A 57671-nucleotide genomic window follows, 5' to 3' on the forward strand; every position below is an offset into this window, starting at 1 on the left:
CAACCACCACCGGAACAAGAACAACGTTCTGCGGCAATTGGGTACGGCCCTGGCCGGATGCATCCGGGGAGGGGACACGCTGAGCCGCATCGATACCCGGCAGTTTGTCCTGCTGATCACCGATTCGGCGGACGGCGACCACGGCGCCGTGCTGAAGCGGATTCGACAGGCAGCCAACCGTATCCGGCGGGCCGATGCCGGCGAGAAGCCCTTTTCCATCCACCTGTCCACCACCACCGTCCCCCATGAACCGGCCACGGACGGGGACCAGATTCTCGAATGCACCCTGGCCTGCTTTGAATCCCGGTCCCACGACTGAACGCCGCCGTCTTCGCCCCCACAATTGAGGTTTCAATTCAAGTCCGGTTTGGTTATAAGAGCGACGTGACCTAACCTTTGGATCGAAAGGACCTCCTCCCCGTGACCCTTGAAGCACCCGAGCATACCGATATCCTGGTGGTGGGCGGCGGCGTGATCGGCCTGGCCTGCGCCTATTACCTGGCGCGGTCCGGACGATCGGTCCGCATCATCGAACAGGAAACCATGGGTGCCGGCGCCTCCCACGGCAACTGCGGCCTGCTCTTCATCAGCGATCTGCCGCCCCTGTGCTCCCCCGGCGCCGTCACCCAGGAACTGATCCGCACCCTTCGGGGGACCTCGCCCCTGTACATCAGGCCCCGGCCGGATCCGTCCCTGGCCTTGTGGCTGCTGCGGTTTGCCGCCAAATGCACCCGGGCACACCGGGACCACGCCATCCGGGCGCGGGATGACATCCTGCGGATTTCCGGGGAATTGTTTACCGATCTTTTGACGGACGAAGCCCTGGCCTGCGAATTCGAACAGCGCGGCGTTCTCATGGCCTTTACCGATCCGTCAACCAGGGACGGCTACGAAAAAACCAATCGCCTGCTCGAACCCTTCGGGCTGGCGGCGACCTATTGCGACCGCCGGACGATCCGGCAGATCGAGCCGGCCTTGAACGACCGGGTCTGCGGCGGCTGGCACCATCGGGCGGACAGCCATTTGCGACCGGAGCGGCTCATGTCAGCCTGGACACGGGCCGCCCGAAAACACGGTGTACGGATCAATGAAGGCTGCCGCCTGAAACGATTCGACACCCGCAGCGGAGCGGTCATCGGCGCCCGGACGACCCGCGGCCGGTTCACGGCCGACCGCTTCATCCTGGCCGCCGGTGCCTGGACCGTGGCCATCGGGCGCCATCTGGGGGTCCGCATCCCCGTGCAGCCGGGCAAAGGATACAGCATTACCATGGATCGACCGGCTGTCTGCCCCCGGATCCCCTGCTATATGGTCGAACGCAACGTCGTCGTCACACCGTGGCGAAGCGGCTACCGCCTGGGCGGCACCATGGAGTTTTCCGGCTTCGACAGTCGACTGGACGAAAGGCGTCTGTCCAACCTGGAAACATCGGCGGCCCTTTACCTGCGGACACCGGTGGGCCGGCGGGTGACGGAACGCTGGACGGGCCTGCGCCCCATGAGCGTGGACGACCTGCCCATCATCGATCGCATGCCCAACAGCGACAACCTGTTCGTCGCCACGGGCCACGGCATGCTGGGGCTGACCACAGCCACAGCAACCGGCCGGCTGATCACGGACATGGTTCTTGGCCGTCAACCGTCCTTTGACCCCACGCCTTTTTCAATCAATCGATTCGCATGACCCTGAGCCAGGAAACTTGAATTGCCAGTGATCGACCTGCAGGCACTGTATATTTTTCACAGCTTTGCGGCGGCGGCCATATCCGCCGCCCTGGCCGTCTACCTGATACCCCGCTGGGAGGTCCCTGCCGCCAGATGCCTGCTGCTGCTGGAGGGATCGGTGGCGGCCTGGTCCTTCTGCTACGGCATGGAGTTCTGGAGCGCCACACTGGCGGGCAAGCTGTGGTGGGTCCGCATGGAATATCTGGGCGCGGCCTGGACGGGCGTGTGTTATTTCCGCTTCGCAATGGCCCTTACCGGCCGGATGTCGTGGCTGCAGGGTGCCCGGGGCTGGGCCCTTTTCATTGTCCCGGCGATGACCCTGGCGGCGGTGTTTACCAATGCGCACCACGACTTGATCTGGTCCCGGGCGTGGATCGAAACGGGCGGCCCGATTCCGGTCATGGCCTACCACCGCGGAACCGGTTTCTGGATATTCGTGGCTTACTCCTACGGCCTTCTGGTGGCGGGCACGGCGGCGCTGTTCTACGGATATCTCTTCTCCCGCCATATCGGAAACCGTCACTTCTGGTTGATTTTCATCGGGATCGCGGCACCATGGACCAGCAACCTTCTCTACCTGCTTGAGTTCGCCCCCATTCGCCATATCGATCTCACGCCGGCCGCCTTCGCCATCAGCGGTCTGACCTTTTTCTGGGGCACCCTCCGGCAACAGATGCTGGAATTGATTCCCATTGCCAGGGATGCAGTCATTGAGGGCATGCAGGACGCTGTTTTCGTGCTGGATATCAGGGACCGGGTGATCGATCTGAATTCGTCCGCGCAGCGACTGCTCGCGGAACCAGCGGGAAAGCCGGCCGGCAGGCCGCTTTCGGTTGTTTTTCCCCAGCTGTCCGCACAGGTGGAACAAAGCCGGACCAGCGGAAGCGACGATCGGGAGGTGTCCATTGCTGGAAAGACCGGAACCCTGCATTGGCGCCTGCGGCAATCCCCGATCCACAGCCATGGCGATCGGCTCTGCGGCCGGCTGGTGATCCTGCAGGACATCACCGGGCAAAAAGCGAACGAGGCAGCGATTCGAGAGAGCGAGGAGAAGTTCCGCAGCATCAGTGCAAGCGCGCTTGACGCCATCATTATGATGGATCCGGAAGGCCGGATCTCCTTCTGGAACCCGGCGGCGGAGCAGATCTTCGGCTATCGTGAGGATGAAATCCTGGGCAAGGACCTGCACGCGACCCTGGCCCCCGAAGCCTTCCACACCCGATTCAGTGAGGCCTTTACAGCGTTTCGACGGTCCGGGAGCGGTCAGATGCTGGGCAAAACCGTTGAGATTGAATGCCTTCGCAAAAGCGGCGATGGGTTTCCGGCGGAACTGTCCCTGTCTCCCCTGCGGCTGGGCAGTCAGTGGCACACGGTGGGAATCGTCCGCGATATCACCGAACGAAAGAAGACCCAGGAGTATCTGATCCAGACCGAAAAGATGTCTTCCCTGGGAGGCCTGGCAGCAGGCATGGCCCATGAAATCAACAATCCCCTGGCCGGCATACTGGCCAATGTCCAGGTGATGCGCATGCGCCTGCTCAGCGATCTGCCGGCCAATGTCGCCGCGGCCGATGAAACCGGGGTGGACCTCAACAGGCTGTGGGCCTATATGGGCAAACGGGGCATCCTCGAAAAAATCGAAGCCATCGACCAGTCCTGCCAGCGGGCGGCCGCCATCGTTCGCAACATGCTGGCCTTTTCGCGCAAAAGCGATGCCGTCCTTTCGGACCACGACCTGGCAGAACTGCTTGACCAGACCGTGGACATGGCGGAAAACGATTTTCTGATCAAGAAGCACCAGGACTTCCGCCATATCCGAATCGAGCGGCGCTACGCCCCGGATATGCCCCGCATCGTCTGCGATGCCGGACAGATCCAGCAGGTGATGCTCAACATCCTGAAAAACGGGGCCCAGGCCATGTGGGGGTCCGGCGACAGACAGCCCGAACCGAAGTTCATCCTGAGGGTGGACCGCCAGGACGCCTGGGGGTGCATCACCATCACGGACAACGGCCCCGGCATGACGGGGGAAACCAGAAAGCGGATCTTCGAGCCCTTTTTCACCACCAAACCCACCGGTTCGGGCACCGGCCTGGGCCTCTCGATTGCCTATTTCATCATCACCGAAAACCACGCGGGCAGGCTCTTCGTCGAATCCGCACCCGGCCGCGGAACCGCCTTTGTGATCAAACTGCCATTGAAACCGGCGCCGTAATCCAGTAAAGAAAGGGTCGAGGGGGCCGGGCATCGAAGGACACACCCCGGAACGACGATCGACCACACCCACGTGTAAAGCGTCATCATGCCGGTGGAACATGTTAAGCCAAAAAATTGTCCCTCGGCCACCCGTCCCCTGGAATCCTGGAATCCTTGACCTCTAGCCGCTGCCCGGTCCGTATTCGGGCCGTCCGGCTTACCTGCCGCCCCACACAGAGGCACCATGGGTCTTGACCCGATCATACTGAAACAGGTTGAAGAAATTGTTCGCAACGCCCACGAAAAGGGGCGCGACATGCTCTTCGAAGACGAAGTATACAGCGTGCTGGCCCACCTTGGCATGCGTGTTCCCGCACACGTCGTGGTGCGCAAGGCCGGAGAGATCAGCGCCCGGCTGCTCTCCCGGCTGGGCAGCGGCAAGGTGGTCATGAAGGTGATGTCTCCGTCGGTCACCCACAAACAGAGCGAGGGCGGTGTGCGCATCGTGGTCAAGGACCCCGAGTTCGTGCGCTACACCTTCGACCGCATGATGGCCGCATTCGAAGAAAAAGGAATCCCGGTGGAGGGAATCCTGTTCGTGGAATACGTGGAGTACTCCCAGGACCTGGGCAACGAGGTGCTGCTGGGCTTCAGGGAAAGCGAGGCCTTCGGGCCGGTGATCTCCCTTTCCAAGGGGGGCACCGATGCCGAACATTTCGCCCGCTATTTTTCACCGCCCAACCTGATCATGGCGCCCATCGACCGCCAGTGGGCCCAGGCGCTGCTCGAATCCACCAGCATCCAGAAAAAATACGTCGCCCAGGGCAACACCGGCTACATCACCCACATCGTCAACGCCGGGGTGCGCCTCAGCGACCTGGCCGTGGTCTTTTCCACGTACTTCCGGGCCGGCACCGATTTCGTCATCACCGAATTCGAAATCAACCCCTGCGTTTTTACGCCCGACGGCAGCTTCATCGCCCTGGACGGTTTCGCCCGATTCCACAAACGGACCGGGTCGGTGCCGGACCTCGCCGTGGCACCCAAAGAGGCGGTGCGCCCTTTCTTCGAGCCCCGTGGCATCGCCGTCGTGGGCGTCTCCACGTCGGACAGCGGCAAGATGGGCAACATCATTGCCGCCAACCTGTTGCGCCTGGGCCGCACCGATGTGCACGCTGTCAATCCCAAAGGCGGCACCATCACCCTGGCGGGCGTAACCCTGCCGGTGGTCCGGTCGATGGCGGAGATCGACGGCGCCGTGGACCTGGCCATCATCACCGTGCCGGCCGCGGCCACCCTGCCGGTAGTGGAGACCTGCGCCGAGAAAGGGGTCAGGGCCGTGATCCTCATCCCCGGCGGCTTCAGCGAAATCAAGCGCAACCGCGACCTGGAGGCGCGCATCCTGGAACTGTCCCGGCAGGCCGGGTTCCGGGTGATCGGTCCCAACTGCCTGGGCATCGTCTATGCCGGCCATGGGGGTGACCCGGGCATCAACACCTTTTTCATCCCCGAAGAAAAGTTCAGCCTCAATCTGGAAAAAGAGAACAAGGTGGCCATTCTTTCCCAGAGCGGCGCCCTGGGCATCATCGAGATCGACAATCTCAAGAATGCCATCTCCCCCAAAGTGATCGTCAGCTACGGCAACCAGCTGGACATCGATCCGTGCGACCTGATCGCCTACTTCCAGAACGAGCCCCTGGTCAATGTCATCGGCTGCTACATCGAAGGTTTCAAACCCTGGGCCGGGCGCAAATTCTTCAACATCGTGGCCGAGAGCAGCAAGCCGGTGATCGTCTACAAGGCAGGCCGAACGCCGGCGGGGCGCAAAGCCACCGAATCCCACACGGCGTCCATCGCCGGTGAATATGCCGTGGCCCGGGCCGCCATGAAGCAGGCCGGAGCCATTGTGGCCGATACCATGATCGACCACGGGGATTTCATCAAAACCTTCGCCCTGCTCCACGATTTTGCGGTCCACGGCAACCGGGTGGCCATCATCGCCAACGCCGGCTATGAAAAAACCTACGCGGCCGACAACCTGGGCGACCTCCGGCTGGCCGACTTCGATGAAAAAACCATGGCGGCGTTAAAGGCCGTCATGCCTCCCATGGTAGAACCGGACCCCCTTCTGGACCTGACCCCCATGGCCGACGATGAAATCTTCGAACGCGCCGTGGAGACGGTGCTCCAATCCGCCTCCGTGGACGTCCTGGTCATCTCCATCGTCCCCCAGAGCACCCTGATCCACACGACGGACGAGGAAATCCGCAACAACCCGGACAACATCGCCGCCCGCATCATCCGCATGGTGCACCGCTACAAAAAGCCCACCCTGGTATCGGTGTGCGTGGCCTCCCGCGCCGATGCGGTCTACAACGAGCTGGGCCGCACCTTCGACGCGGGCGGCGTGCCCACCTACCTGACGGCCAATCGCGCCATGCTGTGCCTGAACGCCTTCGTGCGCTACCGGCTCATGCGCCAGACCTGCAGTCTGGGCGACTGGCTGCGATAGGCGGTGCCGGTGCCCGGAGGAATAAAAAAAGCGCTGACGGCCATCGGTGCCGCGGCCATCGTACTGGCGGTCTTTGGCCTGCTCGGGCGCCTGCTGGCCCCCACGAGCATCCGCGCACGCCTGGAGGCCAGCCGCAACTGCCGGCTGTGCGACCTGAGCGGTGCGGACCTGCGGGGCGCCGACCTGGCCGGTGCCGATCTCATCGGGGCCATACTGAAAGCCGCCGATCTGACCGGGGCCGTATTGAGGCAGGCGGACCTGACCAACGCGGACGTCAGGTACGCCATTTTCAAGGACGCCGACCTCAGGGGCGCCACGTGGGTCAACGGCCAGCCGTGCGGGCCGGATTCAATCGGCAGATGCCTGACGCCGGCAACCGCCGCCCTGATCGCTTCACGGCAGCTTCCCGGCGGCAACCTCAAAGCCGCCACCCTGGCCTCACTGGATCTGGGGGGGGCGTTTCTGAAGGGGGCGGACCTGGCACGGGCCGATCTTTCCCGGTCCCGCCTGGCCGGTGCCGACCTGACGCGCGCCAACCTGACCCGGGCGGTGGCCCGGTATGCGGATTTTGAAAAAAGCCTGATGCGGGAAGTGGATGGCACCGCAGCGGATCTCACCGGCAGCGACCTGTCCGCCGCTTACCTGAGAAACGCCCTCATGGTCAATGCCGTCCTGACGGATGCCGTCCTGGAAAAGGCGGATCTGCGCCAGGCGGTCCTTCACGGCGCCCGTCTCGGCGGTGCCCGCCTGGTCGGTGCGGACCTTTCCGGTGTCAGCCTGAAAATGGCCGACCTGGCCCGGGCGGATTTCTCCGGCGCCAACCTGGACGGCGTCAACCTGATCGGCGCCGCCATCGACGGGGCGGTCTTCACCGACGCCTACCTGGTGGGCGCCATCTGGGTCAATGGCAAACGGTGTGCGGCCGGGTCCATCGGCCGGTGTGTGCAGTAAACAAGCCCCTCGGATGGGCTGCCATATCTCGATGCGGTGGCCTTCCGGATCGAACAGATAAAACACCCTTGCGTTCCATGGATGCGGGCTGATCGCTGTCGGCCGAAGCCCGTTTTTTTCCGCATCGTTCCAGGCCGCCCGGACATCTTCCACCTCCAGCGAAAAGGTCATTCCCCTGCCGGCTGCGCTCTCGATGGAGGCGCGTCTTTCGTCGGCAACGCTCAGTCTTGAACTTGCGGTCAAGCTGAACTCCACGAACCAGTCCGTGGAGAAACGGACCGGCAGGTGCAGCCCCTCCCGGTAAAACCGGACCGTTTTCTCCCATTCCCTGCAATAAAGAACCATATTGGTGGTCAGGATTTCAAACATGGCCGTGCTCCCTGTTCCTGGATGTCGGCTGGCGGCTTCAAGGGCCGGTCCTGCAGAAAAGCCACGGTGGGCACACCCGGGCACCTGACCGGGGTGTTGTATCACGCCGCAGTCGCCCCGGGCGGGATCTCCGGCGCAAGGGATTCGAAACGCTCGAAGTAGCCGAGCAGGCGGCCGTGGGCGTCGCGCACCGCCACCATGGAGGCTTTTTCCTTTTGCGCGGTGATCTTCACGAAGACCTCATCTTCACCCTGCTGCAGCCGATGGTAGAGTCGTTTGAGCTGTGCGCAGGAGGCGGGTTGGTGGCAGGCAAAGATGGATTTGCCGATCAGATCGGCATGCCCGCGTTTTTCGTAGAACCACCTCCTGGCCTTTCGGTTCAGGAAACGGATGATATGATCGTTGTCAACGAAAACGATGCGGTGGTGGATGCTGTCGAGGATCGCTTGGTATACACTCAGGTCAGGCACGGCGGCTCCTTTGCTGTGGAAACGATGTGGCCCGGTGCCGTTGAAATGGTGGGCGGGGAACCGGGCCGCATCGATCGTTCACGGAAAACGATGCCTGGATATCACGAATTCGCCTGCGGGCAAACCCTTCACGCGCCTACTGACCGGCCATCATGGCCGCAATGTCCGCCTCGACGGTGCCGATGGGTTTGATGTCGAATGTTTCCACCAGCACCCTGGCCACGTTGGGGGAGAGGAAAGCCGGCAGCGTCGGCCCCAGCCGGATGCCCTTGACGCCCAGGAACAGCAACGCCAGCAGCACGGCGACGGCCTTCTGCTCATACCAGGCGATGTCGTAGGAGATCGGCAGGTCGTTGATGTCTTCCAGGCCGAACACCTCTTTCAGCTTCAGGGCGATGACGGCCAGGGAATAGGCGTCGTTGCACTGGCCGGCATCCAGGATGCGGGGAATGCCGCCGATGTCGCCCAGGTTCAGCTTGTTGTAGCGGTACTTGGCACAGCCGGCGGTGAGGATCACCGTGTCCTTGGGCAGGCGTTCGGCCACTTTTGTGTAGTAGCTGCGGCCCTTCTGGCGCCCGTCGCAGCCGGCCATGACCACGAAGCGCTTGATGGCGCCGGATTTGACCGCATCCACCACCTTGTCGGCCAGGGCCAGGACCTGGTTGTGGGCGAATCCGCCGAGGATGGTGCCGGTCTCGATCTCGGTGGGCGGCGGGCAGGTTTTGGCTTTTTCGACGAGGGCGGAAAAATCCTTGGCGCCCCCTTCGGTCCGGCCGGCGATGTGCACGGCGCCTTGAGCTTTTCTTCGTAGACGGCAATGCCCCTGAGCACGAAGATCAGCAGGTCCTGAAGGTTGGCGGTCTCCTCCGGTTTGCCGCAGACGCCTTTGACGGTGCAGCCGGTGTTTTTGGCGGTTTCCTGACATTGAAAACAAAACATGAGATTTCTCCTTTTGGGGTTATGAATCGGGTATTCGTATACGGGCCATGCCAATCCCAGGCCCGGTATCAGGTGAAACCATTTTCTTTGTGTTTCCGGGCAATCGCCGCCGCCAACGCATCCAGTGCGTTGAAGGCCTCCTCCGAGGGCACGCCTTTGCACAGGACGGGATCGATGACGTCCACCTTGAGGTTGGGAATCATCCCTGCGAGGGCTTCCACGGTCTTTCCGCCCCACCCATAGGAGCCGATGACAGAGAGAAATTTGGTGTTGGGCCGCAGGGCGTTGGCCAGAAAGGCGGCATAGGCCGCATAGGGATGCGGCCCCGCCAGGACGGTGGGCGTGCCGACAACGATGGTGGCCGCGTCGACCAGGGCCATGGCCAGCTTGCCGATATCGGTGACGGCCAGGTTGAACGGCTCGACCCGGACGCCTTTATCCACCAGGGCGCCGATCAGATGGTCGACCATCCGCTGGGTGCTCGCGTGCATGGATACGTGCGGCAGCACCACCGTGTTGCGAGGCGCCCCCAGTGTCCAGTCGCGATAGGCATCGACGATAAACGCCGGTCGTGGATACAGTTGTCCATGCCCGGGGGCGATCATCTCTATTTCGCAGGCGGCGAGCTTCTCCAGGTTCTTTTTGATCACGCTTCTGAAGGGCATCATGATCTCGGCGAAGTAGCGCTTGGCCGCCTCGAAGACGCGCCCCTCATCGGTAACGAAAAGATCGGCGCTGGCAATGTGGGACCCGAAGAAATCGCAGCTGAACAATATCTTGTCTTCTTCCAGATAGGTCACCATGGTCTCGGGCCAGTGAACCCAGGGCGTATGGATGAACGTCAGGGTTTTATCACCCAGGGAAAGTGTTTCCCCATCTTTAACGGAAATGAAGGCTTCCTCCGGTATGTTCAACAGGTCGATCAGCATGCCCCTGGCTTTGGGGGTGGTGATCAGCCGGGCGCCGGGGTATTTTTCGAGAACCTGCAACAGGGTTCCCGAATGGTCCTGCTCCGCATGATGGGAGACGATGTAATCGATCCTGGGGACACCCTCGAGCTGGGCCATGAATTCCCCGGCCATGGGGGGATCGACCGTGTCCAGTAAAACGGTCTTCTGGCTGCCTTCAATCAGATAGGCGTTATAGCTGGTTCCGTCAGGAAGGGGAATCAGCGAGTCGAACAGACGGCTGTCCCAGTCCACGGAACCCATCCAGTATATATGGTCCTTGATTTTTCGTGTTTTCATGGTGCACCTCCCTTTTTGGGTATTGAATGATGTCGGGCTGATTTATCAGACTGCTTCGCCGGACGATTCAGCGGCTGTTCCCCGCCGGCGCCGTGTAACCGTCAATAACCGTATCGATGCGCTGGCGCAATTGATCCAGGTCAAGGTGATATTCCCGGGCGACGTCCGCCAGGGTGTGAAAGGCCTCCGCCGGACAGCCCGGGCACGGCAGGCCCAGTTCCATGAACAATGGCAGCAGGCGTGGATGCCGGTCCAGAAGCGCCTTGACGGTAATGTCTCGTGATAAAGCGGGTATCATGGCTGGCAATTCTGAAATCCGTTCTTTGGCGCCTGATCCGGCCGGCGGTGGTTGTCCGCAAAAAACCGGTCGGCGTGTCAGTGTTGAGCTAAGGATAATACCGGACTTCCAATCCGTCTTTGCGCTATCGCAAACAAGATTGATTTTCTAAAAAAAAGGGACAGGAAGAAAGCTGGGGGAATGGCGTTTTCGCGTGAGGGTCAACCCGTTTCAGAGAATTGAACCAGAGCGTGAGGGTCAGTGACAACGATTTGTTCGCGACCGGACAGAATCCAGCCTTTTTTTTCCCAGGCGCTGAGCGTACGGCTGACGGTATATAAGGTCGTCCCGGAGTAGTCGGCGATATTTTGACGACTCAGGGGGAGATTGATCTGTATCCCCTCGGGGTGCTTCAACCCGGCCCGCCGCATGAGCCGGAGAAGGGAACGGGCAATGCGCTGATCCACATGTTCGGTGCACACCTCCAGGTAGCGATGCTGGACATCGTCGATCCGCTCCAGGATGATGCCCATCAGGTTTATGGCGATATCGGGATATCGGTGCATGGCTTGAATCATCGTCGGTTTATCCCAGCCGACAACGACCGTCTCCTCCACGGATTCGGCAGTGACCGGATAAGCCCATCGCTTGAGGACGGTAATGGCGGCGGTCAATTCGCCGGCTCCGATATATCGAAAAATGACTTCCCTGCCCTGCTCATTGAGCTTGGTCAGTTTCAGGCGGCCCCGATTCACTAAAAAACAACTTGCCGCCGGATCGCCCTGATGAAAAAGAACGCTTTTGGGTTTCAGTATAATCCGGCGGCCTTTCTCTACGAGCCCCGACAGCTGGTCGCGGGTCAGGCCTTTGAAAATATCCGATTTGGGCAGGCTGGTATCCATATGTATTCAATGCAGCTTCGGGTGCATCCCAAAAAGTTTACGGATCCGGATCCAAAATTATCGCACCCGTCATAAGGCCGGAGCCGGTGAGCAATCAGCGGCATGCAGGAATCGCTCACCAGCTCGTCAGCGCTTTTATTTCTTTCCGGCCAGCGACTTCACCCCCATCGTATTGATCAACTGGTTGATGTCGGTGGTTTTCAGGTTCATCCCGCCTTCCGAAACGGGCAGGAGCATGATCTTTTTCTCCTGCAGGGCCTCGGCGATGCGCAGCTTCACCAGGGCCTCGCCGCCGGAACCGGCCAGGGCGTTGTTCATCTCCTGGATGCCCTTGGCCTCGGCAATCCCCTCTGCCTTGATGGCCTCGGCCAGCAGTTTCTGCTTCTCGTAGTAGACATCGGCTTCGATCTTGGCCTTGCGGAAGACGCCGTCGGCATCGGCGATCAACTTGTTGACCTCACCCTTGGCCTCCTCCAGCTTGCGCTTGTATTCCTCAAGGGCGGCATGCTGGGCGGATTTGTTCTTCTGCACCTGCTGGTCGGCCACCTTCTTGTCTTCGATGGCCTTCTGGTATTCCTTGTTGAAGCGGTAGTCCTTGGTGAGAACTTTTTCCACCACGATCCCCATGGGGCCGAGCATCTTCTGGAGCACGTCCTTGGCACGCCGGGCCTGCCGTTCACGGCTGTCGGCCACGTAAAACTCTTCGGTGGTCAGTTCCCCGAAGATGTCACGCGGTTTGCTGCGGGCGATGGTTCGCACGATCTTGTCCCGCAGGGTGCGGTTGTTACGGGCCACGTTCTGGAGGATAAAGGGCGCCTTCTCCGCGTCGATGCGGTAGGCGATGATCACATCCAGGCTGATGTCGTTGCCGTCGATGGTTTTAAAAAGCAGATCGTCCCGGTTGCGGCGGTCCCCGCGGGCATGCTCAAAAACCATCTCCAGATTCTGCAGTTTGGTGTCGAAGGTGTGCCAGTCGTTGATAAAAGGCAAAAAAATGTAGGTGGAGCCGGCCGGGTAGGCCTTGTCCTCCACGCCTTTGCCGGTGAGGGCGAATTTCCGGGTGCGCACCCCCACCTCGGTTTCACCGGTGGTGTAAAAGACGCATCCCGTGGTGGTAAACAGCCAGCAGACGGCCAGGCCAATCAATGTCATGCGCTTCATCGGGCACCTCCTTTGCGCACGTCAAAAAGCCTGAGTGCGTTGTCCAGATCCAGCGGATTGACGCCGGCACCCCCGTCGCTGGGCAACACGATCAGGTCCAGCCCCTTGTAGACGTCAGCCATTTTCAACCCCACCATTCGCTCTGAGCCCATGCCCTTGAGGGCGTCGTTTTTCAGGCGCACCTTTTCCGCCTCGGCCAGCCTGACCAACAGGTCCGCCTCGGCCTTCTTGGTTCGCACATACAGGTCTTTCTCGGCGATCTTGCGGGTCACGTAGGCCCGCCCCTGCTCCATTTCCACATCCACGACCACGCGCCCTTCCTGGACGATCTTCTTCAACTCGGCCTCCTCGGTGGCGGCCCGGGCCGCAGCCCGGTTGGTGAAGACCAGCTGGTCCTGGAGCTTCTTTTCCTCGATATTCTTCTGGATCTCCGTGCTGTAGCGGAAGTAGCGCACCAGCACCTGCTCCACCCGGATGCCTTTGGGGTTCAACTCCGTATTGAGCAGGTCCCGGGCTTCCTGGGCCTTTTTGACGCGCATGAAGCTGTTGTAAAAATCCTCGGTGGTCAGTTTGCCCAGCGTCTCCTTCAAGGCCGGCTCGGCCTTGGGTATGATGCCGTTGTCTTCGAACAGGCTGCCGGGCCCGATCTTGGTGAAGACCAGGTAGGGGTCCTCAATGCGGTATAGAATGGAGACATCCACGTCCACGAAAAATCCGTCGGACGTCTGGATATGGGCCACCCGGTCCTTGCGGGCCAGGTCGGCAGCCGTCCGCGGGTAGTCGGTCAATTCCAGCACCTGAACATCGCGCGGCAGCCGATACATCTGCTGCATGCCGGGAACCACCAGGTTGAGGCCGGCGGTATGCACCTCCTTCTGGACCCCGCGGTTCATTCCCAGTCGCACCACCTTGATGCCGAACTCGTTGGGTTCGATGTAGACGAACAGCAGGTTGTAGGCAAACACCACGATGGCCGCGGCAATCACCAGGTACTTGAATTTGCCGCCGCCGGGGATCCTGATTTTAGGGATGGCAATTCGCTTCTTTTTGACCATGTTGAACAGTTCCGCCCCTTGCGAGGTCTGTTCTGCCATAAGCATCCTCCTCCTCATCGTTATTGCAAAATTAGCGTTAACCCTTCATTTACGTTGACGATGCCGGCATATGCCCCATGGGGACACGGCCGGGCTGCGGGTTGAAAAATCCGACCATCCACAACACCATGGCGAACAGTGCCGGCACCACCACCAGTGAAAAAATCATACCGATGCCGGTAAATGCCATCAGTGCATAGGTCAGGTAGAGGGCAGCCGCCGCGCCGGGCCAGGAGATCCGGGCAGTGTGAAGATCGGGAGGCAGCAGCCGGAAAAAAAGAAAAAAATGAATCAGCATGGCTCCCGCCGTGGCCATGGCAGCCCCTTCGATACCGGCCAGAGGGATCAGGTTGACGTTGAGAATCAGGTTGGCAGTGGCAACCACCAGGGTCATCCGCTTCAATCGGGCGGCCTGCTGCCGCGCCTCGAAAACCGGCTCCAGGGCCGTCACCGCAGAAAAAAAGATCAGCCCCGGCAACACCAGGGCAAATACGGTAAAGGACGCCCCCACCCATTGCTGCAGGCCGAACACCAGGGCCATCACCCGGGGAAAATTCAACAGGACAAGGATGGCCGCCACGCCGTGGAAAAAAAACAGGCCCCGGGCGGCTGAGCCGATGACCATCCCCAGCCGGTGGTCAAGCCGCGCGGCAACCCGCTGGTTGGCCAGCCGGCGGAAAACGGGACGCAGGCTCCCAGGGACGACCAGAAAGAGGCGGGCCAGAATCAGGGCCCGGGCATATATCCCCAACTCCATGGGACTGGCAAACCAGCCCAGGATCAACATGTCCAGGTAAAAAACCACATCCAGCAGATTGTCGGTAAACAGGAAGGTCCGGCCCTTGTCCATCACCTGTGACATGTGCTTCCGGCCGGCGAGTATGGCGGAAACGGCGGGCAGCCTGACCGTCTTTCGCCCCGCCCCCGCCATCACGATCTGGCTGATGAGAAAGGCGGCGGCCAGCAGGGGGACGGGGACATCGGCCATGCACAGCACCAGGGTGGCCGCCAGAAAAACAATCCGCTGGCGGATTCTCAGACCGGCAGCCGCAGCGTAACGCCCCGTTGCGTTGAGCATGGCCGACCGCAGGGTGTTGATGTTCTGAAAAAAAATGGTGGGGCCCAGCAGCAGGTACAGGACAGGGTCATCCCCCTGCCGCCCCGGACCGGCAATCGAAAAAGCAGCGCCCGCACAAAGGATCATGGCGCCAGCCCCCAGGGCCAGCAGGGCCGCCAGGGCATCGGCGCAGGTGTCATCGGCGGATTCGGGAGACCGGGCGATACGGTTCTCGACGAACAGGGGAATGCCGTAGCAGGCAAGGTAGCCGGCAACCGCCAGCAGGGAGAAGAACCAGGCAAAAACACCGAGGCCGGCCGGACCGTAATAGCGGTCCACCACGATCATGGCCAACAGGCCGGTGGCGATGCCCGCCAGCCGGTCCGCCACCAGGGGAACGGAATTCAGGTTGAACGGATCGTCGCCACCGGTTTTGCGGGAGCGGATTCTATCCAGCCACCCGAGAACCTGTTCACGTTGACGCGAAACCCAATTGAACAGGGCCGTCACGTCCGGGCGCACAGGCGCCCCCCCGCCGGATGTCCCGGGCGGCGGGTCGGGAAAATCGGCGCCCTCCCCCTCCCGGGCGGTGCCGCCTTCCCGGAGGGACCTATGGTTCGGGGGATCAGACATCCGAGAACTGCTTTTCCAGCATGATGTTGAGAATGGTCCGATCGGTTTCGATCATGCCCTGGGTCGTCAGGGTGCCGATGTTTTTCATGGTGTCTTCGGGCGACCGTCCGATAATCCCGTCGGTGAAGCTGACGTTGACGCCCTGGAGTGAAAAAAGTGCCGCCTGGACGGCGGTTCCGGCGGCAGTGGCCAGTTTCAGGGCGCATCCGCCCTTGGCCCCGTCGCAGATGACGCCGGCCAGGTCTTCGGCAAGGTTCTTGATGGCCCCGGCAATGTGATGTTTCGTGCCCCCCATGAGGTAGGTCACCCCGGCCGCGGCGCCGGCGCCGGCGGCCACGCTGCAGCCGCAGATGGCCGACAGGCGCCCGGTGTAAGCCTTCACATAGGCGGTAATGATGTGGCTCAGCCCAATGGCCTGAACGACGGTGAGATGGTTCACGGCAAGAAATTCTTCGATGGCGACAATAGGTAAAATGGCCGTCAGTCCGTGATTGCCCGAACCGGCACTGCTCATGGCCGGCAGCTTGACGCCGGACATGCGCGCATCGGCAGCCGATGACGCCAGAATCCGCGCGGCGGTGATCATGTCCCGCTTGATCAATCCCTGGCGCACCAGGCGCTCCAGGGTGCGCCCCACCCCCAGGCCGCTGCCGTGCTTGAGGCCATAATCCGCCAACCGCATGTTGACTTCGATACCGGATTCCAGAAAGGCCAGGTCGTCGTCATCCAGGTCGTCGAGCAGTTCCAGGAGCTGGTCCAGGGAGCGTTTCTTGAGCCAGGCTTCCAGGTCCGCCAGCCGGCTTTTGCCGTCACTGCTTTCCGAAATGGGCAGCAGGTCGCTGTCGGTAATCGCCTCTCCGTCCAGGGTCAGGGACACGATGTTGTCATGAAGGCCGGTGATGACGGATTCGGCCACCTGCCCGCAGCCCCTGACAACGGTCCGGATAAGCAGGCCGACCTGGTCCCTGAGCAGGTTCACCTTCACCCGTCCCGCGTCGACGATCTGCCGTGCAGCCGAAACGGCAGCCTCATCCACCGTATCCAGCACCTCCAGCCGCAGGCCCGCATCGCCGCCGAATGCCCCCAGCGCCGATGCCATGTCCAGGCCGCTGAGCCCGCCGGTACCGGGAATCGACACGGCCAGTCCGTTTTTATAGATGTTCGGATCCACCCAGATTTCGATATCATCGATCTGCTTTTCGGACAGCAGCGACACGGCCGCAGCCGCTCCCAGTGCGATGGCCACAGGTTCGGTACAGCCCAGCGCCGGAGCCACCTGGATCCTTAAAATATCCTTGACAGTATAGGGCATATCCCCTCCTTGATCGCCGGTTCCCATTCATTGACGGCCAATTTGCCGGATTCCGGGCGGACCCGGTTGGACGGGCCAGGATGCTGCACCAGGCTCAGGTCTGAATGCCTGACCGGCTCGATGTATCCATCCGCTTTCAATTCTCACCATCGGCGTACGAAAATAATTTTTCATCTTTTTCAGGTAGATACCGGACAGGGACACCATATTGTTTTTTGGGGTTTTATTCAACAGCAGAGGCGCAACCGGATCGGGAACGACCATTATTTCCGCAGCTCGTTTTTGACGGACAGGCCCACATCTGCAATGGTGTACGGTTTTTTGATAAATTGGCCGACACCCATGTTCAGCGCCTTTTTGACGCGGTCCGTTTCGGCAAACCCGCTTGCGATGATTGCTTTCTGTCCCGGACAGAGTTTCAATATTTCTTCATAGGTGGTCAACCCATCCATTCCCGGGGGCATGAGCATGTCCAGAATCACCAGATCGACGGATTGCTGCTTTATATAGGAGATGGCCGCCTCGCCGCTGGAAACGGCGGTCACCACGTACTTCAATTCGGTTAAAATAGCGGCCGCAATGTCCCTCTGCTCTTTTACGTCGTCCACCACTAAAATGGTTTCACCCTTGCCGCTGTACTTTTTTGCACCCGTTTCATGCGTGAAAAGCGGAACCGCCTCATTGGACACCGGAAAATACAAATTGAAAGCGGAACCGCTGTGAGCGTCGCTTTTTACGTCAATGTGGCCATAATGATCCATGACAGTTCCCCACACGACTGTCAGGCCAAGTCCCGTGCCGCTCCGGCCCATGACTTTTTTCGTGTAGAACGGTTCGAATATTTTATCCAGGTCCTTTTGGGATATGCCCATCCCGCTGTCCCGGATTTCCAGCCGGACATAATCGCCGTCTATTCCACCGGTGTTGCCGATGGTTGCATTTTCCAGGTGTATGTTTCGGGTGGCGATTTTTATCTCGCCGCCGTTGGGCATCGCTTCCGCGGCATTGGACACCAGATTCATCACTGTTTTCGACAGATGGACCGATGACCCCGAAATCGGTTTAACCCTTTCGAATAAATCCGTTTTTATATGCACGTGGGGATGAAATGACAGGATTTTTTTGCACTCCGGACTGCTCAAGAAGTGGGAGATGATATGGTTCAGGGCCACCGGCTGTTTATTGGCAACCCCGCGCCGTGCCAATGTCAATAAATCCTGGACGACAACCGCGGCCTTTTCCCCTGATTTCTTGATTGTCTCGATGGGTTGGATCAGCGGACTGTCCTCCGGAAGCTGCATCAGCAATAGCTCCGGGTAACTGACAATTCCGGTCAGGATATTATTCAGGTCGTGGGCGACCCCGCCCGCGATGGTTCCCATGAATTCCATCTTTTTGGCATTTTCCAGCTTCAGTTCCAGTTCATGCCGCTCGGTGATATCCCGCAAATTGATGACGCATCCGGCAATTTTATTGTCTGACTGCCTGTAGGGCGTGTAAACCACATCCATATAACGCCGGCCAAGATAGGGGAATTCCATCCACGTGCGGTAGTTTACCACCTGCCCCGAAAATGCCCTGTCCAGTCGCTGTTTGTGCGTTTTCCGGGAAAAGACACCATTTATCAGCGTCCAGATCTTCTCACCGATGACCTCTTCACGATTTTTCCCGACAGCGATGAGTGCGGCATCATTGACGGCTTGATACGAGTAATTCAAATCGATCATGGCCATGTGATCGGTCGATGTGGCCACGATCCGCTCATATTTTATCAACTCTTCTTCGGCTTTTTTCCTTGTCTCAACCTCCGCTTTCATCTTTAAGTTGGCGGAAAAAAGTTCCCTGGTCCTTTTTTTTACTTTGATGCGCAGGGTAACGTTCATGGTAACGAATAAAATCAAAATCAATCCGACACCCGCCAGGATATATTTCAACGCGGCGGGCATGATCCATACTGCCGGTGCCATCAGCCAATTGTTAATGGTCTTGGAATAAAAGGACTCTTTTTCGATTTGCATTCTTCTCAGGTGAATATCAATGGTCGAGAGATACTCCAGGCCGGTTTTTTTGGGGGCTGCAAACCTGACTTCAATCGGATTAAACATGATGGGGGTTTCTTTAACGAGGAAATTGGGTTGATTCCGGACCCCGAACAACCGGTTGACGACTCCGGCATGGACCCGGCCGGCCTCGATCAATTCGAATACGGTATCGTACCTGTCGGCCTCGATGAATCTGCATTCCATATTGAATTTCGAGGTCAGTTCCCGCAATCCCAGAAAATGGATGTCCTCCATTTTAACGGCTATTTTTTTGGACGCCAGATCCAGAACCGAGGTTATTTCAGATTTTTTGGGAACATACACCTGGCCCCAGTTGGTGATCACCGTTTCGTAGGTAAAATTGTACTTCTTTTCCCGCGCTTCGGAATAGGCAATCGCCGTCATTATGTCGATATCACCCGAATCAAGCCGGTCCAGGCAGTCCGGCCAGGGTCCGGGGACATACTCCAGGTCCCATTCTTCCTCTGATGCCACATGCTCCAGCAGATCGATGAAAATGCCCTTGGGCTTACCATTTTTATCTATGAAAACAAGCGGTTTATTGTCATAAACCCCCACCCTGACGGTTTTTGCCGCATCGGCAACCGGTGTGAACAGCAAGGGGAAAAACCCGGCAAGGAGAAAAAGGGAAGCAGCCCTGACGCTTATTTCATAATATAATTTCATATGCTTATATAAAGTCATGAATACCTCTGGCTGGGGTTGATCGTATCGCTTCGGGTACCGGTTCACTTATCGGTATAATGGGATGAATTCTTGAATAAAGACGGGGCGACGCATCATCAGATGAGCGATCCGGAGAAAGTGAAACGGGCGGCCATGCCCGTGCGCCGCCGGCAAAGCCGCTTTCCGCCTGCATTGCCATCTTCCGGCGGCAGGAGGCTGATCCCGGTTTTTTCAGGTTTCCCGGTAACGAGGAACTGCGTCCCGGTTTCCGGTTGGGTTGAGCAGCGAGAGGACAAAGCGGACGCATAACCGAATGGTCCGGTGACAAAGCCGCGGCCCACAGTGGCCGGGCGAACCGCAGCACCCGGCCGGGAGTCCGTGGGGAGCGCCGGCCGGCCAGGTTGCAGCCACACATTCCGGCGCGCCAATCCATTCGGCGGCATGAACAAAGAAAAGGTGGTCCTTAAAAAAAAAGCCCGCCTGGAGACGCTCACAGCGTCTCAGGGGGCTTGCGGTATGGATCTGTGTATTGTGGGTTTGGCTATTTGGAACGGGCGCGGATATCGGCGATGTCATCGGGCGACAGGCTCAGCCATGCCAGGAAGTCTTCATGCCCGCCCGGATGTCGTTTTTCGAACACCCGGTGCCATTTCATCATATCCTCATCCGTCAATCCGATCTCCCGGAACATACCGACCCAATCATCCTTACTTATTTTACCCTTCATTGTCAGCTCCTGATTTGAGTGTTCTTTCCCCTGTCATGGCCACGACGGTAATCCATATAAACCGTTAACCAATGGTCGGGTCAACGCCAATAATCGTTCGGATTAAAAAACCCGCCCGTAGGCTGAACCACGGGCCCCGGCGAAGCCTGCGGGGAAACCCATTGCCGCCCCCGTTTAACCGGATGTTGAAGGACTGTCGGGCGTGTCCATACAGCGTTGAAATTCGCCTCAAAAGGCTCATTTATCAATCATAACCTGCTCTTTTTCAACAAATTTGGCCTTGTCTGCCCTGGGCTCATGACCTTTTTCAGCACCCGGTTAAGCGCTGACCGGATGGGCTGAAAAAAGCGGCCTATAATATGGATCCGGAACCTGGCCGTTGACATCGGTGCACGGTCCGGCAAGAATAGAATTCTGTCCATCGTCATTCACGTCACCTGAAAATAGCCAACATAGGTTCCTGCCATGAACAACGCATGGTCGCCATCGCTAAACTGGTTGCTGCTGGCAGCCGCCTGTATGGCGTTCTCCTGCGGACCGGTCCGGGAAGACGGGGAAGAAAAAGCGGGCAGGACCGAATCCATCCCGGTATCAGGCGGGGTGGAACACGTCTCGGGTCCGAACGGCCTATCCTCGACCTGGGTCTCTTTCATTGTCGAAGGAGACGATGCGGCATCGCTGCCTGAGGGCATCGAGACCGTGTCTGTTTCCGTTAACGGAGAGCGTCTGCCACTGTCCAGATCCAGTTTCACTTATTTTCCGGGGCGGCGGCTGTTCTGGGCATCAATGCCCGGCGCACCGGAAATCGGTGACTACGAAATCAGGGTCACCGGCAACCATCGCACGGGCGTCACCACCGACCGCCTGTCCACCATTTTCTCAATCGATCCGCCGAGGCCGGATACCGGGTCACCCGACGCCACGGTCCCCTGCACCACCAACCGGCCGCGATTTGCCTGGCGTGCGGCAAAAGCCGGGGCGCCGATGGTGTATCGACTGGAGATTGCGCCAGCCGGAGGGCGGCCGCTATACCGTTCGGGCGATGTGCGGGACATGCTGGCCGTAACCCTTCCGGACGGCGTACTGGAACCGGGAAAACCATACCGTTGGCGGGTACGCGCCTCGGACAGCGACAAGTGGCGGGAAGTCCAGAACCGTTCCCAGACGCCGTGGATCGACTTTACGACCGCGGAACGCTTTGTCTATGAATACCACCTGCCGACGACATACGGGGACGGTTTGGCGGTCGGGGACCTGCTGAAGGCCGACATGAACCCCGGTCCCGTGTTCGCGCTCTGTGAACGGATAATCAACCGCGAGGTCGAAAACCTCCACAGTCTTTTACTCGTAAAGGATGGGAAGCTGGTCTTCGAGGAATACTTCTACGGTTACGATACGGAAAAAAAACACCTGATTGCATCCGTCACCAAAAGCGTGGTGTCGCTGCTTGTGGGAATCGCCATCGACAGGGGATTCATCTCGGATGTCGACGAGAAGGTGATGGATTATTTCCCGGATTTTATTTCAGAGACGAACACCGCCGTCTGGGCGCCCATCCGGCTGCATCACCTGCTGACCATGTCCGCCGGACTCGACTGGGATGCCGTTTCCTGTCCAAGGGAGGATCCCCGCCAGACCACCCACCGGATGTATGACAGCCAGACCCCCATCGCTTTTGTGTTCCAGCGGAAAGCCGTAGCGGAGCCCGGCCGCGTCTACAATTACAACTCGGGACTGACCATGCTGCTTGGGGAAATCGTTAAACGTGCCACGGGGGGGCCCGCGGACCGGTTCGCCAGGGAACATCTGTTCGACAGGCTGGGCATTTCCGATTTCGCCTGGGATCGATTCGAAAATGGCGTGATTGCAGCAGACGGGGGGCTCCTGCTGAGGCCCCGGGACATGGCCAAAATCGGCCTGCTGGTATTGAACCAAGGAAACTTCAGCGGCCGGCAGGTGGTCTCGACATCCTGGATTGCGGAATCGACACGCACACACATTGCCGGAAGCGGTGTGGGGTACGGCTATCAGTGGCGCCGAACCGGCGCGGCCCTGGCAGGAAAAAAAATCGAAGTGGTTTACGCGTCGGGCCTTGGGGGACAGAAGATTTTTATCGTACCGGCATTAAAGGCAGTGGCGGTAATCACCAGCAAGACTCACCACAACCATGGAGGCGGATCGAAAGCCGAGCGTCTCTTTCTGGAAAGCATCCTTCCGGCCCTGATGAACACCGATCCGCCGGTAAAGAAAATAGTGGCACCGCCGACAGGCCGGATGGAGGCGCTGGTCGGCCGATATGAAATCAAAGCCACAGGGCACGCCGGATCGGTATACGTCAAGGATGGCAGACTGTACCTGCAGGTTCCCGGTAAAGGGACCACCGAGCTTTTTTTCACCGGCCCGGACCAATGCTGCGGACGGATAGACGGGCTGGACGAATTCACAATCCAGGCGGTCGTCAGGGAAAACGGCCGCATGGACCACGCCCGGTTGTTGGTGGGGTTGAAATCCTACCGGCTGGACAAGATCAAGTAGCGGTGGTTTGAACCCGCAGTCCGAGGGTATCGGGCATGCGGGCGCCATCGCCTTGTTCAAGTCCGGATTGTGGCGCGTTTAAGGGATCCGGACAGTTACTGCATGTGATCCTGGCAGACTTAATCCGGGCAGGATTTATTTCTGGCGAAGGGATGCCAAAATGAAATTGGCACAGGTGTATATGGGTATATTGGTTAAAGAAAAAAAAGATTGCATGATGTAAGTTGGAAGATCGGCCACAAAGTGTATGCGTTTATTCCATAGTAAAAATTATGTCGTTAAAACAAATTCCTCTATTTCTGATCTCCTGAAATTTTAAAGCGTATTATTTTGCGTCGCAATGTATTTTTATGAATGCCGAGTTCTCTGGCCGTTTTGCTCTTGTTCCATTGGTTCCGTTCCAATGCCCGGGTGATGGCCTCTTTTTCGATATCCTTCAACACCAGACTGGGAGGGGGTTGAACTTCTTTGCCTATCGGCAAAAATCTTCCCGGCAGATGTTCCCGGCGAATAAGTTCTCCGCGGCACATGACAAAAGCGTGCTCGATGGTATTTTCGAGTTCCCTCACATTTCCCTGCCAATCGTATAGCATCAGCACGGCCAGGGCTTCCTGTGATACGCCTAATATTTCTTTTCCGTTGAGAAGATTGAAACGCCCGATGAAATGATCGATCAGAGACGGGATATCCTCTTTGCGATCCCGCAGCGGCGGTAACACCAGACGGACGATGTTGATGCGATAGTACAGATCTTCCCGGAAGTTGCCATCCAGCACCATTTGATAAAGATTGTTGTGGGTGGCGGCAATGACCCTCGTGTTGGTGTGAACCGGCTCTACAGAACCCAGGGGTTCATACACTTTTTGCTCCAGAACACGAAGCAGTTTGGCTTGAACAGCCAGAGAGATATCACCGATTTCATCCAGTAAAATCGTCCCTTCCTGAGCCTGGTCGAATCGACCGGGTTTATCTTTTTTCGCGTCGGTGAAGGCACCGACCTTATATCCAAACAATTCGGATTCAAACAGGCTGTCCGGCAACGCACTGCAGTTCACAGCCACAAAAGGGCCTTTCGCATGGAAACTGTTATTATGAATCGCCCGCGCAAAAAGTTCCTTCCCGGTACCGCTTTCCCCCTCGATCAGGACTGTGCTCCTGCTCTGGGCAATCTGGGGAAGAATGGAGAATATTTTCTGCATTTCCCGGTTTTTGCTGATGATGTCTTCAAACGAATGCTGCTTTTGGAGTTCTTTATGAAGCGTATTGATGTCGGATAAATCCCGGAAGGACATGACACCGCCGATTATCCGGTTATCTGCATTTTTTAGAACACCGGTCGTCATGTTGATAGGAATTTGTTTCTGGTCGGCACGGTAAATGTAGATCGGACGGTTCGGAACGGTTTGCCGGGCTTCGATGACCTGTTTCAGGATGCATTGATCTTCGCACATATTGCTTCGAAGCACTTCGAAGCACTTGCGTCCGATAGCTTCTTCATTCCTGATGCCGGTGATCTTCTCAGCAGCTTTGTTGAAAGACGTCACCCGCCAGTTCAAATCGACCGTATATACACCATCGGCAATGGAATCCAGGATGCTGCGATACAATCTGGGAAAGGGTTTGTCTAACTCGATCATGATGGTGTGGCCTTTCTGCCCATGGTTCACAAACTGGTGCAAATTGGTGCCTGTCATACACACAGTAGCTTCATTTTGTTCTACCTTGCCCCATTATTCATAAGTGCCGAATTCCTGTCAATTGATAAATTTCCTTTATTTTTTATGCGTTATCTAAATCATTGAAGATTATTACCTATTGGAATGCATTTTGCGATCTTAAATTATCAATAGAGATATCATCAATGTACACACCATTTTTCATCCCCGGACGATTAATTTCAAAACGTTGCAGGATGCTTTCATTTCAAGATTTTTTGCAGCGGAAACAGGAAAACGAAAAAAAGGAGGGCTCTATGAAAAAAAGGCAGGTGGATTGGTGGCGGGTATCGGCTTTTAGTATCTGCACCCTTTTTTTGCTGGGGGGAATTTGCATGATGGTGAATCAGAGCATGGCAAAGAGTACGTCCGTTGCCCATAAGCAGGCGTTCGCTCTTTATACAAAAAAATGCCTGGGCTGTCACGACTCGGTAGCCGATCCTGAGAAACCGGGTCGTACACGGGATGACTGGCATCTCGTGGTCAACGTCATGCACAAATACGGCATGGATATGACAACAGATGAAGCGGATGTGATTATCGAACTGCTTTACGATCTCAGACAGGGCATGGAAAGAGAAGCCGGATAAATAGAAAAAGCAGCGCACAGGTATCATTTTTCCTAACTCAAAAAGGAGAAGCCATGAAACGAAGGACTTTTCTCAAATCAATGGCGGCCACCGGGATTGCCTCTTCCATGACAGGGGCTGTGATTCCAAATAAGGCCGAAGCAGCCAAGAAACTCGACATTGGTGAGATTCAGGGTCTCAAGATCGATGTGTTGACGGAAACCAGCTGGTTCAACAACGATATTTTCAAAAAGGATATCATGGATTACGGCGGGGCCATGACCAATCAATACACGATTCCCTGGCATTGGGACAATGCCGGAGGGTATGCGGTTTTGATTACGGTCACCACGCTCGAAGGTCAGGAACGCAAATTCATGATGGACTTCGGCTGGAACAATGAATGGATGGATTATATCTACGAAGAAAAAAGCGATGTCGCTTCATTGATAAGCAAAGATGAAATCGAATTCTGGGTTCTGTCGCACTGGCATCTGGATCACTATTGGGGCGTCGAATCCACCTTGAAACGCAAACAGGACATCACTTTGTATGCGCCGGCAACCTACTACCCTGAAGATATGGCACTGCTGAAAGACAAGGCCCATCACACGGCAAAAAACAAAGAAACCGGTCAGATGGATCATATTTGCAAGAACGATTATCCCCATACGGGAAAACTGGTTTTGTGCGATCCCAAAGGTGAAAACGGGGAAGGAATTTACCGATTGATGCCCGGTGTGGCGGTTCGAAATTTTGATGTGCCGATTCTCTTGCGGGTGCGGGGTGAAAACGTACTCTATTTCAACGTAAAAGACAAAGGCTTGGTTACGGTAACCGGCTGCTGTCACCCGGGAATTCTGTCGCTGTTTTCATATGGGAGGAAGAACTTCAAGGGGTACAAACCCTATGGTTGCTATGGCGGATTGCACATCAGTCTGTTTGAGACCTGGGATCCTAAATTTGACGATATTATCAAAGGCGTCAAGGCGTTCAAGATCAAAAAGCTCGGTTGCAACCACTGTACTGGCTGGGTATGGGCTGAAAAGGCTGCCGCATCAGGTGTCCCGGTAGTGAAAGGTACGGATAAATATAAATCCTACAAGAAATTTTCCACGGTGGCCAAGGCCAGCAATGTATTCCTCACCAACGGGGATGCCGTCACGTTTTGATCATTCGATCTGCCTTTAGGGTCAATCTGATGAATGGGGAGAAAGGGGATATCTTATTCCAAAGGCCCCCTTTTTCCCCAAAAAGCGTAAGGAGGCGTGTATGCCCGAGGAGAGTTCATATCTCAAATTTAATTATTTTTTCGGTCTGGTTAACCTGGCTGTCGTGTTTTTGATAGTGTGGTTTCTCTGGTATATTTTTATGAATCCCAACACGGTCATGAAATTGTATACGCCCATGTATGGGTTTTCATTGATAGTCGTATTTTTATCGAGCATTATCCTCATGGCAAAGGTCCTTGAATGGCCGGTATGGTATAATCAGCTATGCCAGAGAGATAATCCGATCTCCAAAGGGATCCTCTTAACGGTCATCGCTTTTTTGATGATGATTGGGCTCAATTACATATTTTTCTGGGGATTTATCGGAAAATTCGGTATCGCTTACTTCAGCCCGGATTCTATTGTGGCTTCCGGCGGCATCGGAGCGGAGCCGTTCAATGCGCGAGAAAACGCTTCCACGGCCATTGTGTATTTTTTTACAGCATTTCTATGGATGGCGTTGTTCTGGGACCTCGGTTTTGGTCGCTGGCCCTGGCATAAGAGCACTTATGGCGTACAGGCATGGTCCAGGTTGTTTGCCATAGCCTTTTTTGTGGTGCTTTTCTATATTCTCCTGTTCCATTCTCATGTCTGCTATCTTTTTTATCCCGCGCAGGATAAGGCTGCCGTGACTCCCTGGTGGGAGGAATTGGCCGGCACTGGCAGCGCTTTTTTCAGCCTGGGGCTCATTCTGTGTATCCTTGTCTGGGTCGTTTTTTCCGGTCTCCTATGGGAAGGCAAACCCTGGGACCGGTATGAACTTGACGGTGAAAGCACATTCGGCAAGGGATTTGTGGTATTTATCAGCACCCTGGCCTTCGGCATTATCCTGATGTTTATTCTATTGAAGGTTTTTGATTATGTGTGGGACGAGCCGTTTGTGGGCGGTCAATATACGGACGGCCCGGACTGGCGATATATCCATGCCGGTGAAATTGCCGGTTTTTTTATTATAGCGGCATTTATCTGGAAAAACTATTTTAACAATTTCCCCAATGTTGAACGCCTGTGGGTCAGGGCGCTGATCCGAAGTATCCTTGCTGTTGTTCTGGGCATGCTCATTTACTGGTTTTACTATTCGCCGCTGGCCACCTTTTTTCTGGCCAAAGTTGAAGGTTTTGCCCAGCCGGGAGATACACCGCTGGTTTGGGCATTGCTGTTTTTAAGTGTCATCCTGATACAGAGTGAATTCTTTGATGGATGGCCGCTTAAAAGAAAAAGGCAGGTGGGTTGACCGATGACAGACAGTGGTAGACGCAGGTTTTTGAGTAACTATTTCCTGCATCAGGCAGGTCGATGTTTGCAGGGGTTTGAAGATGGATTAGAAGAGGCCCGAAAGAAAGCCGAGTTTGACCAATTCTTCGATTCCTATGAGTCGAGCTATGCCCTTACACTGGCCTATCCGGATGACATCCTTCTCGAAACCGCCAGAAAACACGATATTGAAACCGAAGACCGTCCGAAAAAAGACATCGTCAAGGAGCTTTTCATTAAAAAAGGGGGATTTTAACATCGAACTCGAAAGTTTTTTTAGAAATCAGATCGAGGGGATGCTGATTGTTTCGTCCTGGAGCGAGCAATTCAGGGCCGATATCGGTCTCAAGGGTGTCAGCCAGGTATGGGGCGGCCCGCCTGCGTGGTACATCTGGCTGGCTGATGCACCCGGTGTGTATCATTTGGCGCTTTTAGCGACCGAAGAGAAAAAGCAGCGTGGCAAGGCGCTTTATAAAGCCGAATTTGCCGTTAAATGTTATCCGTATCCAGATGACGCCTGTTTTCAGGGGTTTTCATTTCTTGAGCAAACACTTATCAATAGTGATTTTTTCGACAAAACACATACCCCGGTTTTCGAGTGCCGGGGAAAAATCCCCCCGGATCTTTTTACTATAGGTATGGTCGAAGTGGCCATGGACCACGAGGCCCATATGGCCAGTTTCTGTATTGAAACCCAGGACATCCTCCGCAGCCGGTATGCTGCTGAAACAGATCAGTTCTTTCCAATCCTGGACCTTGACCGGAAGTTTGTCGAGGGCGAGATTGACCGGGATATACCGGGCTTGAAAATGGCCTATCCCTTGTTTGACTGCTTGATGTGCCTGTATGCAAATGCCGGCAAACAGGCACCCCTTCAGATTCGATGTTCCAAAGCACCGGGTTTTGAAATCGTTATAGAACGGGGAAACGTGAATGCCACCCCCAATAAAGCCATCAATGGATATCGGTTGGACGTTCGTTATGCCGCAACGGTTCGAAATGAACACAACAATAATGTACTCATGCAGACCGATTCAAAGGAATGCAGAGAAGCGTTTTTCTACGAGCGCATGTTTCCCTGTGGACATTTTCATGAGGACCAAGAAGATGAACGCCTGCCGATCTCCGTCAACAGAAACTGGTGGTCCCTCGCGCATAAGCACTATGTGTCTGAATTAGCTTCGTCTTGCGGTTGTCACTGATAAAAGCAACGTTATGAAAAGGCGACGCACATACCAATGCTTTTTGCACCCTGGATAAAGAAGCTTTAAAATGAAAACGGTTGCTATCCCGACATTTCAGAAGCGGGTATCACCGGTACTAGATACCTGCAAGCATATGCTGGTGATCAATTTTAAAAATGGATCCGAAATAGATCGAGAAAGTATCTTTCTCGGAGATATGACCTTGAATGAACGGTGTCGTATTTTCGAAAAACTTGGAGTCTCCGTTATTATTTGTGGTGGTATTAGTGCGGCATTCGTTAAAATTCTGAAGCGCATCCAGGTTCGATTGACAAACGGAATTGCCGGTGACGTCGAAGACGTGTTATCGGCATATGCGGGTGGCTGTTTAGATCATCCGAAATTCTATATGCCCGGTTTCAAGCCAAACGATAAGCGGGTATAAACGCTGCCGCCACTTGAAATGGCTTCAGAGTCGATATTTTTTTCGACATGTATGGCCGGAAAAACACGGGGTTTGACAGGCGCTGCCGTCGTGGTTTAGTCTCCGTTTTCCAAACATCAAAGGCGGAAAGGTGAACGGCTGGATAGGGTATCCGCCTTTTTTCTCGCCCCCACTATCATTTGCAGGGCATAGAAAACATAAGAGAGCGCTCCATGACCCCATCAATCATTCTTTTTCTTGGCATATTTTTCATTTCGCTGGTCCTGACAATGGTCGGTCTTGGGGGAGGGCTGATCTTTTCCCCACTCTTCGTGATCCTCGGTTTTGCCAAGGTGGATGCGGCATCGGCATCGCTGTTTCTCAACCTTGTTGCCGCCGCGTCTGCCGCGTATACCTATTCGCAAAAAAAGATGGTGGATTTTTCCCTTGCGATACCGCTGATCGTGTCTTCCGGACTTGCCGCCCCCATAGGATCCTACCTGAATTCACGGGTGGATACGACGCCCTTCATGGTCGTCATGTCCATCGTGCTGGCCCTGGCAGGGTGCCGGATGCTGATGGCGCCACCCAGGCAGGCAGACGGTGCCGGTGTCGGTCCTTTAAAAAAAATTTTCGGCGGATTGGGGATTGGTGCATGCATTGGCCTGATAGGCGGGTTTCTGGGTATCGGCGGCGGCGTTTTTGTTGTGCCCCTCCTGATATACATACTGAAGACCCCCACAAAAATCGCGGCCGCCTCTTCAACCTTCATCGTGTGCTTCTCTTCCCTGACCGGCTTTCTGGGCTACGCGGCCATGGAGCCCATTAATTGGCGTTTCATCCTTCCTGCCGCCGTGGCGTCTTTTGCCGGTGGCCAGGCAGGGGCGAGGATCATGAGCACCCGCCTGAAAGGAAAAACAATCCGAATCATTTTCAGCCTGCTGCTGTTTGGCTTGTGTGCAAAGCTGGTTCACCAATTATTGATTCGATGAGTTTTGCCATAACCTAAAAGGTAATAATCCGGTCGCTTTCTTTGATCAGTTCATAAAGGGTCTTTTGGGTTGCTCTTTTGTGGCAGCCTTCCTTCACGCCGTGAAGGTCCATTAATTTGCCTCAGGCAAACAGCTGACCCTCGGAAAGGGTAAAAATCCTGGCCAATTCTTTCAATGGAAATTGTTGCGAGTCCGATTCTTCATACCGGACTGATGGGCCGTTTAGAAAAATACTGACATCGTCCATTCCCTCAAGCATCATATTGCCCAGCCTGAAAGCATTCCAGATCACCTCGGGTGTGTCCTGACAGATTACCATTGCAACTTTCATATGGCATTCTCCTTCATTCAGTTTGCTGACATTTTCACCACCGGCGGAAATCGCCCTGGCGCAGCATAACACGGATGCATGCAGATTCTCCGGAAAATAATTTATCCATTTTGCTTCAGCAAATAACTGGCGACATCTCCAAACAGAAAAGCATCAATGGCCCTGTGTTGCTGATGGGAGGCTGAAATCGATACGGAGGGATCCGCCTGGGCGACGATGACGGCATTTGCATTTGGAATGAAAGCGATTCGCTGGCCTCCGTGTCCCAGGGCGAAGGGGATGTCATTGTCATGGTCGAATCTTTTAATCCACCACAGGTAGCCGTATCCATAATTTTTATCCCACACTTGGTTTGCATATGCCAATGTGCTCATGCCCGTGGACCTGGCGATAATGGCTGACAATATATGCGCATTGAAGCTCAGGTAATTAAATTCATCGCCCGGGTTGGATTTGATCGGAAGGCCAAGAATGTGGCCAATCCAGTCAGATGAATCGTATAACTGCTGATAGGCCCTGGCACTCTCTTTTACCCCGAATCCGGATGTCATGGTCACTAAATGCCTGATGGCGATGTCCTGAACCCGGGGATCTGTATCATGCTTCAGGTATTCGGGGAGAAAATCCATTATCTTTTGATCGATGCCGGTGATGTATCCTTGGCCGATTGCGATTCCCAATACAGCGGACAAGATGCTCTTTGAAATGGATTTAATGTCGATGAGCTGATCCGGCCCACCGCCATGCAGGTATTTCCCGGCCAGTAATTCTCCATCCTGAACGACGATCAGGCTTTTTAGAAACGGTATTTTTTCGGCGCTACTCAATATTTCCGAAAGGTTATTTTTCTCGGGCACCTTTCCGGACGGCGGCCTGAACCTGTCCGGGTGGATTCCGGCACAAGAGAGAAGAACGCAAAGCGCAGCAGATGCATATAAAACGGTTATCTTGCTGAAAGGTTTCTTTGAGAAAATAATCGGCGTCCTTTTCCCCTGGAAAAAATGAAAAGCAGAGCAAAACACGCACTGCTTCTTAAATGATTCACCTGAACCGGAATCAGGGAATTTTCCAGGACACTTTTCCTATGCCGATGCCCTGGTATGTCCTTTCCTTCGATGGTTTGACGGCAGGACGTGGCATAAATTCAATTTTACCCTGAATACCGCTGCAGGCCCCTGTTCGGCCAATAAATGTCACACCGCCTGAAGTCGGGCCGGCACCCAATATACCTTCATTTTCCAAAACACCATAGATTAGATCGCCATTTGGACAAGTGAACATGATCGAGCCGTTGCCTTTGAGTGCCATACTGAATTTCTTCATTTTGGCCTCCCCCAATAGATAGCGTTGAAACCGATGGCTTCAAACCATTTGATGGGCACCTCCTCCTTTAGTCTCGAGGTTACCGTTACCGACAGTTCCTCGATTTTTTTGGATACCAGTGGAGGAAAGCAGTAATGGCGTCAATACTCGAACGGCGGCTGACGGTGAAAATTAGCCTGAAATGAAGAATGCAACGCACCATAAGGGTAGATGTGATTACCTGGCGCTATTGGGATGCAGGAAGATTGCCATCAAAAATTAGGCGAGCATGTGCTTTAAATTTCCACTAAAATCCAAAAATATGGGAATGGATTTCGGTTGTCAATATTAGAATGGTTCTGTTTTCAGCCTTAATGGGGTCAGGTCCTCACACTTCACATCTTGATCATTTCCTCAATTTTACCCGCCCGCCGGACCAGACTGCGATCGGTCTCCATCTCATTTAAAAACCGTGAACAGGACTGGGCTATGGCAGATTCGCCGATGCCGAATCGTTCACCATTGACTGCAAGGCTTGCGGTGGCGTGTTTGCGGCAAAGGAAAATCTTTGCTTTTCCGGACAGACGCGCCATTCGGCCCAATTCCGATTCAACGGTTCGGCAGGTATCCGAAAATGCTGCCTGCCTGACCCATTGTTACGGGGCCGGAACATTTCAGCCTGGCTTCCGACTGGAAATGAAGTCCCTCTTTACGGTGCATGGCCGGGGAAAGATTTCCGGCAGACGTTGTCGTCAGCAGGTGATGATGGCAGTCCATCAGACAAAAGGTGTGGATGACCGCATGGTATCTTTACGTGGCGGTCTCAAGGGATTCCAGAAACCCTTCCGGTTCCCGCCTGCTCTTGAAAATGGCCTGGCACTCGTTACCACGGGCGGTGATGTAATAGAAAGCGCCGGGAAAGGCGATTCTCAAAGGACCTGCCATGTTCGGCCTCCTCGTATCAGTCGATAGAAGGAAGACAGATGGGAACATCGCCGGCAGAGGTATGAATGTTAAATGGGGAGACCTGACGCCATTGTCATGTTAATTCATTCGGAGAATTGCATCCTGGTTGTCCAAAACAACTTTTCGAATCTGTTCTTCTTTGCTTTCCAAAAACTCAATAATTGAAGACCCGTTAGAATCGTCCCAACGTTTTTGCCCGATTTTCAAAAATATCCTTGATGTCCCTGTATTGATAACAAAGTCGTATGATTCTGTTATCGAGTTCTCGCGATAATCAACATCATATTCCTCATAGCCAGTGTTAAAGAATTCCAGAACATTTTCTTTTTTTGTTGCAGCCATGTTTTTACTCCCTTGTGTATGTTTCGATTGTCAGCAATGGATTCGACAGGCCATTACCATATACCACAAAGAGATAAATGATTGAATAACACTTCAGATGAATGCCACGGAAGAGGCAGATCCTTGATAGAGGCTCTGCCAGTACCGCCGTATCAGCGGATTTGAATTTTGTTGCCTATTTTCTTTGAAGCGCTGCCTTTTAACATGCCCTCGGATTTGGCAAGTGGCGCCTGATTTCCGGCCGGCTAACCATCTGTTACTGGCGTATCCCGGCATAATCAGTGAAATCATTGTTCCTATCATAGGACACCGTCCTTTCGATTATCCTGCTACGTCAATCCCCGGATCACATCCCATAGGTTCGTCTTTGTCGTCACATTCAATTTTTTCTCGCGTGTATCAACGTGTCCTTCATTCTTGTCTTCGATGTCGTCCTGAATTTTTCCTTCGGCCACGATATCACCCCTCTGGTTGATTGTTTTCCTAAGGGTAATATTCCGAACATAAAGGTAAGATACAGCACCAATTGGATTCGGCAATGTGAGCCGGTTGGCTGACATATGGTAGCCTAAAACTACCAATAGACAACAGTTGGCTTGCAGTTTAGGTGGGAATTCCCTAAGATGGTGTCTGTTGCACAAGAATCAGATTTTATTGCTGGCGGTGAAAATGTTCCCTTGCAAAACAGAATTGCAATTCAACCGAGCCGGTGAACGAATATGGGTGATACCTGGATAGTCAGCCTGGAGCATTTTCTTGATGAAGACGGAAATATCGCTGCTCCCAAAGGCCCCGCCCGGAAATTGGCTGAGCATATCGTTGCGATCGTAGCCATGGCATCGAGGCCGGAACGAATACCGCTCCCCGAATACCAGGTCCGTTGTCGCCGCCGTCCCGGTCGTAAACCATGCACCGGAATTATCGAAGCAGATTTCGATCCTGAAGGCCACAGAATCATGTGGTGGTGTCCGGTGTGTGATGACTGTGGGTATATCAGCAACTGGCAAGGTTCGATGTGGGATCTTCGTGATGCCGGAGAGGTTCACTGAAACAGAAATTTTAATCCGCCGTCGGAAAATTTCTGCCCGACAATTCCAACACAGATGAAATGTCCCAAGAAATTTTGGCAGAAAAGACACTTAAGGAAGAGTCAGCAATCACCAACCTGTGGACGAGGACAAGCTTCCCTATCTTCAATATACCTTCGGTGGCTGTGTTCTGAGCCAGATTGGAAAGGATGACGAAATGAGCAAGAATATGTAAGGTGAAAGACTGACCCGTTGTTATGCGATGCCCGTCCTTTTCCTACAGAGGTAAGATCTGGCGAGCATGCGTTTGGTTCTCTCTCGATTCATAAAGACCGTGAACGATAGATCCCTCATCGGTTCGAAGCCATATCGCGCCATCAACCCCACGATCTGTTTTGCGCTGTGCAGGTACATCGTTACGGTTTTTTCCGATTTTGTGTGCTCGACGCCCACCTCAATCGAATGAGCATCATTTTCAGATCGATCCCCAACCACGAATACAAATAACCCACCCTTAAAGAGAATGCGGTTGGCTTCTTGAAAAACAGAAGACAGATCACTGAAAAAATTAAAAACGCCAGTACAAATCGCATGATTTATGCTCTCTGAATCGAATGGGTAGGGTATCTTGCTCAAGTCGTGCTGATGCAGAGACGAGAAACCTTTTTTACGGCATGCGTCAAGCATCTGCGGAGAAATATCCATTCCATGGATTTCAAGACCTGCTTTTAGAAACAAAATGGATCCCAAACCGGTACCGATCCCGATGTCGAGCATGGTCTGACCAGATTGAACATGAGCGTAAGTCAGTCCGAAGGCAACCTCGGGGCCATACCAGCCAGTTGCCTCAGCCTCTTTGTCATAGAAAGCTATTATTTCATCTATCTGATCCATGTTTTATTATCGCTCTATCTGAGAATCGAACGTGTTTAACTGGTTTGTTATGCTTTCAGTGGAATTACCACCAAGCCTTCTTTTTAGGTGGGTTGAAATCAAGCATTTCATCTGGGACTTTTCCATTCAAAACCGGTTTGTATATCGTTGTGGTCTGAGCCTTAAAATCGCTAAACGCCTGTTCCCGATAAATTTTTCGAAGTAAAAAGTTCTCTTTATCAATCCACAAAGTCGTGGGGCTTCCCCCAATAAGATCATGAATCCGAAAACAATCTGTTTTATCGATAAGGTCGTCATCAATGCGCTTGGGTTTGTAAAATCGAATTGCACGTCGCCATGTAATTTCGTTTGGGAGCAACATTGCAGGAACTGTTATGGCAGATCCGCCGGATATACCCGTTGCTGCGGCCACTGCTCGATCAAGTGAATCAAGTTTCATTCCTTTTTTGAGATCCCAATACGTTTGAAGGTCTTTGCCTTTGAGAAAGATGATGAATCTATGTTCTCCGGATCCGTGCTTCTTTTCCCGGTACTCAAATCTGAATCGATCAGGATGGATAAAGGCGGTAGTAAACGGTTTTTTGACCGTTCGTTTATTATTGGTATAAATGAAAACAGTCTTGACGACACCTGAATCACTATACGACATGCTATTGACATACTCATCTTGCATACGCTTAATGATCGCCATCGCTGTCAGGCTATCCGAATGTATCGTCTCTCCCGAGACCTCTGTTTGAACCGTTAAGGAGAATAAACCGATGAAAACAATTATTACAAAAAACCAAGAAAAATGAGGTTCAGTTTTAAAGGACATAATCAGTTTGCCTGTTGGAACACATACCGTCGCGGTAAGCGGCGGCTGGTGTGGAAAGGCGTTTGCGCAATCATGGCTGTGCGCTGCATCACTCTTACTTCCCCCTTTAGATCATGGGTCCAGTAAGTCTCGAAACCTAAGAAGATAATTCGCCTTCCCATGCTCGGGTGGAATCGGCTGAACCGCATCAACCTGGTTTTCTCCGGGGTTGCCGACAAACCGAATTTCTCCAGCCGTTTTGGCAGGACTTTGTAAAACCGTATGGTCTCCGTGCGGCACTGAAAGGCGCAGACGAAATCGTCTGCATACCTGTTTATCACTTTTTCTATCATATCCGATTGATTAATCAAACGATATTCAGTGCCACCCCAGATTTTCGGCAGGGTATTTAACCACAGGGATTTCGTTCCATAAAGAGTAACGGCTGATTTGGTGATATATTGAATTCGAGTCGTTGCTGGGACCAAAAATCGATTGGAATAAAAAAAGGGCCTAGACGAAAATCTAAACCCTTTTTTTGATTATGGTAGCGGGGCAGGATTCGAACCTACGACCTTAGGGTTATGAGTATGATTTAAATTTAATTACAATTAGTTATTAGAACCCCAGACAGTCAAGGATTTACCCGAGCCACAACGCTTTAAGACAATTTTTTGGGAAAGGAATAATCCGGCTGGAACCGAACTGGCTTTTGACGATGCCATCGGCGTTCAACTGGCCGATAACGATCAAATCATCAGTATCCTTCAGGATCTCGTGGTGAGCAAGGGTAAAAGACCAGTCTCCATTTCAGTCCTCCTCGCCGAAATCTATATCTTTAAGATCACAGCAGAACGAGTACCAACAATACTCAGACCAAGCTGTTTCAGATCCCAATACAGGTTCCCAAATAAACAAAAATTCGTCACCTGAGATACGTTCCATTTTGATCACCTCCCTTCAGAAATACGAAACCCACTGCCGTTGGGCAATTGGCTTTCCATTTATTTGACCTGTGAATAAGTGAGAGAGCTGAGCCGGTCATTTCGATTTACGCGGTGGCCAGGCAATGAAATATTGCGAATGCATCGCGATAAAGCACATTGCCTAAAGGGGGGGGGAGATGAAACGACGAAAAAAGAAGTGGCCGAAAGGCAAGAAGTCGAAGCTTCATCAAGATGGGGTATTAAACGACAGCCAGAAGCTCAGTACTGATGATGTGATACCGAAAGTCGAGTTAGTGGGGAGAGGATTTACCACCAGGCTGGTGGATGAGAATGATCCGTATATTCTACGGGGTAGGCTGAAGTGAGGCGGGTATTAAAGGCCGATAAGCAATGAAAATTGTAAAATAATTGTCGCAAAATCATAATTTTATGAGAGGTGTCGACAATTTACTTGCTATTAGTTGATCATGTGTTACTGTTCCGCCATCGAAAAGGGTTGTCATGGTTGGCGACCCTGTTTCTTATTCAAGGGTTGCTCAACAAAAAAGGCAACTTGAGTTTGAAACAATATTTTTATTTTTTTAGGAGATAGTTAGCATGGCAAGTGGTATCGTGAAGTGGTTTAATGACAGCAAGGGTTTTGGTTTTATCGAGCAGGAAGATGGAGCTGACGTATTCGTACATCATTCGGCAATCAATGCCACCGGATTCAGATCTCTCCAAGAAGGCGACCGGGTCACATTTGACATTGAGCAGGGGCCCAAGGGACCTTCCGCAGCGAATGTAACAGCGGCCTAACGCATCGATATTCAATTTAAAAGGGATTCTTTCAGAAGTTTGAGAGAGTCCCTTTTTTTTCCGCGAAGATGGGTTGGTAACACAATTTCCCGCCCTCAGGTAAAACCTGCATATACACACCAGCTTATTCATTTCCAACACTTCAACCGGTAATGCTGGTAGACCAGATGCTCGTGGCACGGTTCCTGGGTATCGGTAATTTCGGCGCTCCATCCACGTTCCTGCATGATTTCCCTGGCCCGGAAAATGGCATCCTCAAAGCGACCGTAACCGTTGACGTGGGTGGGATTTTCGACCAAGTAAGCGTTATTGATATTCTGCCACCTGTCGACGGCAAGTGGGTGCTCGAAACCAATGACGATACGATCAGCCTGGAAGATGCCGCCATGGGTTACAAGGGGCTGATGGTCATTGAGCGCTGCTTCCGTTCTCTCAAGCGCACCCAGATCAAAATGACGCCGATGTACCACTGGCTCTCCCGGCGCATCGAAGCCCATGTCAAAATCTGTGTGCTGTCCCTGATGATCGAACGCATCGCCGAGCGCAACTGCGGGCAACCCTGGAGTAAAATTGCCCGCTCCTTGCAGAAGCTCCAGGTCACAAATCTTTTTTATTTAAATCACCGTGTGTGTTTGCGCAACGAGGTCCCGGCCGACACACGTAAGATATTAAATAAGTTGAAGATCAACCCTCCCAATCAGCTCGTTCACCCCAAAAAATACCCCCAAAAATAGCCGAAAAGTGTAGACACACGATGAATATCATTCAGTAAGCCGGATACCCGTGTGCCATGGGTTTGCGGGATTTTGTGTGTTTTCGTTATAAAAATAAAATCTTGGCCCGTCCCCGCTGTGCCCCTATCATGTCCGGCGTGATCTCGCCTTTATTCAGAAGCATCCTGAGCACTTTGTGCCTGAATAGCCGCTCAATCGTCCTGTGATCAACTTCCGGCGAAACGGTAAACATTTCGTTTTCATGGAAAGAGCCGTCGGATATCAGGATGTGCAAGTGGGGATGATACCCAGGAGGTCTCCGAAGGTCTGGATGGCCAGAACAGCGCCGGGCACGGCCTTTTCATCTTGAATGGCGGTTTTATAGACGGCTTTAAGCGCCGCCCACCTGCACCGGCTGAGTTCGGAAAGCAACTTGCGGTCATACAGGAAATACCGCCGCAGGATCTTTTGAATGCTGAGCACAACATGCCGGTTAGAAACCGCTTTTACAACGTCCCGGCACAACCATTCGCCGAACTCAACCACAGGCTTCTGGTGACACGACGGGCAGAAATGCTTGCGTTTACACGAAAAATCGAGCAGGTATTCGTGGCCGTATTCCCCGCAGCGCACCCGGGCAAAGCCGTTTTGCAAAATGCCGCAATCCAGGTAGCGGTAGATGACCTGCTTGACGTAGGGACGAAAGAAACCGTACTGCCGTGGAAACCGGTCGTCATAGACCTGTTCGAAAGTTTCAAAATTATCCTCTACGCATTGGTAGTAGGGCGATTCTTGCGGCTTACGCTGAAGATATACGGCTTTTGTCATGTGGCACGGTACCTTTTGCATCTGAGGGCAAAACCTGATTACAGCGCAAAGGCTGTGCCTGCTTTATGCTCTCAGATAAAGTGCCACATCTTGAAAGGGTATTGAATAGGACCACAAAATATGTACCTTGTCATTTATTTGGGAAGGTTGGAAAGACCGCGATAATGTGCAGGCATGCACATTAAAAAATGGCTGTTTCAGTGGGTAATAAAATTTCTGAAAAACTGTCTTGACGGTTGGGTGCACCTTCGTCTCACTAATCAAACTAGTGGCATACTTATCATTGAGTTATGGAAATATCTTGACTTAGAAAAAGCAATTACTTATCATTTTACGTAAACGTGTCCACATTTTTTATTCTCAAATTCCAATGAGAGTGAAGCATTATGAAAACAATTGGTCTGGTTGCTGCCATTCTGTTGCTCACTCCTAATTCCGCTTTTGCAGACGAGCCGTTGCGTATCGGTGATTTTTATAAAATGGTTCTATCCACTCCTCAACGGACAGGACTACTCAACTTAGTCATTCAAGAAGCATTTTCCAGAGTGGGTAAAAAGGTCGATTTTGTGCAGTTGCCCCCGGGGCGTTCAATAATTCTGGCCAATGATGGCCTTATTGACGGGGATATCAGTCGTGTTTCTGATATACACAAGATCACAAATTACAAGTTTCCCAACATAGTAAAAGTGCCGGAAAAGCTGTTCGATGCTTACTACGTTGGCTTTTCCAAAAACTCGGATATTAAATTGAACGGATGGAAAAGTTTGAACCCTTATAGCATCGGGATTGTTACCGGATTTAAAATCATGGAAATGAATACCAAGGGAGTTAAAAACCTAACAAAAGTCGAAAACCCGATACTTTTGTTTACCCTTTTGCAAAAGGACAGGGTGGAAATAATTGTATATGATCGATTTATCGGTTATGGAGTGCTCAAACAGATGAAGATGAAGGGTGTGAAAGCATTGCTGCCTCCCTTGGCAACCAGAGCTTTCTTCTTGTATCTCCATAAGAAGCATTCCAGATTGATACCTCAACTAGCTGCAGTTATGGCTGAAATGAAAGCGGATGGAACATACGAAGGAATATATAACAAAACGATACGTCCCCTCATCGAAGAGGTTGAAGGATGGTCAAAGTAGGGGAACTCATTGCAAACCTGAATTTTAAAGTAGCCCGTAAGTTTATCCTCCATATACTTCTTATCAGCTCCAGCATCACGCTCATCGGAACCTCAGTGCAGCTATCCATGGATTACTCCAAAGATTTGGAGACCATTCACAGTACTTTTCACCAGATCGATGTAAGCTATAGGCAGAGCATTACCAACACCTTATGGGTTTCGAATATTGAAGTGCTGAAAATACAACTTAAAGGCATCTTAAAACTAAGGGATATGCAGCATTTGGAAGTGGTATTGGAAGATAAGAGCCGCATACAAGTGGGAAAGCCTGAGACGAAGTATGTCATCAAACATGAATACATCATGTCAAAAAACTTCGGAAACCGAGAAATTCATCTGGGCGTTCTTCGAGTTACTGCAAGCTTGCGTGGCGTCTACAGAAGGCTGTTGGAGAAGGTAGTTGTCATACTCCTCATTCAGGCAATCAAAACCTTCATTGTTTCAGTCGCTATTTTTGTTCTTTTTTATATTATTGTGGGAAGGCATCTGCAAACAATAGTAAGATATGCAAAATCCTTCAGTTTGAACAGCATGGACAAACCCCTGCGGTTAAGAGGATATGAGGAAAAACTGGATGAAAGGAATGAACTGTCCATTCTGGTTCATTCGGTCAATAGCATGCGCAATAATCTGATTCGAGAAATCGAAAAACGTGATCAGGCCGAGAAACAGTTGCAAGAAAGTGAAAGGCAGCTTCGTTTAATGTTCATGGAAATGTCTGCCGGTTTTGCTTTGCATGAAGTCATCCGCAAAATGGACGGCACTCCTCACGATTATCGTTTTCTTGACGTAAACTCTGCATTTGAACAGTTAACTGGACTGGGAAGAGCAAAAATCATTGGTAAATCCGTGCAAGATATCTTCCCATACGTAGAAAAGCAATTGATCGATACATTTTTAGAGGTAGCTATTTCCAGAGTTCCGGTTTCGTTTGAGCGTCATGTCAAAGCAGTGGGTAAACATTTGCAGGTAGTTGCTTATAGCCCGCAAAAAGATCGGTTTGCCGTAATACTCTTGGACATTTCAAAACGCAAGAAAGCTGAAGAGGAACTGGCAAAATACAGAAATCACCTTGAGGAGATAGTCTTCGAAAGAACAATGGAATTAAGAAATGCTCATGAGAAACTGCTTGCTGCGGAGCGCCTCGCCACCTTGGGTAAGGTTGCCGGAAGTATTTCCCATGAGTTGCGAAATCCATTGGCTGTAATCGACAGCTCCGCCTATTACCTGAAAAGCAGCATCAAAAGTCCGAATCAAAGAACCATAAAACACATAGAGCGAATAATTATGCAGGTTAAGCATTCAACTGCCATTATTGAAAGCCTGCTGGATCTGACAGGCATTAGTGCACCGAATAAAGAGAAGCTTGACCTGGTAGACCTCCTTGAAACAATAGTATCCCGTGTAATGATTCCAAAAACGATTGATATTTGCAAGAAAATGGAAGAAAGAATATTTGTCCCCGGCGATTTTCGCCAACTTGAAATGGTCATCGGGAATCTTATTAAGAATGCTGTCGATGCAATGGATAATCAGGGAGTTCTCACACTAAGTGCGCAAACCTCCGAAAATGGGAAGTTTGCGGAAATTGCGATCAAGGATACGGGTTCAGGTATTCTTCCTGAACACATCTCTGAAATCTTTAAACCTCTTTTTTCTACAAAGGCCCAGGGAATTGGATTCGGTCTGTCAATCTGTCATCAGATTGTCGATAAGCATGGAGGTTTCATCGATGTTACATCGGAACCTGGAAAGGGGTCGAGTTTTATTGTGAAGCTGCCTGTCTACGAAGAGAAAACCGACGGCTAAAAAATTATATTAGTATGTATAGCTCTGTTTCCAGGATTTTACCGGGATGCATATGACACATCAGTAAATACATGAAATACTGACGATTTTTCAACCGGAATTCTTTTAGTATGTATGTGCTATCGCTGACTGGACCTGAACCTCAGCCGCCAGGGAAAAGGACAAGTTAATCCGTAAGCGCCTCCTGAACTTTTTCAACGAGCTGATTTACAGTGAACGGTTTTGGAAGAAAACTAGCCCGATCATTAAGCAGGTCCTGTCGTATATTACCGTTAGCAGGGTATCCGGAAATGTAAAGCGTTTTTACTCCCGGCTTAAAAACTTCAATTGCATCCCTGAGTTCTTTCCCGCTCATTTTCGGCATAACAACATCGGTTATCAAGAGGTGAAAGTCTAAATTACGTCCTTTGCAATATTCCAATGCCTGAGTTGGCGATGAGACCGATATAACAGTGCAGCCAATATTTCGCAATACATCCTCTGTCAATTGTCGCACCATATCATCGTCTTCGACCAATAGTATTTTTGAGCATACGTTTGCTGTTTTCTTTTCGGTTGTAGTTCCAGGGGGCTGCCTTTCCCCAACCCATCGTGGTATATATAGTTTAAACCGTGTACCGACACCCGGCTCACTGTGCACATATATAAACCCGTGACTCTGTTTGATGATTCCATACACGGTAGAAAGCCCCAGTCCGGTTCCCTTCCCAAGTTCTTTTGTTGTAAAAAACGGCTCAAAGATATGTGATAATATCTCGGGTTCAATACCTGTTCCAGTATCGCTAACTGTGATCAATACGTACTGCCCCGGAACGCTATCGATATGATTGGAACAAAATGCTTCATCCAACGTTTTGTTTGCTGTTTCAATGGTAAGCTTCCCCCCATCGGGCATGGCGTCTGCAGCATTGACTGCCAAATTAACTGTTACCTGATCAACTTGGGAATGATCAACCTTTATTGCCCAGATATCTTTCCCGGGGTTGAAAACAAGTTCGATATCCTCACCGATTAGACGACCGATCATTTTTTTCATGTTCAATATAAGGGCATTGATATCAACCGGTTTGGGAGATATGACCTGCTTTCGGGAGAATGCCAGCAGCTGCTTTGTCAGATCTGAAGACCGTTCGGCAGCGTTTTCTATCATCTTCAGATTCTTGGCAAGAGGATCTGCGGGGTTGAGTTTCCTCAATGCTAGTTCGGAATATCCGGTGATTACATTCAGCATATTGTTAAAATCATGGGCCATGCCGCCGGCAAAGCGCCCGACAACCTCCATTTTTTGAGACTGTAGAAATTGCTCTTCAAGATTCTTTCTTTCACAAAGATCAATTCCCAATCCGACAAGATATTTTTGATTTCGGAACTTGACCCGTTTCCCCGAAAATAAAAAAGGTATCCGCTCCCCGTCTTTATTTACCAATGTTTCTTCGACTTCGAATTGTCCATCATTGAATACCTGTTCAATCGCCTTTTTCATATTTACCCTACTCTCACCGGCAAAAAAATCGAGGGCTTTTTTCGTTTGAAATTCCTGATGAGAAAAGCCGGATACATGCTCAAAGTTTTCATTCCAGTAAAGAAAATTATTATCTTCATCTATTGTATAAAAAAGACCAGGCATGCTGTTGATCATGTATTTGAGTAAATCTTTCTGCTCGGAAAGTTCTCTTTCTAGCTCCTTTCGTTTACTAACTTGCGAAATAAGTGTCAGGACGCGGCCTATATGAAGAGGTTTTAGTTCGTATGAGATAACATTCGATTGATTAACTGCTTTAATAGCGCTTTCCAAAGATGCATGACCGGTCATAATGATACATTCGGTTGTTGGGGATAGTTCGGCGAACTGCTGTGTAAGTTCGTCCCCTGCAATACCAGGTAGTCTCACATCGATTAAGGCGATATCGTAAACATTTTCCCGACATTTCAATTCGGCGCTTGATCCGTCAAAAGCAGCATCAACGATATAACCCTCTTCCTCCATTATGTCACAGATATTTTCTGCCAGGTCTTTATTGTCATCAACAACTATGATCCGTATTTTCTCTTCCACTGGTATTCCTTGCATTCTAAGATTATTGAAAAATGGAATTCAGTAGTTCCAAAAACTTTTCCATATTAAAAGGTTTTTCAATGACTTATCTGATATCCATAGACGACATTTGTTCTATGGTATTTTGCATATTGTCAATGAGTCCGGTGATAAAAATAACCATAACATCGGGTCGATATTCCCTTATCGCCTGAAAGGTTTCGAACCCGTTTAACACAGGTAGCTTCAGATCTAAAACGATGACATCGAAAGCGCTCTCCTTTGCCAATTGCACAGCGGAGTAACCGTCAAAAGCGACTTCTACCTGAAACTTGTTGGCAACAAGAATATCGTTCAAATTATCGCACATATCGGGATCATCATCTACGACAAGCACAAGCGCACCGTTTGGAGACGATTTTTCAATCAACTCAAGAAGCCTGTCAAAATTGATCGGCTTTTTAAGAAAGCCGAACGCACCTTCACGTATAGCATCCTTAATTAAACCCTCCAAAGCAAAAGCCGACATCATAATAACCGGAATTTCCGGTGCGACCTTTTTTAACTTTTTAAATGTTTCGACACCATTCATCACGGGCATTTTTATATCCATCAAAACCAGATCAAACGGTTCTTTTTCTGCGAGTTCCAAAGCTTGAAATCCGTTAACCAGTTTAAGCGAGAACGGCGGGGCGTAATATCTGCTACGATGTCGATGATCGGCACCAGGCAATCGCTTATGGAGGCATCGGAGCCATTCATCAGCTGGCGGCAAAAACCGGCCTGATCAAGGAAATCGATGCTTGCGTTACATTGCTGAAACGTCATTTGCCGTATCATGAGTCGGATCATATCCTGAACATCGCCTACAATTACTTGGCCGGTGGAAGCTGTTTGCAGGATATCGAACTGCTACGCAACGATGAGGGCTGGCTCAATGCATTGGGCGCTCAGATCATTCCTGATCCCACCACCGCCGGCGATTTTTTAAGGCGTTTTGCCGAACCGGATATCTGTTCGTTTATGGATGCCAAAAACACAGTCCGCAAAAAGGTCAGGCAACTACAGCCGGCAACGTTTTTACGCGAAGCCATCATTAACGTGGATGGCACCATCTGCGCCAATACCGGCCAGTGAAAGCAGGGCATGGATATCTCCTACAACGGTCAATGGGGATATCACCCTTTGGTCATTTCGTTGCACAACACTCGTGAGCCCCTGTTTATCGTCAACCGATCAGGCAACGTCGCTTCCCATCATGATTGTGCCCCATGGGTCGATAAAAGCCTCGACCTGGTCGGCAGCTGTTTCCAAAAGGTGCAGTTGCGAGGGGATACCGATTTTGGCCTTACCAACCATTTTGACAGGTGGGACCGCCAGTGCACCTTTATTTTCTGCATGGATGCGATGCCCAATCTGAAAAAACTCGCTGGTCAAATCAACCCATCCGATGATCGGAAACGTTGCGCCAACCAAATGATCCACTTTTACCGTGGCCGTAGTGATCATGAAAACGACATCGACCAATTGAAAAATGGCGTTAAGGCACTGGATCCGGCCTCCGATACGCTGTTGTCCAACTGGGCGTTGATGACCATCGCTTCGCTGGCTTGGGATTTGAGAGCCTGGTTTGGCCTGCTGCTATCGTATCGCCCCTTGGGGTTGTCGGTGGTACGCATGGAATTTAAGCGATTCCTCAACACCTTCATGCGCATCCCCTGTCTGATCGTCCGAACCGGTCGGCGGATCTGCTACCGGATCGTCGGATACAATGACAAGCTTGCCCATGTGGTCAAATTTTCTGACAGAATGAAATCGTTCGGGTTCACATAGTCCGAAAGCCTCGAACAGCAGCCGCATGGGGCGGTTGTGAGCCCATCTTAAACCAAGAAAGGGGGCGAAACGATCAGTAAAAGCAAAATCGGTGATCTTAAAATGAGAAAGAACAAAACCGGTGCGTCTGTATGAAGCACTCATTTTTACTACTGGCAGTGTCTTCCTGGCTGCATATTCAACCAGACGCTTAGATTGAGTTGTTTTCCGATACTCGCTTGTTTTGGGGATAGATGGTTATGCCTTTTGGTCTAAACTTTTCAAACCGCTGTTATAGCTTTAAAATATTCATTCGTAGCGTATCGCTGGAGGCAAATACACGCGGAATAACCTTTCTGAGATCCGATGGCATCAGGAACCGAAATGCGAGTTTTAGCTATAACTGGAGCTTCATAGAGAACCGTATTCTCGAATTGTGTGCCGCCGCAGTATGTATCCCAAGATGTTGCAAGCCTGCAGATCGAAAGTCGGCCCACATCCAGCCGCCCTCTCTCAAAATAAGGATGGCCGATAACGAACATTATGTCAACCGCCGATCTGGTGCCGATTTCACGAAAATACATGCATTTTGGCAACAGAAAGCCTGTCGGGCCTATGCGCTGCATTTACAAGTATGATTCGACTGGATACTGCGGATCAAGGATTAAATCATCCGCACTCGGCAAGGAAGAGTCATCATATAAGGTCAGTTGATTGGAAGGCGGGGCATGGGCCGGCAGCGGGGTTTTTCGTTTTCATAAGATCGACGTCAAGCGTGTTACGATTCAACCATTCGGTGATGCCTCGAGAGGCCTCATCGTCGATAAAATTCACCTGGCGGATGATTTCGGTTTCCATCGCGTTGCGAGACTCAATATACGAGACTGCAGCGGATGCTCCCATGAACAAAACAACTAACAACAGCGTCGGAACTAAAAATTTTATTCTCAAACCGTATTTCATATTTTACCTTTAAAACTTCAAAAACCGCTTGCTAAAACGACAGTCCGTACTTTTCAATCAGTTTGCCCCACGTACCGTCTGTCTTCATTTTTTTGAGGCCTCGCGTGAGGGTATCAGCATATTCCTTGGATTTCGGGTTGGCGGGTGAAAAAGCGACATACACCATTGACTCCCCGCCATCTACATCACCTGCTTTTCGGATCGCGTCAGAAATGAAGTTTTTCATGGTAAACATGGACATGACGTATTGATTTTCAGGAAGGATATCCGCTTTTCCGCTCAATAATGCTTCCAGCGCCTGTTCCAGAGAATCGACGTACATACCATTGCTGGCGATCAAGGCGTCGACCTTGTCGTCGTAGGTGTACGAGGTAATTCCGACGATTTTCTTACCTTTCAAAGATGCCTCTCCGGAATAAGTCCAGTTGTCGTCTTTTCGTGTGTAAAAGGCGTTACTGGCACCGCCCATGGGTTCTTCAGGAAAAATAAATCCCGGAGCATCCTCTTTTGCCGCGCCGACAACCGCATTGTATTTACCGGCACCGGCCTCTTCAACTGCCTGATCCCAGTCCAAAAGGGAATAGTTGACCTGGTGACCTGCGGCACCGAGAATCTCGACCGCGGCTTCAATCATGTAACCGGGTTCCGAAGAACTGGGCTCGCAGTTATAAGGGCAAAACTCATCTGCAACAATGGTGATTGTTTCACATTGGGCGTTCATGGCGATCAGCAACACTGCCGTTGCCAGAATAATGATTTTTTTCATTTCGATTTCCTATGATTTATTATTTCGTATTAAATCTTAACAGGGTAATCCCATCCAAATTTTCATTGCCTGAAAAAAACCGACATTAACCTTTCGGTCAAACAATGCAAAATCTTAAGAAAAAAATTTCAGGAGGGCAAAGTGCCAGGGCGTAGCGTTCAAATGCCCTTGTAGAATGAAGGCATTGCGATGAGTTACGGAATTGTCCGTTTCAAATGTTACGATAGCCACGAAGGCCGAATCCATGATATAAAAGGCTTGTTTATAAAATGGGCACCTCCCACTGGATAAACGCCTGTTCTGCCAGGCTTTCGGGTAACTGTTCGAAAGCGCACTTAACCAGATTAATATAGTGTCCACCCACTAGAATAACTACCCATAATAAATAAGTAAGAGGAATGGTGAGGATGAATACCGACCAGTCGCTCATTAACACTCGTTTTAGAGAGGGGGTTGAGGATCGTTCGGTATTGAAGCCTTTTCGATCCGCCATGGTTGTCTCACTAACTTATGTCGTTTTGCTTTTTCTCTACATATACATATCCGGGAAAATTGCCCTCCAGGTCTCCGCTTCTGCCGAAATTCTGAGACAAATTGAACTGTTGAAAGGGTTCGTCTTTGCCGTGGTAACAGGCACGCTTTTATTCTTATGTATTTTTACAACAGCGAAAAAAATATCCAAGCAAGACGATTTGATAATAGCCCAGAATAAAAGCATAACCGTTTCTGAACGGCTGGTCATGGCCGGGCTTTTCTCATCCTCTGTTTATCACGACATCAACAATATAATGGTCGTTGCAACTTTGTACACGGATTGTCACGACAGGCTCAAGTCGAACAGCCGGTTGTGCAAACATTTAGTGTCACTTTTTCTCGGGCGGCACATGCCCTAATAACAGGCACGATGCATTCCAGGGTTGGGTTCCCGGATGGGCCAAGCATACGGGCAGTTGCCGATTTGTGTTCTTTGAGTGTTCTAACAAATGTCATCCATGCCCCCGGTGGCATTAATATAATCGCGGAGCATTAATCTGCCTGCGGTGATCTCCCCATCCAGTATCATATTGACTGCTTCGACAATCAGGCCTATGCGGTAAAAATAAGACCTGTTGTAGCTCTGGTAACATCCAGGTCTTTAAATTTTTTTGTAAGCGGCATTATCGTTCCCTGTGACAACAGTTCTTTACGGTTGTGTTCTGATTCACAGGGGGAATCGTCGTCATTGTTAAAACAGCTATACCCATCACTGCCAAACAAAGGATAATTTTATCGAAACGCCCGATCCATTAAGGCAGGTTGGATATCATCATCACGCCAAGTTTTATTCCCCCATGAATCCGAAAATACCGTCTCCTCCTCGGTTCCAATTTCCACCACCTCATCCTCAGCCGGCATAGCTGCAGTTCCTCTACATTCGGGAAATCTTGAACATCCCAAAAATTTTTCTCCACAACTCGCTCCTCTATTCACCGTACGAACAACCATGTAACTGCCACATTTAGGGCAATTATTACCGTTTTGTTTTTCCTCTACGATTTCTTTGACATGTTCTACATGCGCCTTGGTCGTTTGCCTTGATGGTAACAGGCGATCTGCATCAATCTTGGAAAGAATCATGGGAACATCTGCGCTAAGTATCACCTGCTGTTTTTTGGATTTGATGTATTTCATTAATCCGGGCCCCTTGATGACATTGTCCGGCATTTTCGTTTTGAAGGTGCTGCTACCTACAAAAACGACAACCGAGAATATTTGTTGGTCAGTCAATGCCAGGAGTGATTTGAGGGTTTTTACGTGTTTATAGTTCTGATGAAGTGGATTTTGGAATTTCTTCGTATATTTAAATATTTTCTGTGTCCAAGTTTTCTGTTTGACGCTGCCAAATATCCATCCCTTCATATTTTTGGTTTCAATGACAAAAACACCGTATTCCGAAATGATGATTTGGTCAATCTGGGTTGTTCCGTTGGCAGTCGGTAATGTGACGTTTCTTAATAGATGGTATTTATCTTTGTCTAATTGGATTTTAGCGAAGATGTGGACCATCATCTCCCCGGACAATCCCTTGAACCAAGGCGATTTAAGAATGTACAGAATTGAAACAATGAGTATGGAAAACAGCATTATTGGTAGGAATGAACTTAAAACCGCCAAAGCCCCCATATTATCCTCCGCTGGCTAATTTCTTTCTTAAATTGAATATATGCAAAAAACTAACCAAAGAGAAAATACTATATGTTGCAGGAAGTTGGTTGGTCAGGGCTTATATTTTGAGATATGAAGAGGAAGGTAACAAAATTTGTCAGCGTTTGTTATAAAAAATGGCACACAAGAATACCTTTTCTTTCTAACGAATAGAAATACTACTCAAACGTTCTATATAGATCCATTTCTGGCACCAAATGCCTCAGGGATTATCAGACTTATTTTGCAGGTAAACCTCGGCGGACGAAGACGCATCTATTATCTGCTTTCAGGATTGTTGGGTTGTACTCACCCCAAAAGAAGGCCGAAAAGGGCTATCCATTGATCTTTACGGCGATTTGGCTGGAATCCTGAAAATTGCCACAGAGGGTAAAGCTATGAAGAATTATGCGGTCCTAAAAAGAAAGCTCGAAAGGGTTGCCGTTAATGACAACGTTCCTTTCGAGCCGTCTCTTCAGTTGGTAGCGGGGGCAGGATTCGAACCTACGACCTTCGGGTTATGAGCCCGACGAGCTACCAGACTGCTCCACCCCGCATCAGTGTTTTCTAAAAAACGCATAATAAGTGAGAATCGACGGATTGTCAACAAACGAATTGGCGTGGATTAAAAAAAATGGCCAGACCGGTTAGCACAGATGATTTTCGGGTTGTCCCGCCAGCGTTTAACCTGCTGACAGCAAACCGGAAAGGAGGCTCCGGGATTCTCGAGCGATTCAGCCGGCGGCTTGATATTGGAGATGGCTGATGGCTGCATGACACCATCAGGCTGAAACCCAGGCCATAATGGCCTTCTTGATAAAATCCCGCCCGCCGCCCGACTTTGGACAACGAACCATGACCTGCTTATTCCGGCCGGTGTGCCCGGATACGATGGTCACCGATGATTTGGGGACAGACAGGAGCTTTGCCAGAAAGGCCCCGCAGGCCTTGTTGGCGGCATTGTCCACCGGGGGTGCCGTGAGATTGATCTTCAGGGCGTCGCCGTAAATACCCGCCACCTGGTTCCTCGATGAGCGAGGCTGGACCCGGATTTTAAACGTCAGCCCGTCAGGTTTCTCTTGAATGGTGAAGGGCATGGTTCGGTTGGTTTGTTGGTTCTATCGGTTTGGAGTCGTCTTTTCCTGCCACAATCTCCCAGGCCTTCGATCTTTCTGGTTTTCCGGGTGCTAAACGCCTTCAGCCTGCAGCCGATTCAACTTTTTCCCCTGATCAGTTCGCGGATAAAGTCCGGCGGGCGGACCACTTTCCCCTGGCCGTTGACGAAGGCGTGCCGGGTATACCCGGTGGTGTGGGTCACGGCACCGTCCCGACTGGTGATGGTGTAGTCAAACTGCATGCCGGCACGAAAGCCCGTGTTCAGGGTGGCATTGATCACGAGGACGTCGTCGTAGCGTGCCGGGGTGAGATATTTGCATTTGACTTCGGAGACCGGCAGCATGAGGCCCCGGGCTTCGATCTCACTGTAGGGCAGCCCCAGGTGGCGGAACAGTTCCGTCCGGCCGATCTCGAACCAGCGCAGATAATTGGCGTGGTAAACGATGCCCATGGTGTCCGTGTCACCGTAGATGACCCGGTAACTGGTTTTGTGGGAAAGGGGGGGGTGTTGGGATTGGGGATTCATTTTCTTAATGGTCCAACCGTTATGGGTTAACGTAATCCGTAATATGCGGCCAGTGAACAGTGATCAGTGAATTGTGAACAGATTATTTGTTCTTCAGGTATTTGATCAGACCTGTGAGCATTTTACGAATGGTTTGAAGACTATTCAAAATCTCTTTATTATCTCCAAGGTATCCTAATCTTTTGGCGATAATGATTTGGGTTTCGGCTTCAGCGAGCGAGCCCAATGAAATATATAGAAAATGAATGAATTCCTTGTCGGAGCCTCTGGCAGCGCCCTCGGCAATATTGCTCGGCACACTGACGGCCGCACGACGCAACTGTTCGGTAAGGCCATAAATCTCGGTTTTCGGAAATGCGCTGGATATTTTATAGATCTCAGTGACGGAATCAATTGCGTTTTTCCATACCTTGAGTTCTTTGTGATCCATGCGTCACCATTTACGGTTCACAGTTCACCACTCACTGTTCACTGGTCACCGTTCACTGTTCACCTGTTTCAATCACTTTCCCGAAAATCTCCTTGAGATCATCGTATGTCGTCGCCACGGGAAACTGGGAGTACTCGTCAATCACATTCTGAGGGGGGCAGAACAGGACGCCATGGTGGGCCTCCTTGAGCATGCTGACGTCGTTGTAGGAGTCGCCCATGGCCATCACGTGATAATTCAGGCTTTTGAAAGCCTGGGCCACCTTGCGTTTGCCGTCGGCCTGCCTGAGGTTGTAACCGGTGATGGCACCGCTGTCGTCGACCGTCAGGCCGTGGCACAACAGCGTCGGCCAGCCGAGCTTCTCCATCAGCGGCCTGGCGAATTCAAGATAGGTATCGGAAACGATAATCACCTGGGTGCGGGCCCGCAGCCAGTCGAGGAACTCACGGGCGCCCGGCAGCGGGTCCATCGCTGCAACGGCGTCGGTGATGTCCTTCAGCTTGAGGCCGTTGGCAGCCAGGATCTCCAGGCGTCGCTTCATGAGCACGTCATAATCGGAGATATCCCGGGTGGTGAGGCGAAGTTCATCGATACCTGTACGCTCGGCCACATTGATCCAGATTTCCGGTATAAACACCCCTTCCAGGTCGGAACAGACTATATGCATGACACCTCCTGGCCGTTTTTGTCCTCGATACGAATCAACATGGGCGTGCTGGCCACCACATCCAGGGCAGCGATCTCGGCCAACGCCCGGGTCACATCCGCCTCCCGGGCATGGTGGGTGAGCATGACCACCGGCACAGAGCCGTTGGTTTTTCTCCCCTTCTGGTGAACGAACTTAAGGCTGATGGCGTATTTTCCGAGGATACCGGCAATGGTGGCCAGCACCCCGGGCCGGTCCATGGCATCGAACCGGAAGTAATAGTTGGTAACGATGTCGTCCATGGGCAGCACGGTTATGGGACGGATCTTGTCCGGCTGGAAGCCCATGACCGGCACCCGCCCTGCGCCGCCGGCGGCCAGGTTCCGGGCGATATCGGCGATATCCGACACCACCGCACTGGCCGTGGGCATCATGCCCGCCCCGTGGCCGTAGAGGAGAATATCGCCGACCGCGTCGGCGGAGACGCTGATGGCGTTGAGTGTGCCGTTGACATTGGAAAGCATGTTGTCGAAAGGGATCATGGTGGGGTGCACCCGGGCTTCCACCGAACCGCCGTCGAATTTGGTGATGGCCAGCAGTTTGATGCGATAGCCGAACTGGGCGGCAAATTCGATATCCATGGGGGTGATCCGGGAGATCCCCTCGATGTAGATATCGTCGAAATTGATGCGCATGCCGAATGCCAGAGCCGAGAGAAGGGCCAGTTTGTGGGCCGCATCCTGACCTTCCACGTCCAGGGTGGGGTCGGCCTCGGCATAGCCCTTTGCCTGGGCTTCGGCCAGGGCTGCTTCGAAATCCACGCCCTCGTCGGTGATCTTGGACAGGATGTAGTTGCAGGTCCCGTTGAGGATGCCGGTCATGGCGCTGATCCGGTTTCCCACCAGCGATTCGCGGACCGTTTTGATGATGGGCATGCAACCGCCCACGCTGGCCTCGTATGCCAGGTCCACCCCGTTTTCGGTAGCCGCGGCAATGATCGGATTGCCATGTTTGGCCAGCAGGGCCTTGTTGGCGGTCACCACGTGCTTACCCTTGTCGATGGCGTCGAGGATCATCGTTTTGGCGATTCCCTCGCCGCCGATGGTTTCCACCACGATATCCACCTCGGGATCGGCGATGGCCGCGGCCGCATCCGGGATCATCACCCCGGGCGCCAGGCTGAGTCCCCGGTCCGTCACGGTGTCGATATCGGCCACATACTTTAATTGGAGTTCACATCCGATGCGGTCCCGGAGGATATCCCCGTTGTTCAGCAGCAGGCGGGCTACGCCCGTCCCCACCGTCCCACAACCTAAAATTGCAATGTTGACCTGTTTCATGCCTGATTTATTCCTGATTTGCGTTGAGTTTCAATCCTTGATGGTTAATCTGGCAATTTCTTACGGGCGGGGTCATAAAGTCAATAGAAAATCTGTGATTGCGGTTCACGGTTTACCGTTAACTGTTCATTCGCCGGGCCAGGCGCCATGCCATGACGGCCACCACCAGCACGCCGGCCACCAGGATCGACCACAGCACGATGCGGCGCATCGGAAGGGGCGCCGGCAGGGGCGTCAGGCGCCGGGGGCCGCCCAGAACGATCCGTTGGCCCCGGGGCACCACCCACTGCTCCATGCCATTCTCGCGGTGCCGGTTGATGCCGTCGAAGAGGGCCGCCACATTGACCTTCAGCGGCTCGACCGCCGCACTGCCGAATGCCAGGGTGAAAGGCCCGCTGCCCCGGGCGATAAAAAAGAGGTCGTGGGGCCGGTAGCCGAGTTCCAGCCGGGGGACGGCACTGCCGATGGTGCTTTCACTGGCATCCACGCTCAGGCGCCAGTGGCGGTCCATGGAGACCTTTACAGCCTGCGGTGCGCTGGTCAGGGGAGGCTCGTCCACATCGATGCGGTAAAACAGGCCCTTGAACCGTCGGATCCAGGCGGCATCGGGACCGCTGCGGGATTCGAGACGCGCATCGGCCATGCTGTTGGCCTGGTCGAAAACGAGATTGACCCGGTCAACCGGTAAGGCGCCGCCGGTACTGTATTCAAACACGCCCGACCGGTCGGGATCGGGCCGCCCGTCGATCTTCACGAACGCGCGAACGGGGTTCCGGCCTTCCGGTTGGATGCGGCCCTCGATGCGAACCAGGGACAGGGCCGGCCCTTCATCCAGGTGGCGCAGCCGCAGGTATCGTTTCCCGGTGGCCGACAGGCGGATGGTATTGGCCATCAGACGGTGGCCCGCGTATCGAATGTCCGAAACCGCCGATCGCGGCGCAATGGTGGTCCAGTTCACCAGATCGTCGCTGGCATCCACGGCCAGGGTGGCCATGATGTGGCCGTCGCCCGGTTGCCATTTCAGCCGCAGCCGGGCCAGGCTGCGCCCGTCGCGGCTCAACCCGACGCGGCTCAAGTCGATCAGGAACGTTCGCGGTGGTGCGGATGACACCTGCGCCGACGGCGGATCGACACGCACCACGGCCCCATCCGGTCCGGTGCGGACAAACACCCCATACCCGCCGGTCCCGGCAGCGGCCGCTTCCGGGAGCGGGAAAAAGGGCAGCGACCGCCAGGGGGCGTCGGTCTTCAGGGTCTGGGCGTATCGGATCATGTGCGGCACCGGCTCCCCGGCGGCATTGAACACCCGGATGTCTCCCAGGTCCGGTCGGAACGCGCTGCCGTATACCTGTTCCGGCAGGCTCATGGCGGCGATCGCCGTTGTGCCGGGCACGTCAATCCGGACGCCGTAGGCAAAGTCATCCACGGTCACGTCGGCCGACACCGCCGCCAACGGCGGGCAGACCGCCAGCATCATCAGCCACAGCCATTTTCTCATGTGCCCTCTCCTTTCGATTCCGCCGGGGGCAAAGGCGTAAAAAAACCGACGACCAGCATCAATCCCCCCACCGCCAGAAATGAAACAATCCGGGAAACGGTGCCCGAGCCCGACAGATCCACAACGAAGAGCTTGGCGACCACCACGGCCAGCAGACCCGCCCCGACGAACCACACGGTCCTGTTTCTCAGGCGGCTGGATGCAACCATGCACCCGAATGCCAGAAGGCCCCAGAGCACGGCGATGGCCGCGTGGAAGAGATCCGACCGGAACATGGCCTCCGCCTGGTAGCGCACCCCGGCCAGGTGATGGACCGTGCGGGCCACCACGGCGGTCAGCCAGAGAAAAACGCCCGCCGCCGGCGCCCCCCACAACACCACCGGAGACAGACCCGCGGCAGGTGATGCCGGTTCACGCCTCATCCACAGCAGCCAGCGGCCCACCACCAGAAAAACCGCCATCTGGACGACGTCCAGGGGATTGAGCAGCGGCAGGTAGGGCAAAGGCCGTGGATTACCGTCGATGGCGGCACCCGCCGCCGTCCAGGCCAGCAGGCCGAGCACCAGCAGGGACGGCAGCCACCCCCGGTAGGCGTTTTCCCAGGGCCCGAAGGGCCAGCCGGCCCGGTCCCTGAGCCGGATCAGCACCGTGACGGCCCCTGCCGGGACAATGCCCCAGGCAATGAAGGGCCAGACACGGGTGCCGGCCACCAGCTGATCCACCAGCCACCCGGCTTCCCACCCGACCAGGCCGGTGGCCAGCAGGGCGCCCGCCACGTGCCAGCCCGTTGCGAGGGTCCGGGGCCAGACGGTGTCCATACAGTGCAACAGGTAAAGGTGGATCGCAAAGGTCAGCGGCCAGGCGGCCATCCACCAGCCCTGGAAAGGATGCACGATATCGTGCCGGTCGGCAACGGCAGCGGCAGCGATCACCATGGCAGGAAACAGGCCCATGGCCGGCCACCGCATCCCCTTCCAGTCCAGCCGGCGAAAAAGAACACCCATGGCCAGGCCGTTGAGGCCGATATACGCCAGCGCACCGATCCATTCGTGGCGCCGGCTCATGCGGCGGTCGATTTCGTCCAGTCCCGTGCCGAACCACCAGAGCAGCCCCCATGCCATGATGGCGGCGCCGAAGGGCCGCTCCAGCCGGTGCAGCCGGTCCCGGTACCGTTCCAGGAAAAAGGCGGAAACCAGGCCCGACAGGCCCACCATCATGCCGCCCAGGAAGCGGCTGTTGAAAACCGCCGTTTCCGTCCAGGCGCCGTGGCTGCCGAGGAGGAACATGGCCCCCGATCCGACCTGAAGGAGCAGACCGAACCCTCTGGCCGTCCAGCGCCGCTGGCGCACGCCCACCCATACCAGGCCGGCCCCTTCCATACTCCAGGCCACGGCCGTCCAGCTGCCCGACAGCGCCAGCGGAATGGCCAGGCTGCCGAAAATCACCCCCAGGGCGAGAAAGGCCTCCACCAGCGCGCCCAGCCCGTCATCCCGCCGCCGCCACAGTGCCGTGGCCAGGCCGGTGTACACCAGTCCCATGGCCACGGCACTGAACGCCAGGCCGTACTGGAAATTTTTCACCAGCCCGACCTGCAGGGCGAACACCACCAGCGGCATGCCGAAGACGAGGGTGCTGTCCACATATCCCTTCAGCAGCGGCGGCTGCCGCAGGGCGAACAGGACGGCGATGGCCAGGTAGAAAAGGAAAAAGAGAACCAAAAACGGCTCGGTGGTGGAAAAGTAATGGGGCCGGTAGTACTGCAGTCCCCAGGCGGAGCCGATGCCGAACGTGAAGACGAAGCCCAGCAGGTTGAGCCACCGCCACGACTTGAACCAGGCGATGCCGAAGATGCCGGCGTTGAGCAGGGCGTAATAGGAGAACAACATCACGTGGCTGCCCGTTCCCGTGGAGAGCAGCACCGGCGCCATGAAGCCGCCGGCCGCCCCCAGCACGGCCATGGCCGCCGCATTTTGAAGCACGGCCAGTACGCCGGAAAAGGCCACCAGCCCCACCATCACACCGAAGGTCAGCGGCAGGGGCACCATGTGAAAAAGCCGGGCCGCGGCAAACAGGGTCAGGTACATCACGCCGATGCCGCCTCCCTGAAGGGTCACCGCATAGCCGAACCGGCGGCGGCGCAGCCGCCATCCCAGAACCAGCAGCCCGATACCGGC

At 53.1% G+C, this 57671-nt stretch carries 53 protein-coding genes, 1 tRNA gene and 4 pseudogenes (2 of these 58 cut by a window edge); 21 read left to right on the forward strand and 37 right to left on the reverse strand.

Annotated features, from left to right (window positions below):
* The 5 genes from DSCA_RS08375 to DSCA_RS08395 all read left to right on the forward strand — a co-directional run.
* On the forward strand, positions 1 to 319 hold the 3' portion of the coding sequence (locus DSCA_RS08375) for an MMPL family transporter (protein ID WP_155315999.1). The gene continues 2873 nt to the left of window position 1, outside the view; only the last 319 of its 3192 coding nucleotides appear in the window; its start codon lies off the left edge, out of view; the stop codon is at positions 317 to 319.
* 101 nt (positions 320 to 420) lie between these two features.
* The gene (locus DSCA_RS08380; protein WP_167527669.1) at positions 421 to 1683 is read left to right on the forward strand and encodes an NAD(P)/FAD-dependent oxidoreductase; all 1263 of its coding nucleotides are present in this window, start codon (positions 421 to 423) and stop codon (positions 1681 to 1683) included.
* Between the two features lie 27 nt (positions 1684 to 1710).
* Positions 1711 to 3939, forward strand: a complete 2229-nt coding sequence (locus DSCA_RS08385) for a histidine kinase N-terminal 7TM domain-containing protein (protein WP_231716515.1) — start codon at positions 1711 to 1713, stop codon at positions 3937 to 3939.
* Between the two features lie 225 nt (positions 3940 to 4164).
* Positions 4165 to 6432: an acetate--CoA ligase family protein gene (locus tag DSCA_RS08390; protein ID WP_155316002.1), complete on the forward strand. Its 2268-nt coding sequence runs from the start codon at positions 4165 to 4167 to the stop codon at positions 6430 to 6432.
* 9 nt (positions 6433 to 6441) lie between these two features.
* Positions 6442 to 7383, forward strand: a complete 942-nt coding sequence (locus tag DSCA_RS08395; RefSeq protein WP_167527670.1) for a pentapeptide repeat-containing protein — start codon at positions 6442 to 6444, stop codon at positions 7381 to 7383.
* Between the two features lie 27 nt (positions 7384 to 7410).
* Here the strand turns inward: DSCA_RS08395 and DSCA_RS08400 are convergent.
* The 13 genes and pseudogenes from DSCA_RS08400 to DSCA_RS08460 form a co-directional block, all read right to left on the reverse strand.
* A pseudogene (locus DSCA_RS08400) lies at positions 7411 to 7752 on the reverse strand (VOC family protein); the annotation flags it as partial.
* Positions 7753 to 7853: 101 nt separating this feature from the next.
* Entirely contained in the window at positions 7854 to 8222 is a 369-nt protein-coding gene (locus tag DSCA_RS08405) for a PAS domain-containing protein (protein ID WP_155316004.1), read from the reverse strand.
* Positions 8223 to 8358: 136 nt separating this feature from the next.
* Positions 8359 to 9015: pseudogene (gene hcp / locus DSCA_RS08410) on the reverse strand (hydroxylamine reductase); the annotation flags it as partial.
* A 59-nt stretch (positions 9016 to 9074) separates the two neighbouring features.
* Positions 9075 to 9161: pseudogene (locus tag DSCA_RS33155) on the reverse strand (hypothetical protein); the annotation flags it as partial.
* 68 nt (positions 9162 to 9229) lie between these two features.
* The gene (locus DSCA_RS08420; protein WP_155316005.1) at positions 9230 to 10408 is read right to left on the reverse strand and encodes an FprA family A-type flavoprotein; all 1179 of its coding nucleotides are present in this window, start codon (positions 10406 to 10408) and stop codon (positions 9230 to 9232) included.
* Positions 10409 to 10475: 67 nt separating this feature from the next.
* Positions 10476 to 10706, reverse strand: coding sequence for a DUF1858 domain-containing protein (locus DSCA_RS08425; RefSeq protein ID WP_155316006.1), 231 nt, complete (start codon positions 10704 to 10706; stop codon positions 10476 to 10478).
* Between the two features lie 200 nt (positions 10707 to 10906).
* The gene (locus tag DSCA_RS08430) at positions 10907 to 11587 is read right to left on the reverse strand and encodes a Crp/Fnr family transcriptional regulator (RefSeq protein ID WP_155316007.1); all 681 of its coding nucleotides are present in this window, start codon (positions 11585 to 11587) and stop codon (positions 10907 to 10909) included.
* A 135-nt stretch (positions 11588 to 11722) separates the two neighbouring features.
* On the reverse strand, positions 11723 to 12748 hold the full coding sequence (locus DSCA_RS08435) for an SPFH domain-containing protein (RefSeq protein ID WP_155316008.1): 1026 nt from the start codon (positions 12746 to 12748) through the stop codon (positions 11723 to 11725).
* Positions 12745 to 13842, reverse strand: a complete 1098-nt coding sequence (locus DSCA_RS08440; RefSeq protein ID WP_155316009.1) for an SPFH domain-containing protein — start codon at positions 13840 to 13842, stop codon at positions 12745 to 12747. The genes DSCA_RS08435 and DSCA_RS08440 overlap by 4 nt, the downstream gene beginning before the upstream one ends.
* 49 nt (positions 13843 to 13891) lie before the next feature.
* Positions 13892 to 15532 carry a lipopolysaccharide biosynthesis protein gene (locus DSCA_RS08445; RefSeq protein ID WP_155316010.1) on the reverse strand — a complete coding sequence of 547 codons (1641 nt, stop codon included), beginning with the start codon at positions 15530 to 15532 and terminating at the stop codon, positions 13892 to 13894.
* On the reverse strand, positions 15525 to 16844 hold the full coding sequence (locus DSCA_RS08450; protein ID WP_155316011.1) for an L-cysteine desulfidase family protein: 1320 nt from the start codon (positions 16842 to 16844) through the stop codon (positions 15525 to 15527). The genes DSCA_RS08445 and DSCA_RS08450 overlap by 8 nt, the downstream gene beginning before the upstream one ends.
* 263 nt (positions 16845 to 17107) lie before the next feature.
* Entirely contained in the window at positions 17108 to 19591 is a 2484-nt protein-coding gene (locus tag DSCA_RS08455) for a response regulator (RefSeq protein ID WP_155316012.1), read from the reverse strand.
* A 523-nt stretch (positions 19592 to 20114) separates the two neighbouring features.
* Complete coding sequence (locus DSCA_RS08460) at positions 20115 to 20300, reverse strand: MerR family transcriptional regulator (protein WP_155316013.1); 186 nt, start codon at positions 20298 to 20300, stop codon at positions 20115 to 20117.
* Between the two features lie 465 nt (positions 20301 to 20765).
* Between DSCA_RS08460 and DSCA_RS08465 the strand changes: the two genes are divergently transcribed.
* A complete protein-coding gene (locus tag DSCA_RS08465; protein ID WP_155316014.1) occupies positions 20766 to 22835 on the forward strand; it encodes a serine hydrolase domain-containing protein in 2070 nt (689 codons plus the stop codon).
* 293 nt (positions 22836 to 23128) lie between these two features.
* Here DSCA_RS08465 and DSCA_RS08470 read toward each other — a convergent pair whose 3' ends face one another.
* A complete protein-coding gene (locus tag DSCA_RS08470; RefSeq protein WP_155316015.1) occupies positions 23129 to 24472 on the reverse strand; it encodes a sigma-54 interaction domain-containing protein in 1344 nt (447 codons plus the stop codon).
* Between the two features lie 335 nt (positions 24473 to 24807).
* On the opposite strand from DSCA_RS08470, the gene DSCA_RS08475 reads away from it, so the two are divergent.
* The 7 genes from DSCA_RS08475 to DSCA_RS08505 all read left to right on the forward strand — a co-directional run bounded on the left by DSCA_RS08475 (position 24808) and on the right by DSCA_RS08505 (position 30244).
* Entirely contained in the window at positions 24808 to 25140 is a 333-nt protein-coding gene (locus DSCA_RS08475) for a cytochrome c (protein WP_155316016.1), read from the forward strand.
* Between the two features lie 53 nt (positions 25141 to 25193).
* Positions 25194 to 26291, forward strand: a complete 1098-nt coding sequence (locus DSCA_RS08480) for an MBL fold metallo-hydrolase (RefSeq protein ID WP_155316017.1) — start codon at positions 25194 to 25196, stop codon at positions 26289 to 26291.
* 100 nt (positions 26292 to 26391) lie between these two features.
* Positions 26392 to 27624 carry a hypothetical protein gene (locus tag DSCA_RS08485; RefSeq protein ID WP_155316018.1) on the forward strand — a complete coding sequence of 411 codons (1233 nt, stop codon included), beginning with the start codon at positions 26392 to 26394 and terminating at the stop codon, positions 27622 to 27624.
* A 3-nt stretch (positions 27625 to 27627) separates the two neighbouring features.
* Positions 27628 to 27900: a hypothetical protein gene (locus tag DSCA_RS08490; protein ID WP_155316019.1), complete on the forward strand. Its 273-nt coding sequence runs from the start codon at positions 27628 to 27630 to the stop codon at positions 27898 to 27900.
* Positions 27833 to 28846, forward strand: a complete 1014-nt coding sequence (locus DSCA_RS08495; protein ID WP_155316020.1) for a hypothetical protein — start codon at positions 27833 to 27835, stop codon at positions 28844 to 28846. The genes DSCA_RS08490 and DSCA_RS08495 overlap by 68 nt, the downstream gene beginning before the upstream one ends.
* A 70-nt stretch (positions 28847 to 28916) precedes the next feature.
* Positions 28917 to 29273: a NifB/NifX family molybdenum-iron cluster-binding protein gene (locus tag DSCA_RS08500; protein WP_155316021.1), complete on the forward strand. Its 357-nt coding sequence runs from the start codon at positions 28917 to 28919 to the stop codon at positions 29271 to 29273.
* A gap of 212 nt (positions 29274 to 29485) precedes the next feature.
* Positions 29486 to 30244, forward strand: coding sequence for a sulfite exporter TauE/SafE family protein (locus tag DSCA_RS08505; RefSeq protein ID WP_155316022.1), 759 nt, complete (start codon positions 29486 to 29488; stop codon positions 30242 to 30244).
* 121 nt (positions 30245 to 30365) lie between these two features.
* On the opposite strand, the gene DSCA_RS08510 is transcribed toward DSCA_RS08505, so the two are convergent.
* From DSCA_RS08510 to DSCA_RS08530, 6 genes are all read right to left on the reverse strand, one after another.
* Positions 30366 to 30575: a sulfur reduction protein DsrE gene (locus DSCA_RS08510; RefSeq protein WP_155316023.1), complete on the reverse strand. Its 210-nt coding sequence runs from the start codon at positions 30573 to 30575 to the stop codon at positions 30366 to 30368.
* Between the two features lie 101 nt (positions 30576 to 30676).
* Positions 30677 to 31432, reverse strand: coding sequence for a serine hydrolase domain-containing protein (locus DSCA_RS08515; protein ID WP_167527671.1), 756 nt, complete (start codon positions 31430 to 31432; stop codon positions 30677 to 30679).
* A 199-nt stretch (positions 31433 to 31631) separates the two neighbouring features.
* Positions 31632 to 31898 carry a hypothetical protein gene (locus tag DSCA_RS08520; RefSeq protein ID WP_155316025.1) on the reverse strand — a complete coding sequence of 89 codons (267 nt, stop codon included), beginning with the start codon at positions 31896 to 31898 and terminating at the stop codon, positions 31632 to 31634.
* 374 nt (positions 31899 to 32272) lie between these two features.
* Positions 32273 to 32470, reverse strand: coding sequence for a hypothetical protein (locus tag DSCA_RS08525; RefSeq protein WP_155316026.1), 198 nt, complete (start codon positions 32468 to 32470; stop codon positions 32273 to 32275).
* Positions 32471 to 32687: 217 nt separating this feature from the next.
* Positions 32688 to 32822: a hypothetical protein gene (locus DSCA_RS32925; RefSeq protein WP_269434655.1), complete on the reverse strand. Its 135-nt coding sequence runs from the start codon at positions 32820 to 32822 to the stop codon at positions 32688 to 32690.
* A 99-nt stretch (positions 32823 to 32921) separates the two neighbouring features.
* A complete protein-coding gene (locus tag DSCA_RS08530; protein ID WP_155316027.1) occupies positions 32922 to 33185 on the reverse strand; it encodes a hypothetical protein in 264 nt (87 codons plus the stop codon).
* 719 nt (positions 33186 to 33904) lie between these two features.
* On the opposite strand from DSCA_RS08530, the gene DSCA_RS08535 reads away from it, so the two are divergent.
* Positions 33905 to 34234: a hypothetical protein gene (locus DSCA_RS08535; RefSeq protein WP_155316028.1), complete on the forward strand. Its 330-nt coding sequence runs from the start codon at positions 33905 to 33907 to the stop codon at positions 34232 to 34234.
* Positions 34235 to 34468: 234 nt separating this feature from the next.
* Here DSCA_RS08535 and DSCA_RS08540 read toward each other — a convergent pair whose 3' ends face one another.
* The gene (locus tag DSCA_RS08540) at positions 34469 to 35107 is read right to left on the reverse strand and encodes a class I SAM-dependent DNA methyltransferase (RefSeq protein WP_155316029.1); all 639 of its coding nucleotides are present in this window, start codon (positions 35105 to 35107) and stop codon (positions 34469 to 34471) included.
* A 64-nt stretch (positions 35108 to 35171) separates the two neighbouring features.
* Positions 35172 to 35924 carry a hypothetical protein gene (locus DSCA_RS08545; protein WP_155316030.1) on the reverse strand — a complete coding sequence of 251 codons (753 nt, stop codon included), beginning with the start codon at positions 35922 to 35924 and terminating at the stop codon, positions 35172 to 35174.
* 1102 nt (positions 35925 to 37026) lie between these two features.
* Here DSCA_RS08545 and DSCA_RS08555 point away from each other — a divergent pair.
* The 3 genes from DSCA_RS08555 (at position 37027) to DSCA_RS32115 (ending at position 38382) form a co-directional block, all read left to right on the forward strand.
* On the forward strand, positions 37027 to 37215 hold the full coding sequence (locus DSCA_RS08555) for a hypothetical protein (RefSeq protein WP_155316031.1): 189 nt from the start codon (positions 37027 to 37029) through the stop codon (positions 37213 to 37215).
* A 232-nt stretch (positions 37216 to 37447) separates the two neighbouring features.
* Positions 37448 to 37648, forward strand: a complete 201-nt coding sequence (locus DSCA_RS08560; RefSeq protein ID WP_155316032.1) for a cold-shock protein — start codon at positions 37448 to 37450, stop codon at positions 37646 to 37648.
* 167 nt (positions 37649 to 37815) lie between these two features.
* The gene (locus DSCA_RS32115; protein ID WP_174783984.1) at positions 37816 to 38382 is read left to right on the forward strand and encodes an IS1634 family transposase; all 567 of its coding nucleotides are present in this window, start codon (positions 37816 to 37818) and stop codon (positions 38380 to 38382) included.
* A gap of 85 nt (positions 38383 to 38467) precedes the next feature.
* On the opposite strand, the gene DSCA_RS33160 is transcribed toward DSCA_RS32115, so the two are convergent.
* Both DSCA_RS33160 and DSCA_RS08570 read right to left on the reverse strand, forming a co-directional pair.
* Complete coding sequence (locus DSCA_RS33160; protein ID WP_407924242.1) at positions 38468 to 38614, reverse strand: hypothetical protein; 147 nt, start codon at positions 38612 to 38614, stop codon at positions 38468 to 38470.
* 29 nt (positions 38615 to 38643) lie between these two features.
* On the reverse strand, positions 38644 to 39189 hold the full coding sequence (locus DSCA_RS08570) for a transposase zinc-binding domain-containing protein (protein WP_167527672.1): 546 nt from the start codon (positions 39187 to 39189) through the stop codon (positions 38644 to 38646).
* Between the two features lie 386 nt (positions 39190 to 39575).
* Here DSCA_RS08570 and DSCA_RS08575 point away from each other — a divergent pair, with 386 nt between their 5' ends.
* Both DSCA_RS08575 and DSCA_RS08580 read left to right on the forward strand, forming a co-directional pair.
* On the forward strand, positions 39576 to 40331 hold the full coding sequence (locus DSCA_RS08575) for a substrate-binding periplasmic protein (RefSeq protein WP_155316034.1): 756 nt from the start codon (positions 39576 to 39578) through the stop codon (positions 40329 to 40331).
* Positions 40319 to 42181, forward strand: a complete 1863-nt coding sequence (locus tag DSCA_RS08580) for an ATP-binding protein (RefSeq protein WP_155316035.1) — start codon at positions 40319 to 40321, stop codon at positions 42179 to 42181. Before DSCA_RS08575 ends, DSCA_RS08580 begins: the two co-directional genes overlap by 13 nt.
* 166 nt (positions 42182 to 42347) lie before the next feature.
* Here DSCA_RS08580 and DSCA_RS08585 read toward each other — a convergent pair whose 3' ends face one another.
* Positions 42348 to 44237, reverse strand: a complete 1890-nt coding sequence (locus tag DSCA_RS08585) for a hybrid sensor histidine kinase/response regulator (RefSeq protein WP_167527673.1) — start codon at positions 44235 to 44237, stop codon at positions 42348 to 42350.
* An 85-nt stretch (positions 44238 to 44322) separates the two neighbouring features.
* Complete coding sequence (locus DSCA_RS08590) at positions 44323 to 44868, reverse strand: response regulator (protein ID WP_167527674.1); 546 nt, start codon at positions 44866 to 44868, stop codon at positions 44323 to 44325.
* Between the two features lie 35 nt (positions 44869 to 44903).
* On the opposite strand from DSCA_RS08590, the pseudogene DSCA_RS33440 reads away from it, so the two are divergent.
* Positions 44904 to 46049: pseudogene (locus DSCA_RS33440) on the forward strand (transposase); the annotation flags it as partial.
* 675 nt (positions 46050 to 46724) lie between these two features.
* On the opposite strand, the gene DSCA_RS08610 reads toward DSCA_RS33440, so the two are convergent.
* Together DSCA_RS08610 and DSCA_RS08615 are read right to left on the reverse strand one after the other, a co-directional pair.
* Positions 46725 to 46991 carry a hypothetical protein gene (locus DSCA_RS08610; protein WP_155316041.1) on the reverse strand — a complete coding sequence of 89 codons (267 nt, stop codon included), beginning with the start codon at positions 46989 to 46991 and terminating at the stop codon, positions 46725 to 46727.
* A 31-nt stretch (positions 46992 to 47022) separates the two neighbouring features.
* Complete coding sequence (locus DSCA_RS08615) at positions 47023 to 47757, reverse strand: substrate-binding periplasmic protein (RefSeq protein ID WP_155316042.1); 735 nt, start codon at positions 47755 to 47757, stop codon at positions 47023 to 47025.
* Positions 47758 to 48164: 407 nt separating this feature from the next.
* Here DSCA_RS08615 and DSCA_RS08620 point away from each other — a divergent pair, with 407 nt between their 5' ends.
* Positions 48165 to 48650: a hypothetical protein gene (locus DSCA_RS08620; RefSeq protein WP_155316043.1), complete on the forward strand. Its 486-nt coding sequence runs from the start codon at positions 48165 to 48167 to the stop codon at positions 48648 to 48650.
* A gap of 373 nt (positions 48651 to 49023) precedes the next feature.
* Here DSCA_RS08620 and DSCA_RS08625 read toward each other — a convergent pair whose 3' ends face one another.
* The 9 genes from DSCA_RS08625 to DSCA_RS08665 all read right to left on the reverse strand — a co-directional run.
* Complete coding sequence (locus DSCA_RS08625) at positions 49024 to 49920, reverse strand: nuclease-related domain-containing protein (protein WP_155316044.1); 897 nt, start codon at positions 49918 to 49920, stop codon at positions 49024 to 49026.
* A gap of 501 nt (positions 49921 to 50421) precedes the next feature.
* Positions 50422 to 50498, reverse strand: a tRNA-Met gene (locus DSCA_RS08630).
* Positions 50499 to 50723: 225 nt separating this feature from the next.
* Positions 50724 to 51038 carry a DUF167 domain-containing protein gene (locus tag DSCA_RS08635; protein ID WP_155316045.1) on the reverse strand — a complete coding sequence of 105 codons (315 nt, stop codon included), beginning with the start codon at positions 51036 to 51038 and terminating at the stop codon, positions 50724 to 50726.
* Between the two features lie 116 nt (positions 51039 to 51154).
* Positions 51155 to 51583, reverse strand: a complete 429-nt coding sequence (locus DSCA_RS08640; protein ID WP_155316046.1) for an acyl-CoA thioesterase — start codon at positions 51581 to 51583, stop codon at positions 51155 to 51157.
* Between the two features lie 82 nt (positions 51584 to 51665).
* A complete protein-coding gene (locus DSCA_RS08645; RefSeq protein ID WP_155316047.1) occupies positions 51666 to 52013 on the reverse strand; it encodes a four helix bundle protein in 348 nt (115 codons plus the stop codon).
* 52 nt (positions 52014 to 52065) lie between these two features.
* Positions 52066 to 52680: a bifunctional phosphoserine phosphatase/homoserine phosphotransferase ThrH gene (gene thrH, locus DSCA_RS08650; protein WP_155316048.1), complete on the reverse strand. Its 615-nt coding sequence runs from the start codon at positions 52678 to 52680 to the stop codon at positions 52066 to 52068.
* Positions 52671 to 53999 carry a homoserine dehydrogenase gene (locus DSCA_RS08655; RefSeq protein ID WP_155316049.1) on the reverse strand — a complete coding sequence of 443 codons (1329 nt, stop codon included), beginning with the start codon at positions 53997 to 53999 and terminating at the stop codon, positions 52671 to 52673. The genes thrH and DSCA_RS08655 overlap by 10 nt, the downstream gene beginning before the upstream one ends.
* Before the next feature lie 118 nt (positions 54000 to 54117).
* A complete protein-coding gene (locus tag DSCA_RS08660) occupies positions 54118 to 55497 on the reverse strand; it encodes a DUF3999 domain-containing protein (RefSeq protein ID WP_155316050.1) in 1380 nt (459 codons plus the stop codon).
* Positions 55494 to 57671 carry the 3' portion of a DUF2339 domain-containing protein gene (locus DSCA_RS08665; protein ID WP_167527676.1) on the reverse strand. It continues 618 nt past the right edge of the window, so the window shows 2178 of its 2796 coding nt (coding positions 619-2796); its start codon lies off the right edge, out of view; it ends in the stop codon at positions 55494 to 55496. Before DSCA_RS08665 ends, DSCA_RS08660 begins: the two co-directional genes overlap by 4 nt.

It is taken from the genome of Desulfosarcina alkanivorans (assembly GCF_009688945.1).
Lineage (GTDB): Bacteria > Desulfobacterota > Desulfobacteria > Desulfobacterales > Desulfosarcinaceae > Desulfosarcina > Desulfosarcina alkanivorans.

Excerpts from the sequence above, each read along its gene's own strand:
- DSCA_RS08390 (WP_155316002.1), top strand. The coding sequence starts at position 4,165 with ATGGGTCTTGACCCGATCATACTGAAACAGGTTGAAGAAATTGTTCGC.
- DSCA_RS08420 (WP_155316005.1), bottom strand. The coding sequence starts at position 10,408 with ATGAAAACACGAAAAATCAAGGACCATATATACTGGATGGGTTCCGTG.
- DSCA_RS08425 (WP_155316006.1), bottom strand. The coding sequence starts at position 10,706 with ATGATACCCGCTTTATCACGAGACATTACCGTCAAGGCGCTTCTGGAC.
- DSCA_RS08430 (WP_155316007.1), bottom strand. The coding sequence starts at position 11,587 with ATGGATACCAGCCTGCCCAAATCGGATATTTTCAAAGGCCTGACCCGC.
- DSCA_RS08435 (WP_155316008.1), bottom strand. The coding sequence starts at position 12,748 with ATGAAGCGCATGACATTGATTGGCCTGGCCGTCTGCTGGCTGTTTACC.
- DSCA_RS08440 (WP_155316009.1), bottom strand. The coding sequence starts at position 13,842 with ATGGCAGAACAGACCTCGCAAGGGGCGGAACTGTTCAACATGGTCAAA.
- DSCA_RS08445 (WP_155316010.1), bottom strand. The coding sequence starts at position 15,532 with ATGTCTGATCCCCCGAACCATAGGTCCCTCCGGGAAGGCGGCACCGCC.
- DSCA_RS08450 (WP_155316011.1), bottom strand. The coding sequence starts at position 16,844 with ATGCCCTATACTGTCAAGGATATTTTAAGGATCCAGGTGGCTCCGGCG.
- DSCA_RS08455 (WP_155316012.1), bottom strand. The coding sequence starts at position 19,591 with ATGACTTTATATAAGCATATGAAATTATATTATGAAATAAGCGTCAGG.
- DSCA_RS08460 (WP_155316013.1), bottom strand. The coding sequence starts at position 20,300 with ATGAAGGGTAAAATAAGTAAGGATGATTGGGTCGGTATGTTCCGGGAG.
- DSCA_RS08465 (WP_155316014.1), top strand. The coding sequence starts at position 20,766 with ATGAACAACGCATGGTCGCCATCGCTAAACTGGTTGCTGCTGGCAGCC.
- DSCA_RS08470 (WP_155316015.1), bottom strand. The coding sequence starts at position 24,472 with ATGATCGAGTTAGACAAACCCTTTCCCAGATTGTATCGCAGCATCCTG.
- DSCA_RS08475 (WP_155316016.1), top strand. The coding sequence starts at position 24,808 with ATGAAAAAAAGGCAGGTGGATTGGTGGCGGGTATCGGCTTTTAGTATC.
- DSCA_RS08480 (WP_155316017.1), top strand. The coding sequence starts at position 25,194 with ATGAAACGAAGGACTTTTCTCAAATCAATGGCGGCCACCGGGATTGCC.
- DSCA_RS08485 (WP_155316018.1), top strand. The coding sequence starts at position 26,392 with ATGCCCGAGGAGAGTTCATATCTCAAATTTAATTATTTTTTCGGTCTG.
- DSCA_RS08490 (WP_155316019.1), top strand. The coding sequence starts at position 27,628 with ATGACAGACAGTGGTAGACGCAGGTTTTTGAGTAACTATTTCCTGCAT.
- DSCA_RS08500 (WP_155316021.1), top strand. The coding sequence starts at position 28,917 with ATGAAAACGGTTGCTATCCCGACATTTCAGAAGCGGGTATCACCGGTA.
- DSCA_RS08505 (WP_155316022.1), top strand. The coding sequence starts at position 29,486 with ATGACCCCATCAATCATTCTTTTTCTTGGCATATTTTTCATTTCGCTG.
- DSCA_RS08510 (WP_155316023.1), bottom strand. The coding sequence starts at position 30,575 with ATGAAAGTTGCAATGGTAATCTGTCAGGACACACCCGAGGTGATCTGG.
- DSCA_RS08520 (WP_155316025.1), bottom strand. The coding sequence starts at position 31,898 with ATGAAGAAATTCAGTATGGCACTCAAAGGCAACGGCTCGATCATGTTC.
- DSCA_RS08525 (WP_155316026.1), bottom strand. The coding sequence starts at position 32,470 with ATGGCGCGTCTGTCCGGAAAAGCAAAGATTTTCCTTTGCCGCAAACAC.
- DSCA_RS32925 (WP_269434655.1), bottom strand. The coding sequence starts at position 32,822 with ATGGCAGGTCCTTTGAGAATCGCCTTTCCCGGCGCTTTCTATTACATC.
- DSCA_RS08530 (WP_155316027.1), bottom strand. The coding sequence starts at position 33,185 with ATGGCTGCAACAAAAAAAGAAAATGTTCTGGAATTCTTTAACACTGGC.
- DSCA_RS08535 (WP_155316028.1), top strand. The coding sequence starts at position 33,905 with ATGGGTGATACCTGGATAGTCAGCCTGGAGCATTTTCTTGATGAAGAC.
- DSCA_RS08540 (WP_155316029.1), bottom strand. The coding sequence starts at position 35,107 with ATGGATCAGATAGATGAAATAATAGCTTTCTATGACAAAGAGGCTGAG.
- DSCA_RS08545 (WP_155316030.1), bottom strand. The coding sequence starts at position 35,924 with ATGTCCTTTAAAACTGAACCTCATTTTTCTTGGTTTTTTGTAATAATT.
- DSCA_RS08555 (WP_155316031.1), top strand. The coding sequence starts at position 37,027 with ATGAAACGACGAAAAAAGAAGTGGCCGAAAGGCAAGAAGTCGAAGCTT.
- DSCA_RS08560 (WP_155316032.1), top strand. The coding sequence starts at position 37,448 with ATGGCAAGTGGTATCGTGAAGTGGTTTAATGACAGCAAGGGTTTTGGT.
- DSCA_RS32115 (WP_174783984.1), top strand. The coding sequence starts at position 37,816 with ATGCTCGTGGCACGGTTCCTGGGTATCGGTAATTTCGGCGCTCCATCC.
- DSCA_RS33160 (WP_407924242.1), bottom strand. The coding sequence starts at position 38,614 with ATGTTTACCGTTTCGCCGGAAGTTGATCACAGGACGATTGAGCGGCTA.
- DSCA_RS08570 (WP_167527672.1), bottom strand. The coding sequence starts at position 39,189 with ATGACAAAAGCCGTATATCTTCAGCGTAAGCCGCAAGAATCGCCCTAC.
- DSCA_RS08575 (WP_155316034.1), top strand. The coding sequence starts at position 39,576 with ATGAAAACAATTGGTCTGGTTGCTGCCATTCTGTTGCTCACTCCTAAT.
- DSCA_RS08580 (WP_155316035.1), top strand. The coding sequence starts at position 40,319 with ATGGTCAAAGTAGGGGAACTCATTGCAAACCTGAATTTTAAAGTAGCC.
- DSCA_RS08610 (WP_155316041.1), bottom strand. The coding sequence starts at position 46,991 with ATGAAATACGGTTTGAGAATAAAATTTTTAGTTCCGACGCTGTTGTTA.
- DSCA_RS08615 (WP_155316042.1), bottom strand. The coding sequence starts at position 47,757 with ATGAAAAAAATCATTATTCTGGCAACGGCAGTGTTGCTGATCGCCATG.
- DSCA_RS08620 (WP_155316043.1), top strand. The coding sequence starts at position 48,165 with ATGAATACCGACCAGTCGCTCATTAACACTCGTTTTAGAGAGGGGGTT.
- DSCA_RS08625 (WP_155316044.1), bottom strand. The coding sequence starts at position 49,920 with ATGGGGGCTTTGGCGGTTTTAAGTTCATTCCTACCAATAATGCTGTTT.
- DSCA_RS08635 (WP_155316045.1), bottom strand. The coding sequence starts at position 51,038 with ATGCCCTTCACCATTCAAGAGAAACCTGACGGGCTGACGTTTAAAATC.
- DSCA_RS08640 (WP_155316046.1), bottom strand. The coding sequence starts at position 51,583 with ATGAATCCCCAATCCCAACACCCCCCCCTTTCCCACAAAACCAGTTAC.
- DSCA_RS08645 (WP_155316047.1), bottom strand. The coding sequence starts at position 52,013 with ATGGATCACAAAGAACTCAAGGTATGGAAAAACGCAATTGATTCCGTC.
- thrH (WP_155316048.1), bottom strand. The coding sequence starts at position 52,680 with ATGCATATAGTCTGTTCCGACCTGGAAGGGGTGTTTATACCGGAAATC.
- DSCA_RS08655 (WP_155316049.1), bottom strand. The coding sequence starts at position 53,999 with ATGAAACAGGTCAACATTGCAATTTTAGGTTGTGGGACGGTGGGGACG.
- DSCA_RS08660 (WP_155316050.1), bottom strand. The coding sequence starts at position 55,497 with ATGAGAAAATGGCTGTGGCTGATGATGCTGGCGGTCTGCCCGCCGTTG.